Here is a 57,671-nt window from a genome sequence, read left to right on the forward strand (position 1 = left end):
GAGCCTCTGGGAAATCCGTTTCGCCGCCTTCATTCATACTTCATCCGCGACCGACAGTGGTCTGACGGCGGTTCGATTCCGCCGGTCGGCATTACAGCGGCCAGAGCGGCGAGGTTCCTCCCGTACCCATCCCGAACACGGAAGATAAGCTCGCCTGCGTTACGGTGAGTACTGGAGTGCGCGAGCCTCTGGGAAATCCGTTTCGCCGCTTCCATTCATACTTCACACATCTCAGAGAGCACCAGCTGTGGCTGTCTGGGAGTTCCGTACTTGTCCTCACAGTTTGTTCTTTCAAAACAGACATTCAATACCCTCGAGATTATTACGACTCGATTCGTAGAGATGGTATGGCTGTTTCGACGGGGATCAGTAAGCTAGACGAGATCCTCGATGGTGGGTTCCAAGAGAATCGAACGGTCCTCGTTACTGGACCGCCAGGAACCGGCAAATCGACACTCTCGATGAATTTCTTACAGGCTGGACTCGAGGAGGGATCACCCTGTACGTACGTAAGTACTGAACAGACGCTCGAGGAGTTACGTGATACGTTCGAGCCGTTTTCGTTCGATCTCGAAGACGAGCTGTTGACCGTCATCTCACTGCACGCTCGTCCGGGGAGTGGGACCGAACAGTACGAACAGGGAACAATCGTCGAGACGTACGGCACGGACCGATCTGACGACGAGGGGCAGTATCTCCTCCGAACGCTAGAGGGAAACAACGAGATCGACGATCACCGCATCGAGTTCACACCCTCGAATCTTCGCGAGTTCTTCCGGTTCAACGTGTCCGGTGATCGTGTGGTCATCGACAGCATCTCCGGTCTCCAAAGTGTCAGCCAAAACGATAACACGTATCGGCGACTCCTCCTGGATCTCATCCAACTCTTGAACGATCGCCACGATGCGACAGCGGTATTCACAGCGGAATCATCACACCCACAGTACGACAGCAACCCGCTCGGTCAGTTCTCTGTCGATGAGCTCACACAATACAACTTACATGGGGTTATTCGTCTCTCTCGCGAGCGACTCCGCGGATCGGATCGGCGATTGCTCGAGGTCACGAAGATGCGTGGTGTCGACTACGATTCTCGACAGTTCGAGTTGGTCTTCGACAACGGCGGTATTCGAATCCTTCCGGAGAAACGGACGTTCAGCTCTGAGCTGTTGGTCGCTGACCACATTCCAACTGGCATCGATGGGTTGGATTCGTTACTCGGCGACGGGCTCTTAGCTGGCGAGAGTACGGTTTTCCAGCACGATGGGAAAGCCGAGGTTGGCGGGATTCTCTACATTATTCTCTCGAATTTACTCTCATCGGATCGGTCTGTCGCGCTCTTACCACGCATCGACTCTCAGCCGCTGTTTCCCCAGTCGGTTTTCGAGCGTCTTGGCACGTCGATGGACGACCGCCTTGACGCCGATCGGCTGTTCGTCTTCGACCACAACGGCGTGTGGGAAGACCATCAGAACGTCTTCAAATCTATCGCGGACGAGCGCGGGATTAAAGATGCAATGGCGACGGTTCACAATCGTGCGCGTGGTGACGGGGTCGTCATGGCACTCGATACGAACACGCTAGCACACATGCTTGGCGCGGAATCAACGCGACGGGTTCGCTCGTGGCTCCAATCGACTGTCCTCACGTCGTCTGATACCGTCGTCGACATTCATAATCCAGCACTGTTGCAGGATGACCTCACCACGTTTTACGTCGATACCGCATCGCAGGTTCTCGAGACGTGGTTGAACGACAGTGGACTGCAGTACATCCAACTCCGGAAGAGTTCGACCGGAGATGTCGGGGCCGTTCGACTCATTGAATATCTCGACAGATCGCCGTACGTCAGAGTTGTCACGTGATCCGATTCATGCTCGAGTCTGTAGTTTGATCTCTGGACCGAAAAGAACGGTTTGAGACTCGTTCTGTGGCACTTCTGAGGGGGTTTACATCCATCTCTGCGTGAACGCAGCTGAATCCCGAGCGATGGGAGTTTCTGGTTTGTAGTCCAATTCCTGACTACCAACCCTTTTGGGCACGGGTAGTCCAACAGCGTCGGACTGGTGGACTACTGGCGGTGCCAAACTGCTGTTACCCTTTCCTCGACCGTGTACGGCGTCCCGGTGTTTTTGCCACGGGGACGCCAGCAAGCGTCGGTAGAATCGAGGGTACCGTCTGGTTCGCTTACAGTAGTCGGGCAGCCGCCTCCGCACGGGACGCAATCCGTTCCGTTCCACCCGATTCCTACCTCATGGAATTCCGAACGGTCATGTAGCGGTAACCGAGTCACACAAACGATGAAACGACTTCTCTTGATTGTTCTGTCGCAGCGATGCTCGTTCTTGCGGGCTGTGCTGATGGGACTAGTATAGATAACGGTGAGCAGACAGTCGAAGGAGAGACCGATGGTGACCTCGAGATCCACCACATCGACGTCGGCCAAGCCGACGCCACGCTTCTGATCGAACCATCCAGTGAGACGATGCTCATCGATTCCGGCGACTGGCCCCAAGCAGGAGCCGGCGTGATCGAGTACCTCGAGGACCAGGACGTCGATCGAATCGACCATCTCGTTGCAACACACGGGCATGCCGATCACATCGGCGGCCACGATGCGATTATCGAACACTACGAAACCGAACGGAACGGTATCGGTGTGGCCTATGACTCTGGCGTTGTCCACACGAGCCAGACGTACGAGCGGTATCTCGACGCCGTTGAAGACCACAACGTCGAACTCGAGGTCGTCGAAGACGGCGATCACTTCGAGTTCGGAAACGCGAACGTCGACGTGCTCAACCCGCCTGCAGGAGACTCGGGCTCAGACCTTCACGATAACGGTGTGGCGCTCTCCATCGAGTTCGGTGCGTTCTCCTATCTCACCACCGGCGATGCGGAAGCCGGTGCGGAGCAACGGATGGTCGACGAACACGGAGACCGACTCGAAGCAGATGCCTACCAAGCGGGCCACCACGGTTCGACGACGTCCTCGACAACGCCGTTCATGGATCAGGTTACACCGGACGTGGCGATCATCTCGAGTGCGTACGACTCCCAGTACGGACATCCACACGACGAGGTTCTCGAGGACTTCGCCGATCGAGGCATCGACACGTACTGGACCGCCGTTCACGGCGACGTCGTCCTCACGACTGACGGGAGCGATGTCGAACTCGAGACGGAACACGAGTTCTCGACTGATGCTGCGGCTCTCCTCGAGGAGAAGCCAGCTGACGATGACGACACGCAAGCGTCGCTCACCCATCCGATTGACGTGCCTACAGCACCACTAGCGAGTTAATGACCGAAACCTACACCGCGACGCTCGATCGAATCGTCGATGGGCAGATAGCGGTGCTCTTGCTCGAAGAGGACGACGAAACCGTCGACCAACTCGATGTCGACGTAGCGACGCTGCCGCCAGCGGCTCAGCACGAAGGGGCGGTTCTCGAGATTGCTGTTGAAGCAAGCGAACTCTGTGAAGCCGAATATCTCCCTGAAGTCACACAGTCCCGTAAAGAGACTGCACAGGAGCGCTTCGACCGTCTCTCGACGAGGTTGTCGGATCGAGAGTAACAGTAGAGTAGTGTAATACTACACGTGCTTAGTGAGCACAGAGGTTGTGATCTGTTTCGTAATTCTTCTGCAATCTCTCGGCAGAAAGCCGTACGTTCATAGCCATCAGGCGAGCGGGAGGGCTTGCTGGTTTATGATCGGCATGCTGACACGCGGCGGTGCGCTGTGACGGCAAGACAGAGGAGTGCGACGAGCGAAACGAGGATACCGAAGCCTGGAACTCCGTCATCTTGACCATCGACACTGTCGTCCGACGTTTCTGAGCTATCTGACTCCGATCTGTCGCTGCCGGACTCGGCTACACTAAACTCCGTGTCGGCGGTAGCGGTGTTTCCGTTGTTGTCGGCGACAGTGATGGTTGCACTGTAGGACACTCCGTCCTCGAGTGTGAGGGTGTGTTCTGCTGCCGAGGAGGTGATGTCGGTGTCGTCGCTCGCTGTGACGTCTTCACCGTTGAGTTCCATCGTGACTGAACGGATGTCGATACCGGAGCGATCATCGTCGTACTCGAATCTGACTGTCGTCTTTTCGACATCCGAATCGAGCGTCGAGCCGTCGGCCGGTGATCGGTCACTGATCACCGGCGACTCGGTATCGGGGACGAACGCGCCGTAGGTGGAGAAGCCAGTAACCGAGGCCGTGAGGAACGGATCGTCGTCGATCCGCGTGACGGTCGACCCTGCGACAGGGTCCCAGCTCCCGCTTGCGTCATCGTAGTAGTGTAACTCGACTTCGTCGGCCGATGCACTCCCGGGGAGTTCTTCTTCGTCGATCGCCATCGAGATCGACGCGCTCTCGACAGTGCCCTCCTCGAGGTAGTAGTCGAGCAGGTTGTCGAGGTCTGCGGTGATGAAGCCGACCCCGAGGTCGCCGTCCTCGAGATTCGCGTTGGCGGTCGTCTCCGACAGTGAGACGAACAGGTCCTGCGTGAGGATTGCCTCGTCGGCCTCCTCAGCGACCTCGAAGGCGATGGCGGTGCCGGTGTCGTCGATCTCGATGACGCCATCGTTGAGGGTGAACCGGGTGTCGACGGTGACCGACGCGGTGTCCGTTCCTTCGTTCCCGGCGTGGTCGGTACCGACGCTCGTAATCTCGTAGGTTCCGGTCTCGCCGGTGGCGAACGTGCCGGTGAAGTGGGTGTCGCTTCCGCCGACGGGGAGCACCGAGACCGACCCGCTGTCAGTCGAGCCATTGGGCGCGGTGAACACACCCTCAACCTCGGGGGGTTCTGCAAGTGGCTCGTCGCTCTCGACGACGACCGTCGCGCCCTCGCCGTCGATGTCCTCGAGGGTCGCCGAGAGGCGAGGCGCGTCGCGGTCGATCACAAGTGGATTGTCTGCGGCGTCCATTCCGACGCTGCCAACTTGGTCGACGGCCACCACTGACACTTCGTAACGGCCGTCGTCTTCGACCGAAGCAGGCGAAACCGTCGCCGTCCACGTCTCGCCTTCGTCATGGCTCGCCTCGAACGAGCGGACGTAATTCGTCTCGAGTGAACTCACTAACACGTTCACCGTCTCGAGGTCAAGATCGGCGTCGATCTCGACGGTGACAGGAACGTCCTCGCTCGCGTACACCTGTTCCGTCTCGGTCTCGGGATCAAAGCCGACTGAGTGGCCCGCGACGTCGATGATCGACGCCTCGACGGTTGGTTCGGTGACTGTAACCGTGCCAGCGTTTCTCCCGCCAAGCTCGAGGTCGTAGGTGCCCGTCTCCTCGGGAGCGTAGGTGACGTTGAGCGCGCCGAGGTGGTAGTAGCCCGGCTCGAGCGTGACCTCCTGAGTGCCGACGACGGCGGTGTCGCCGGTCTCGGTGTTCGTGGCGGTGAGTTCGACTTCCTCGGGGCCGTCGATCGTACCGTTCTGATAGATGCTGCCGGTGACGTCAATCTCTTGTCCTTCGACGAGTTCGACTTCGGAGACGCCCGCGGCAATGACCTGAATGTCGGATTCGGCGGGGATGACTTCAATCGTGCCGGCGTGTCGGTCGCCGAGTTCGAGGTCGTATGTTCCCGCCTCGTCGGGCGCGAACGAGACGTTGAGTGCGCCGAGGTGGTAGTAGCCCGGCTCGAGCGTGGCCTCCTGAGTGCCGACGACGGCGGTGTCGCCGGTCTCGGTGNCGAGGTCGTAGGTGCCCGTCTCCTCGGGAGCGTAGGTGACGTTGAGCGCGCCGAGGTGGTAGTAGCCCGGCTCGAGCGTGGCCTCCTGAGTGCCGACGACGGCGGTGTCGCCGGTCTCGGTGTTCGTGGCGGTGAGTTCGATTTCCTCGGGGCCGTCGATCGTGCCGTTCTGGTAGATGCTGCCGGTGACGTAGGTCTGTTCGCCCTCCACGAGTTCGACCTCGGAGACGCCCGCGGCGATGACCTGAATATCGGATTCGGCGGGGGCGACCTCGACTGTTCCGGCATCTCTGTCACCGAGTTCGAGGTCGTACGTCCCTGCCTCGTCGGGCGCGAACGAGACGTTGAGTGCGCCGAGGTGGTAGAAGCCGGACTCTAGTGTTACTTCTTGTGACCTCACAACCTCGCGCTCGTTGGTCTCGGTGTTCGTGGCGGTGAGTTCGATCGTCTCGGGATCGTCGACTGTGCCGTTCTGATAGATGCTGCCGGTGACGAACAACTCCTCACCCTCGACGAGCTCGACCTCGGAGACGCCTGCAGCGATGACCTGAACGTCGGAGTATGCTTCTTCGACGTCGACCGTGCCGGCGTCGAGATCTCCGAGTTCGAGGTCGTACGTCCCCGGCTCATCGGGGACGTACGAGATATTGAGCGCGCCGAGGTGGTAGTAGCCCGGCTCGAGGGTCACCGCTTGGGAGCCCACGACCTCGCGCTCGCCAGTTTCGACGTGCGTGGCGGTGAGGTCGATCGTCTCGGTCGCCTCGTGGCTACCGTTCTGATAGATACTGCCGGTCACGTGAACCGGCTCTCCCTCGAGGATATCCACTGCCGAAACCGACGCCCCGATCACCCGGATGTCGGTGACGATTTCGTCGACAGTGATCGTGCCGATCTCGCGATCGCCAAGCGTCAGCTCATAATCGCCCGGTTCGTCGGGCGTGAACGAGATGTTGAGCGCGCCGAGGTGGTAGTAGCCCGGCTCGAGAGTTACGGTTTGGCTGCCGAGCACGTTCGTCTCACCGCTTTCGACGTCCGTGGCGGTGAGTTCGATCTCCTGGGGACCGTCGACGTTACCTGCTTGGTAGATGCTGCCGGTCGCGTAGAGCTCGTCGCCCTGTGTGACTTCGACCTCGGAGACGCCCGCAGCGATCACTTGGACGTCGGAGTACGCTGCCTCGACCTCGATCGTGCCGGCGTGTCGGTCGCCGAGTTCGAGATCGTACGTTCCCGGTTCGGCGGTGAACGAGACGTTGAGCGCGCCGAGGTGGTAGTATCCGGGCTCGAGAGTTACGATTTGGCTACCGAGCACGTCCGTCTCACCGCTTTCGACGTTCGTGGCGGTGAGTTCGATCTCTTCGGGACCGTCGACGTTGCCGGATTGGTAGATGCTGCCGATGGCGTAGAGCTCGTCGCCCTCAACACCCTCCACGTCGGAGACACTCGCGGCGATGACCTGAATGTCAGATTCGGCTTCTTCGACCTCGATCGTGCCGGCGTGTCGGTCGCCGAGCTCGAGATCGTACGTTCCCGGTTCGGCGGTGAACGAGACGTTGAGCGCGCCGAGGTGGTAGTAGCCCGGCTCGAGAGTTACGGTTTGGCTGCCGAGCACGTTCGTCTCACCACTCTCGACGTTCGTGGCGGAGAGTTCGATCTCCTCGGGGCCGTCGACGTTACCTGCTTGGTAGATGCTCCCGACTGCGTAGAGCTCGTCGCCTTCGACGGCTTCCACGTCGGAGACGGACGCCGCGATGACCTGAATGTCTGATTCAGCAGGTTCGACCTCGATCGTGCCGGCATGGCGGTCGCCAAGTTCGAGGTCGTAGGTGCCAGCTTCGTCAGGCACGAACGAGATGTTGAGCGCGCCAAGGTGGTAGAAGCCGGGCTCGAGCGTGATCTCCTGAGTCCCCACGACTTCGTGCTCGCCGGTTTCGGTGTTCGTGGCGGTGAGCTCCAACGTCTCCGGGCCGTCGATGTTCCCCGCTTGGTAGACGCTCCCGACTGCGTAGAGTTCGTCGCCTTCGACGGCTTCCACGTCGGAGACGGACGCCGCGATGACCTGAATGTCCGATTCAGCAGGTTCAACCTCGATCGTGCCGGCATGGCGGTCGCCGAGTTCGAGATCGTAGGTGCCCGCCTCATCCGGGACGAACGAGATGTTGAGCGCACCGAGGTGGTAGAAGCCAGGCTCGAGCGTGATCTCCTGAGTACCCACAACTTCGCGCTCGTTTGTCTCGGTGTTCGTGGCGGTGAGTTCGACCGTCTCGGGACCCGAGACTGTGCCGGCCTGATAGATACTACCGATGGCGTAGAGCTCCTCATTTTGTACGACTTCGTCCTCAGAGACGGACGCAGCGATGACTTGGATGTCGGAGTACTGGTTTTCGACAAATACCGTCTCGACAACGAACCCGTTGAGCGAGATCGTCACGTTCATTTCGTCTTCGCCGGCAGGCAGATCCGCTTCCGTCGGCGTCCACTCGAATTCCACACCGCCGGGCGTCGCACCCGGGCCGACTTCAACGGTCGTGGTTTCGACGCGCTCTCCGTCGATGTTTAGGTCGACGTCGTAAGTGCCGGGGCCGCCGTTGTTGAGCAGATCGCCGGTGATCGTAATCGTCTCCTCGAGCACGACCGACGACTGGTTCACGTCTGCGCCGTAGATGAGGATGTCCGCGTCGGGATCTTCAGTGACGGTGACTATTCCAGCGTCGACACCGCCGACACCCAACTGGAACTCACCGGCGTTTTCGAAGGTCCACGTAAACGTGACATCCGTGCTCTCGCCCGCCTCGAGCGTGACCGTCGTGCTCTCGACCGTCTGGCCGTTGACCTCGAGCGGAACGGTCAGGTCACCGTCTCCATCGCCGACGTTCTCGACCGTCGCCTCGATCGTCGCGTCCTCGCCGAGTACGAGTTGCGTCGGCATCACAGCCGCCTCGAGGACTGCAAGCTCGGGATCTGGATCAGGGGTTGGATCGGGGGTTGGATCAGGAGTCGGTTCGTCGTCGACCGGCGACACCGAAAGCGCGGCCGTATCGAACGCAACCGGGTCCGGATCGTTCGTGATACCCGTGACGACGACCGCCTCAGCGCCATCGTACGCGAGGTCGGATTCAAAGGAGAACGTCTCTGTGAAGGTGTCACCCGGCCCCAAGACACGCGGCATCAGGCTGCTTTCGTCGTACAGCGTGTCGACATTCGTGGGAAGTTCATCTCCATCGAGAACGCCGGCTTCGACGACGCCGAGTGCGGTGAACTGGGCTGCAGCGACGTCACCTGTGTTGGTGACCTCGGCGACGACTGTGATCTCCTCGCCGTCTTCGACGTCGACTGTGCTCTCGTCGGTGAGGATCTCCACCGTGAGTTTGACGTCTTCGGGGTCTGGTAGCGGTTCGACCTCGAGGTCGACCGTCTCGGTTGCTGCTTCGTCAACCGACACGTCGGAGACGGGGATCGCTATCCACTCGTCCGTAAGGACGCTCACCTCGTAGGTTCCCGGCGGCACATCGATCGCGTACTCGCCGTTTTCGTTCGTAACGAGACCGAGTTCGATCGGCTCCGCATCGAACTCACCCGACGTGGTATCGCCGTCCATCATCCGAGGAGCCACGTGTGAGTCGCTGGCGACCGGTTCCCCGGTTTCCATATCGATGACCTGCACCGGGATACCTGCGACGGGATCTTCACCGTCAGTGACGGTCCCCGTGATCGTTCCCGGAGCAACCGGTGGCTCGATCTCGAGGTCCAGTGTCGTCGTTTCACCCTCTTCGACGACGACGTTCTCTTCGGTTACCGTCCCGAGCGATGGATCCTCCGAGAACGTCGAAACAGTATACGTACCCGGTTGGAGCGTAAGTTCGTAGCTGCCGTCCTCGCCCGTCACGTCGCTTTGGCCGCCAGCGCTGACGAAGACGTTCGCCACGGCTTCGCCGGTCTCCTGCATGGTCACCTGACCGGTGATCGTGCCCGGGTCCGGAATCGGGGTGAGTTCGATGTCGAACACCTCACCGTCGAGGATGTCTTCATCGACAGTGATTATCTGCTGGTCGTAACCGGCCGTGTCGAAAGCAACTGACGGTGTTTGCGTACTGTGTTCAGGGATGTTGATCGCGTACTCGCCATTGGCGTCGGTTACCGCCGTGTACAACGGACTGCTCGCGAAGAACCGAGATTCGATCTCGACACCGGCAACCGGCTCGCCGGTCTCCGCGTCTGTTACCGTTCCAGTTAGAACGGGAATCGAATCGAGCGTGATCGGATCGAGCGCCGTTTCCTCCGCGGACTGGACCTCGACGTTCTGTCTGTACCCGTCGGCGAAACCAGTCGCCGCGATCGGATCGAATTTGTAGGCACCTGGTGGCACGTCGACGGAAAACTCGCCGGAACCGTCCGTCACGATGACCGTTGTGAACCCGTCCGGTGCGGTCGCCGGTTCGTTGAGATCGACCTGTTCGATCACGGTGAGTTCTGCTCCTGCGATCGGATTGTCGTCCTCGTCGACGATCGTTCCGGTGATCGTCCCGTCGGATTCCTCGAGGTCGTCTCCGTCGCTCTGTGGGGCCGTCGCGAACGGAGCGAACTGGATCGGCCCACTGTCGATCTGGATCTCGTCGCCGTCGCCGTCCGCAACGACGTCCGTATCCTCGGCGTCGACAAACGGCTCGTCGCTCCCGGTGGTGGTGCTCGGCCCGCTCTCGGCACCCCACCAGTTGTTCGTCGCCTCGAGTGCGGGCGAGTGACCGTCGTATCGGAGGCCGTAACCGCTGTTTCCAGCGATGTTGTTTTCGGTTACCGATATTTGATTAGCATCCGGGCTGACGTACACGCCCCAGACATTGTTGATTTGATTACCCGTGATGTCGATGTCGCCGTTACCGACTGATTCGATACGGAGTCCAAAGCTGTTCGAATCAAGTGTGTTCGAATCAACCATGACCGCACCGTCGGCATTGATCCTGACACCAGCAGCGAATCCGGATCCACCGTCAATGTGTCCACTGACATCGTTGCCGAGTAGTTCAACATCAGCGGCTTCGTTGATATTGATCCCGTCTCTATCGTTGTCGACGATCGTGTTTCCTTCGACGGTTACACCAGATCCAGAGTCCAACTCGATACCATGGTCGCTGCTACTCCGAACGTGGTTATTAATTAGTGTAACACTGTCACTGTTACGGACCCATATTCCGAGGCCATCGTTGTCTTTGACCTCATTGTTCTCAACGGTCGCTGTTGTCGCAGAGAAAACTCGGATTCCGTATCCGTCGTTTTCAAGTACGGTATTGTCCGTGATTTCACTGATTGCTGACCAACCTTGGATACCGTAGCCACCGTTGTTCTCCACGTGGTTATCGGCGATGACGCCGTCAGCGACAATCGCGTTCCCGGCGTTGTCGCGGACGGTGTTGTTTGTTACTGCCTCAGCGTCGAACCCCCGAATACCGATATCACCATCAACAACCAGATTCGAGTCAATCGTCGCGGCGGTGTCATCGCTGTCGATTCCTCCATCGGTGACGTTCAGAACTTCGTTGTCAGAGATGTCAACTGCACCTGAGTTTCGAACCCAGATCCCGCCACCAGATTCATTGACGTCGTTTGCCTCGATGGTTCCCGTCTTGACCTCGTCGAAGCGAATCGCGTGAGAAGCGTGTCCCGTCAGTTCGGTCGTCGAGATCGTCACGTCGTCCGAATCGGTGGCGACGATGCCACCCGTATCCTCACCGTCGCCGGTGCTGTCGGAGACTTTCCCATCGACGAACGTTGCCTTTTCAACGCCGTCGAACTCGACGCCAGTGGCGTATCCTTCAACCGTTGTCTCTGAGATGTCGACGTCCGTTCCGCCGAGCACTGCGATCGCATGCTCGCCCCCTGCACCCGCTTCGGTCACCGTTACGTCTGTAAGCGTCACGTCGTCGCTTTCGACGACGAGGACGCCGATCGGCATCCCCTCAGTGTCGATGTTTTCAACCGTGACATCAGTTGAGTCGACGACGAAGGCCTGTCTCGCATTCTCCGGAGCGGTCGTCCCGGACTCGCCGGTTGCATAGAACAGCGGCGAGCCGTCCTCGAAGACGTTGTTGTCGACGTCGTGTGCGAAGTGCTCGAGCTCGTCGCCGTCGACGAGGAGTCCGGACTCGAGGGTGTTCTCAAACAGTTCGACGTCGCTCACGCGCTCGAGGACGAGATCGGTCTCGTGGCCGACGTACTCGTTGTCCTCGATCTCGATCTCGGAGACGTAGGGGGTGAATACGGTGCCGTTCCCGTTCGACTCGAATCGGTTGTCGGTCACGAACACGCCTGTCGGGAACTCGTTGTCGGGGTCGGGAGGTGAGCCGGTCCCACCACCGCGTCCGTCCGGCGTGATTGGGGCTGTGATCGTGTCGACGTATAGCCCGATCTCGCCGCTACCGGCGATCTCGTTACCGGAAACGGTGGTGTCCTCAGCTGCACGGAAGAAGTCCTCCGGGACGTTGCTACCGGGTGCGGTTGCAGACCGGTACGCCAGACGGACCCCGTGTTCGGCGCTGTCGGTGATCTCGTTGTCGCGGATCTCGATCCCTGTCCCGAAGTCGACGCGGACGCCGTCGACGCCGGCGTTCGTGATCTCGTTGTCGATCACTGAGCCCTCGTTTCGCTGGTCGACGAATGCCCCGTCAGTTGCCCGCCCATCGCCCGGGCCGGTGAAGAAATCGTCGTAGAACACGACGCCGAACCGGCCGACGTCGATGATCGTGTTGTTCTCGAAGGTACCGCCGCTGGCGGAGCCGACCTGTATGCCGTTGCCGTCGCCGCCTTCGATGTGGTTCCCGTAGGCGTGAAGGTCGCCCGCCGAGCCGGAGAACCGGATGCCGGCGTCGGTGCTGTCGGTGATCTCGTTGTATTGGAGCACCGTTTCGGTCTGGTTCGACGACGACGAGATCCCGACGTCGTTTCGAGCGAGGACGTTACCTTCGACGGTGACGCGCGTGGTCGCTTGGAGCCGTACACCCGCGTTGCTCTCGTTGAATCGGTTGTTTCTGACCGTGACGTCGGTCGTATCGAAACGGGTTGAATCGACCTCATTTAGATCGAAGCCACCTCCTCGTGTAACGAATACCCCCGAGGGACCACCGTTCGTTATCTCGTTGTTCTCGATGATAGTTCCAGAGGAAAACCCGGCAAGATTGAGTGCCGAGCCGGAGGTATTTTCGATGACGTTGCCCTCGATGAGGGCGTTCGCGGAGCCGTTGTACGTCTCAGAGGGTCCTGGACTGAATCCGAGCTGGATCGCCGCGCCGTTCCCGACGTTCGTGATGTCGTTACCGCGGATCTCCGCGTTCGATGAGTCAAACGGTTTGATGTCGGGCAGGTCGAATCCGTCCTCGTAGACCAGTATCCCCCGGCCAACGTCGGTGAGCGTGTTGTTCTCGATGACGACGTTCTGTGAATCGATCGCCTGGATTTGGTGTCGGTCGTCGCGTGAATCAGATACGCCGTTACCTCGGATCTCAACGCCGATCGATTCTTCAGCCAAAATTGCCACCTCGTTCCGCTCGAGTTCGTTATCCTCGATGACTGCACCGTTGACGCTTTGCACATAAATACCCGAGTCGCCACCAGATTGGCTGTTGTTCTCAACGGTGTTCCCACGGATTTCGATGCCCGTCAGAACCCGTTTCTCGTCGGTTCCCTCGTCAGTTCCCTCGACGTGAACACCGACCCCTCCGTTATCAGCTACCGTCACGCCGTCGATAGTGACGTCGGATGCGTCCTGCACGCTGATTCCGTGTTCGTCGAACTCACGGACCTCGAGGCCCTCGATCGTGACGTTGTCCGCCGTAACAATGATACCAGTCGAACCTGCGGCTTGGGTGCCGTCGAGTATCGTCGGCTCGTCGCCAACGGCTGCAAGCGTTAGACCGTCGACGTCGATGACCAGCGATTCGTCGAACGTTCCAGATTCGACGTAGATCGTATCCTCGTTATCGGCAGCTTCGATTGCGCCCTGAATGCTCTCGTCGCTCTCAACCGTAGTGGGTGTCACAGCACCGGCCACACCCACAGCGAGGGCAGCACCACAGATCACCAGAATAGCGAGTCCCACGAGTACTCGCGATTTCCGTCGTATCGAAGTCCGCTCCGCGTTTGTCATGGTAAAGATAATTCTCAATGTATCATAACATTCTGCTTAGCCAGACCGTAGTGGGGTACTTAGCTCAGTCTAAGTAGGTCACTCTCGTTTCGGAAGCCGAACGATCACTGTGGTTCCCTCCCCCAGTGTGGATTCAATATCGACCGACCCACCGTGTTGTTCCACGATCTTCTTACACAGCGCCAGTCCAGCACCTGTTCCGGGCGTCTGTTCTGCGTGCTGGCCTCTGGTGAATAGCTCGAAGACGTACTCGAGTTCGTCCGGGTCGATACCGACACCTGCGTCTGTGACGGTGAGCACGTGTTCGGTCTCGGTTGTTGTGGCCTCGACCGAGATCACCGGCGGCGCAGGACCAGAGTACCTGATTGCGTTCGAAATGAGGTTCTGAAAGAGCCGAACAAGTTGGTGTTCAATGCCGCTCACTGTCGGCAACTCGCCGACGGAGACTGTCGTGTCGGTCTCTTCGATCGAGAATCGAAGGCTCGTCGTCGCCTGGTCGACGACAGCAGCCAGCGAGACCGGTTCGAACTGGTCGTCGTTGCGTTCGATTCGTGAATACTCGAGCAGGTCCGACAGCATCGTCTGCATTCGCTCGGCGTTCGTCTGTGCCACCGCGAGTATCTCGTCGTTCTCGGCCGAGAGTTCCGGCTCTGACCGACGGACGCGGTCGATGTATCGTTCGGTCGTTCGCGCTGGTTGCCGCAGGTCGTGAGAGATTGCGGTCGTAAACGTCTCCAACTCGCGGTTTACCGCCATCACCTCATCTAACTGAGCCGAAAGCGCTGCCTCGAGCGAACGCTTTTCGGTCACATCTCGGAGTGTCATCGTTCGGCCAATCAGGTTCCCATTGACGTCGACCAGTGGTGTCTTCGTCACGGCCAACTTCCGCGGTGTCGCATCGATTTCACACGAAATCTCGCTGCTAACGGTGGATCTGTCTTCGGAGGGCTCCGTTTCCGTTACTATCTCTGGAAGAGTCTGATGGACACTGGTACCGATTACTGCGTCGCCGTCAAGTTTGAGTATCGTTGCTGCTGCATCGTTGATGTCGACGATTTGCTGTTGGCTGTCGATGACGATGATCCCTTCAGAAAGGGTATCAACAACCGTCTCTCGAGCAATCGGAACCAGATCTAGCAACTGATAGTGATAGATGGCTGCAAAAAATAACACACCAGTTGCGACGAAACTGAACGGTGTGAGATCGAAATTCGATGGAACGTAGAGATCGGTATGGAACGCAAGGTTAGCCGCCATCGGAACGACTGCACCAAGCAGTAACAGCCCCACTTGTCGACGATACACCTTCGGTGCCCAGACGAAGAGCTGTGCAAACAGTACTGCACCAGCGGCCATGAGTGCATAGCCGTACGCTGCGTGAACCCAGAACGCCAGCCCGAACGCCTGATCGATAAGCAGTAGCGATCCATCGTTAACGGACTTGATACCGAACGTCTGACGGATCAGCTCGTGTCGTGGGTTTGTCCAGACAAGCACGAGATACGCCGTTGGGACCACCGATAGTGTGCCAAGCGTCCGTGGCGTAAGTAAGTGATCTCGACCGGTAAACTGCAACGCAAACCCGATCCACGCGATTGGGACGGCAGCGACGGCGATGTGGTTGGCATTGGCCCAAAACAGTTTCGTCCCTTCAGTTGCGCCAGCGATCTGCAATCCATATGTAACAGCCCACAGCATCATCGCGCCAATCAGCAACAAAAACGCGGTGCTACCGGGAACGTCGCGCTTTTGCCACGCACCAACAGCGACGACACCCATCGTTGCCGCCGCTAACAGCAGAAACAGCGTATAGATCGTCCACTGCCACTCCCACATCGCGAACAGTGCGGTTGAAAGTGAAGATGCGGCTATAATATGTCCAGTAGGAATATCGCAATAATAAAATTATTGATGAGATCACCATCCCAACACCCGACTCAAAAACGGCTCGCAACTGAGAGACGGAGGCTGTTACTCCAGTGTTAGTGTGGACCAATCGCCGCCAACAGCGTTTGGGACGTACCGATCTCGGTTTTCGGCGAACGACAGCGATCGGAGTTGTGGAGATACTTTCCGACAACACGATTCATGCACCGATCGCACGCAAACGCTCGTCGTCGCCGGCGGGCCGTGAGACGCGATCGGGCGTGTACTGACTGTTGTCCGACAGGATGCTAAACAGGACTGCAGAGACGGGCGAATGTCACTGTTCTTGTGTCGGCACCTTCTCACCGCGACGGCCGGACAGCGTCTCGATGTCGATTTCGTACCACGATTTGTCGAACGTCTCGTCGTCCATCCAGCGGATATCGCCCGCAGCGTCGTCGGCACGACCGAAAAACAGGGCGGCAACCCGACTCGAGACTTTTTCCGATGGGATGTGATGGATCGTCCCAGTCACGATGACACTCGCCCATGTCGATGTGTCTTGGAAGGCGTACGTCGAGAACGTTACCTCTTCGCTCGTTGAGACGAACTGCTCTTTCTTGCTCGAGTCAGTCGAGACGAACTCCATCACGATTCGATCATAGCCTTCATCGTAGCCATACGAGATCGGCAGTCCGTACGCACGGTTGTCGTTCGCCAGACAGAGCGTTCCATGTCCTTGCTGTTCGAGAAACGCGGTCGCTTCAGCAGTTGACAGCGAGTAACCGATTTGGTCGTGCATACTACTAGCGTATCAGCAAGATAGATTGAATGTTACCCCGCGACGATGGCTTGTGCGGCTTTCGAGTGCAGTTCACCGAACACCGGCCACTTGCGTTTCCACTCGGGGAGTTTGTTGTTCTGATCGTACTCAGACGGTTTGTCGTCCTCTGGGCTGTTCTCGTAGTCCCAGCGGACGTGGTTGTAGAGTTGGCGATGAACGTCGAGTTGGTGTTCCAGCCACTCCGCTACCTCTTGTGTCGGGTAGGCGTGGTAGCGGTGACTGTACTCCATCGCTGTCTCTTTGTTTTAGACGTGTCTACTTACTGATTTGTGTCACTGGTTGTCGGCTTCATCCCCAACCACGGTGATGCTGTCGGTGCAGCGAACCACATCCACAAACGACCGCCGATTCACTCTCAAAACGAGGATTTAAGTCCTCAAGTTAGTAATCGACACTATTCAACTCCCTGTTGAGTTATGATGCGACCCAACTGCATGACCGCTACTGACGAACATGGCTGACGAGACGCCCGCATTCGAGGGTGAACACGCCAACAAAGGGACCGACAGGGAAGAGAGTATAACAACGGAATCGACCATGTCCGAGTCGATTCCCGACGGCACGACAACCGACGCGATCGATGATGTTCTCGCATCGGCACGGACTCACTCGAGGCCGCTGTTCGAGGACGACCCGCTCGAGCCACCCCGTGAGCCGACAATCGACGAGACGTTTTTCGAGTTCGACTCCCTCGAGCGATACCGCTGTGAGGAGTGGACGTGGGTCAACGAGCCCTATGCCTACCTTGCGACTGTCTTCGACAGTTCGACGGATGAGCCTCGTCTCTGGATCGTCGAACCACACCTCGATCAGTTCGAACAGTACGTTCGTGACGACCTCGAGGAGACGCTCCGACGCGAACTACTGTACGCCGATGAGACCGGTAAACGGCCGTCTCAGCAGGTTTTTGACGAGCAAGCAAGAGACGTAATCCAGAGACAAGCCACGACAGTCTCCGAGACATCACTACACAAAATCCTCTACTATCTGCGTCGGGACTTCATTGGCTACGGGACGATCGACCCGCTGATGCGTGCTGAAGCAGTCGAGGACATCTCGTGTAGCGGCGCGGAGATCCCGCTGTACGTCTATCATCGCGAACACGGAAACGTGGCGACGAACCGTCGACTCGGCGCAGAGCAGCTCGATTCGTACGTCTTGCGACTCGCCCAACGAGCCGGCAAACATCTCTCGGTGTCGACTCCGCTCGTCGACGCAAGTCTTCCGGACGGCTCTCGTGTGCAGGCAACGCTGGGTGGAGACGTGACGACACGGGGATCGAACTTCACGATCCGGAACTTTACGGATACGCCGTTTACCCCGGTCGAATTGATCGACGTCGGTACGTTCAGTGTCGAGCAGATGGCCTTTTTCTGGTTTGCCGTCCAGAACAATCGCTCGCTGTTATTCGCCGGGGCGACGGGGTCTGGAAAGACGACGAGCATGAACTCGATGTCGTTTTTCATCCCACCGCAGAGCAAGGTCGTCTCCATCGAAGACACGCCCGAACTGTCGTTACCACACGACAACTGGATTCAAAGCGTCTCGCGAGAGCCAACGGGCGATCAGGGACGCGGCGAAGTGTCGATGTATAACCTCCTGAACTCGAGTCTGCGACAGCGACCCGAATACATCCTTGTCGGTGAGATTCGAACGGACCCGCGGGTCGCATCGACGTTTTTTCAGGCGATTTCGACCGGCCACACGGCGTATACGACGTTTCACGCGAACTCAATTCAGGGGCTGTTGAGTCGGATGCAAAACGAGCCACTTGGCGTTCCCGGACAGATGCTCGCCGAACTCGACCTCGTCTCGATTCAGAAACAGGTCCGCGTCGACGGGCACCCGGTCCGTCGAAACGACGAAATCGTCGAGATCATCTCCCGAAACGACGACCCGGGAACGCTACAGACCCGTGCGGTTTTCGAACGCGACCCAGCTGCCGACCGGTTCGACCGGGCACGAACGTCACGAACACTCGAGGACATCCGTGAGGAACGTGGCTGGTCGTCGAACCGCGTCGAGACTGAACTTCGGCGGCGTCGAGAGATCCTCGAGTATCTGCTCGCAAACGACCTCGATGACTACGACACGGTCGTCAAAGCAACGACGATGTTCGCGCGCCAGCCGGATGCCGTTGTTGACCTCGTTCACGATGACGCCCTCGAGACCAGACTTCGTGAGGCGATGGAGGAGCCGACGTGAACGGGGACACGCGGCGTGTCGACGACGCGCGAGCGCTCGACGGGGGCGCTGGCGATGACGATCCGAACGGCGTCGACAACGAGTCAACGGCAGCCGAACAACGACAGGCCGCGTTCAGCAACGACCACAGCCGGTTGCGTTCGTGGTTCGAACGCCATTCGGAACGGTACACTGGATTGAAACGGCGGCTCGCACAGGCCCGGCTTTCAACGGCCGTCGATGCGTACCTCGCGCAGAGTGCCGTGGCGAGTCTGAAAGCCGCTCTCGGCGGCGCAGTGCTCGTTAGTATTGTCCTCGCTGTTGTGAGCCTCGCTGACGTTTCCAATCAGCTACTCGAGGCGGCAAGCCTTACGTCGGTGAACACAGCAGCACTCGCCATCAGCTCCGTCTCAACCGGAGCACTCGCCTGTGGTGGTGCGGTGTGGGGATTTCGGGTTCATTACCAGCCACGTCGCCTCGTCGCAGCGCGTCGAAGCGAAATCGACCTCGGACTGCCTTCCGCGATCACGTTTCTGTACGCCATGACCGGCGGCGGCGTCGATATCATCACCGCGATTCGGTCGCTGGCGGACGAAGAAGAAGTGTATGGAGAGATTGCAGCAGAGTTCAGCCAGATCGGTCGTGAGATGGATCTCCTCGGTGCCGACTTCCAGACTGCGCTTGCCCGAACAAGCGATCGAACGCCGAGCGAGAACCTCCAACAGTTTCTGGACAACGTCCTCGGCGTCCTAGAGTCGGGTGGCGATGTCAGTCGGTTTCTCGAGGACGAAATCGACGAACAGGCCGAACTTGCCCTCCAGCAACAGGAGGCGTTTATCGAACGGCTCGGCTTACTGAGCGAGGTGTTCATCGCCGCGTTCGTCGCCGGGCCGTTGTTTCTGATTATCACGCTGTTAGTTATCGGACTGCTCGGCGGGGTCAGCGTCCTCGAAATCGTCGTTGTGATCTATGTCGTCTTGCCGTTGTGTGCGGCTGGATTCTTCCTGCTGGTCGATCTGGTCGCCCAACCACAGCAGCTGACCCCGTCGGTGTCGAGTGACACATCGCGGCGACCGAACGGCCACAATGAGGCCGGGCCGGTCACAACCGATTCGTCGCTGGATGACGACCCCCGATATCAGGCGTACCAACGAACCCGCCTCCAGACGAGAGTTCGTACGCGACTTTCGAACGCAGCCGAATACGTCATCCGACAGCCGGCCTACGGGTTTGCCCTGACAGCGCCACTCGGGGCTCTTTTCGCGGCCGGTGTCGTCCTCGCCGGCGTGGTTCAGCCAACGGCCACCGAAATCGTTGCCCGACCAGTGTGGACGACGATCTGGCTGGCTCTTCTCCCCGGCCTCATCACAACCGTTCCCGTCTCGTTGCTGTACGAACGCAATCGACGACGTGAGCGCGCCGTCATCGATCAGTTCCCGGACGTTCTGGAGACGCTGGCGAACGCAAACCGGATGGGCGTCCCCCTCACCGCCGCGTTCGAACAGGTCTCGAGTGCGGGTACTGGGCCGATCCGAAACGAGCTCACGACGGTTCGAAACGATATCGTCTGGAACCAAGACCCCTCGACGGCGTTCCGTCGCCTCGCTGATCGGCTGCCGATCCCTCGAGTCGCGCCGACGTTGACGATCGTCGCCGAGGGCAATCGGATCAGTAGCGAACTGTACGAAGTCCTCGAAATCGCAGGCAAGGAGCTACGGATTTACGCACGCCAAGAGTCGGCCCGGCGGAACGAAGTCAGCCCATATCTGGCGATCGTGTTCATCGGATCGTTCGTCTACCTGTTCGTTATTGTTGTCTTGAACGCGAGCTTTCTTGGACCGATGGCTGAGACCGCTGTTCCGGACACGGACCAAGAATCAATGGCGCCGGCAGCGCTCTCGATCGACGTCGACGTGTATCGAACAGTCTTCTTTCATTCGGCACTGATTCAGGGGATCGTGGCCGGGCTGATCGGTGGCAAACTCACCGAGAACAGCCTTCTGAGCGGTCTGAAGTACGCGATCGCGCTGACGGTACTCATCACCGGGGTGTTTCTCATCGTATGACCTTCCACAACGGGTTCGACGCCCGTGCCGTCTCGCCGCTCATCGGCGCGATTCTCTTACTCGCGATTCTCGTGGCCTTACTCGGTCTGTTACAGCTCAATGCGGTGCCCGCTCTGACGAGTCAGACGGAGTTCGAGCACAACCAGCACGTCCAGGGCGAACTGAAAGACCTCACGGCGGGCCTCGAGCGAACAGCGACGACCGGAACAGGCGAGTCCGTCGCGATCACTCCCGGCGTGCGCTACCCGTCTCGAGTGGTACTAGTGAATCCACCGCCGGCATCCGGGACCATCGAAACGGCGTCGGCGAGCCCCATTACTATCGACGGTGCCCACGCGAACGGTGCAACGGGCGACTACTGGGACGGCGACACGAAGTCGATCTCGACGCGCTCACTCGTCTACGAGCCTCGCTACAACGAGTACGACAACGCCCCGGCGACGGTAGTTGAACTGGGCGCGCTGTACAACCGAGTCGACGACACGACGATCGTAACCGAAGACCGCGGTGTCATCGACGGCCGAACACTCTCACTGACGACCGTTGCGGGCGAGTACCGCCACACCGGCGTCGATCGAACGCTCGTCGATCTCACTCCCTCGAGCGCCGAGACTAGAACGGTCACCGTCACCGACCGCGAGGACCCAATCACGCTGACGCTCCCGACCGACCTCGACGAATCCGAATGGGAGTCACTGCTCGAGTCCGAGCACGATCCGAACGGCGATCCGGACAACGACCGCTACGTCACCGACTACAGCTGTGCGAACGAGACGCCCGGGCCGTGTGGTGAACTCACTGTGACGTTACAGTCAGACGTGACCTACGACCTCCAGCTCGCTCAGGTTGGCGTGGGCCACAGCTCGGTGACACAGACGCCGACGTACCTCACCGACGTCGCGGGCAACGAGACGAGCGTCCGCGCGGGAACCCAGCAACGACTCGTCACCGAAGCCCGAGACGAACTCGACAATCCGGTTAGTGGTGTCTCAGTCACCGCCGATGTCGTCTCCGGTCCCGGAACGATCCGAGCGACCGAGCAACGCTCGGATACCGACGGTCGGACGGCCTTCGTCTACGACGCACCCGAGACTGTCGACGGCGTCGAATCGGTCACTGTCGAAGCGACGTTCGAAGATGGTGCTGCCGAGCAAACGGTGACGTTTGAGCTTCGTGTCTGGGGTGAGTCGACAGGAGACGGATCAGATGATCTACCTGATGAGTCGGAACCAGATGATCCATCTGAACGGGACGGTCCGACAATACAGATCACGAACGTCGACGATCAGAGCAATCCAGTGTTCGACCGCTACGAGGTGACAGCCGAGATGGACAGCACCGAGGCCGACCTCTCACACGTCGAGTTCGAACTCATCGATTCGACAACCGGCGACGTCCTCGTGACAGTGACCGATTCGACGATCTCTGGCACCAGTGCGACGGTCACACAACGACTCGAGCGACGGTCTGAGTCAGAACCCAGTACCGAGTATCGAATCAACGCGATCGTCTACACAACTGATGGCACGAGTGCCGTCGACGAGTGGATCCCTGACTCGACCTGAACGGTCAGCCTAACAAAAAACCTATTAAGATTGTTATATATTGTATAGCATAATGTTCGAGCAAACGCGACTGTGGACACTCGATGTGAGGGGCGACGCGCGTCCGACCCCGCTCTGGAAGGCAACGGAGGTCGTTCCGTCTCGTGGCTGTGATCGTGGGGTATCTGTATGGACGTCTCTCTGATCGTCTCGCTGCTCATCGTTTCGGGCGCGCTCGTCATGGTCGGCTCGCTCGTCCATACGCGAACGCTGTTGGAACACCTCGATGAGACGACGTACCAACGGCGCTGGCGTGGCCTGTTCGCGCTGATGGCGTTTTTCTTGGTCGGATACGCCGCAGCCATCTGGGTATCAACCAGCGGGTATGAGGTCGTTTTCCAGTTGCTTACTGGGCTCGTGTTCCTGTTCGGTGCGCTGTTTGTCTTTCTCGTGGTCAACACTGGACTCCTCACGATCAACGACCTACAGGACAAACGTGAATCACTGCAGACCGAAATGGAAGCGACAGAGCGTGCGCGCAACGACGCCGTTCGCTTGCAAGAGGAGACGGAACGACTCAACACCCACCTCGAGGAGCAAGCCGACGAGTACGCCGACGTCATGCAGGCGTGTGCGGCCGGTGATCTGACCCGTCGGATGGACCCCGAATGTGAAAACGACGCAATGGGCGAGATCGCAACCGAATTCAACGAGATGGTTTCGACGATCGAGTCGACCGTCGACCAACTCAAGCGCTTTTCGGACGATGTCGCCGTTGCCTCCGAGCAAGCGACGGCCAGTTCCGAGGACGTTCGATCGGCCTCGGAGCAAGTCACCGAGTCCATTCAGACGATCGCCGACGGCACAGAGAAACAACACGAGCGCCTGCAGTCGGTCGACCACGAGATCGGCGGACTCTCGAGTACGATCGAGGAAATCGCGTCGTCGTCGAATCGAGTTGCAGATATGGCTGAGCGAACGGCCGAAACGAGCGACGATGGCTACGAGAAAGCCCAGTCGACAATTGACGGAATGAACGAGATCGACGCCGAATCCGAGCGGGCCCTCGAGGAAATCGAACGACTCCAGTCCGAAATCGACCAGATCGACGAACTGGTCGAGGTCATCACGGCAGTCGCAGAACAGACGAATATGCTGGCACTCAACGCCAATATCGAGGTCGCCAGATCGTCCGAGACCGGCGGTGACGGCTTCGGAGCGGTTGCAAAGGAGGTCAAAGACCTCGCTGCTGAGACCAAAGACGCCGCTACGGACATCGAACAACTCATCGAGAACGTGAAAGGGCAGACGGACCGGGCGGCTGCCCGTGTTCGGGCGACTCGCGAGACGATCGACGACCACTGTGAGTCGGTCGAGCACGTCGCGACAGCCCTCGAAACGATTGCAGCGGACGCACGAACCACGAACAACGGCGTACAGGACATTTCTGCGGCGACCGAACAGCAGGCTGCCTCGACCCAACAGGTCGTCGCGATGGTTGATGAGGCGACCGCGATTTCGGAGACGACGACCACCGAGGCCGGAACCGTCGCCGCTGCCGCCGAAGAGCAGACGGGTGCGCTCTCGGAAATGTCACAGACCATCAGCAACCTCGCCCAACAGGCGTCACTGCTCTCGGACGAACTCGAGACGTTTGCGACTGACACCACAACAACTCCGCCATTGAACGCGATCACCAAATCCTGAAGTGGGCGTCTTTTGACCGTCAGACGCCTTTCTGTAGGGTTTCGCTCTCGAGGCGTCGACGGACACTTCGACGGTTGTCGAAAACCTGATCGAAAGAATATGAGTTATCTGTTTCGAGTACACTGGTCAAAATAGCTACCCGAAAAACAACAATGTCTGGCAAATATGACCTCGTCATCGTCGGTGGCGGTATCAGTGGCGCGTCTCTGTTGTACACGACCGCCAAGTTCACCGATATCGACTCCATCGCGCTGATCGAGAAAGAATCCGAGCTCGCAGCGATCAACTCCCACAGTACGAACAACTCCCAGACGCTCCACTTCGGAGATATCGAGACCAACTACACGCTCGAGAAGGCCGAAGAGGTCAAAGAGGGTGCAGAACTCCTCGCGGGGTATTTGGAGAACTACGACCCCGACCGAGAGATGCACTCGAAGCGCTCCAAGATGGTTCTCGGGGTCGGCGACGAAGAAGTCGCAGAACTCGAGGAGCGATATGAGGACGACGGTTTCGGCGACCTCTTCCCGAAACTCCGACCGATCGGCCGCGAGGAAATCGGCGAACTCGAGCCCAAGGTCGTCGAGGGCCGCGATCCAACCAAGGAGATGCTCGCGCTGCAGACGCCCGACGGCTACGTCGTCGACTACGGTGAGACGACGAAGTCGTTCATCGAGGAAGCAAGCGAAGAAGCAAACGTCGACGTCTACACCGGCACGACGGTCAAAGACATCACGCCAACGCTCGATGGCTACACGATCGAGACCAGCCACGGACGATTCGACTCCGACGCCACCGTCGTCGCTGCCGGCTCGCACAGCCTGCAGATGGCCAAAGAACTCGGCTATGGACAGGACAAGGTCTTGCTCCCCATCGCCGGGAGCTTCTTCCTTGCGGACGACCTCCTGAACGGGAAGGTCTACACGCTCCAGATGAAGAAGTTGCCGTTCGCTGCGGTTCACGGCGACGCGGACGTCCACGACGCCAGTGTCACGCGGTTCGGACCGACCGCGAAACTCGTTCCGACTCTCGAGCGCGGCCGTATCTCGACAGTCAAAGACTTCTTCGACGTGTTCGGGCTGAACGCCGCGGCGTTCCTGAGTTACGCGAACATTCTCTCCGATCGCATCCTGCTTCCATACGTGCTCAAAAACCTCGTCTATGACCTGCCCGCGGCCGGCCCGAAGGCGTTCCTCCCGCACGTCCAGAAGGTCGTCCCGAGCGTCGAACTCGAGGACATCGAGCGCGCGAAAGGCTACGGTGGAGTGCGTCCACAGATCGTCGACACGAAAAACAAGAGCCTCGATATGGGTGAGGCAAAGATCGTCGGCGAAGACATCATCTTCAACATCACGCCGTCGCCAGGCGCCTCGACGTGTCTCAAAAACGCCATGCGGGACACGCATACGCTGATCGACTTCCTCGGCGACGACTACGAGTTCGACGAAGCGGCGTTCCGCGAGGACACGATCGGCAACTTCCCGCGCGCCGAGTAACGACTACGGGTTGCACACACTTTTTCATCGACGATCGATACCACGGTTTCTCCGATACTGTCGTTCAGTGGCCGTACCTACTGCTCTTCGAGCAGTTCGTCGATGTACTGATCCTCCCAGTTCCGTCGGTCTTCGAGCTCACGCGTTCCCCGGCGGGTAACCGTGTAGAAATTCGTTCGGCGGTCCTTGCTGCCTTTCTCGAGTAGTCCCTTGTCGACGAGCGTATCGAGGTTCGGGTAGAGCCGTCCGTGATGGATCTCCGATTCGTAGTAGTTCTCGAGTTCGTCTTCGATCGCGAGCCCGTGGGGGTTATCCAGTCCGGCAGCGACGTACAACAGGTCGCGCTGAAAACCGGTCAGGTCGTACATAGTTCCTTCTTACGTCTCCAAATACATTAAAATCACTGATGCATTATCATTCAGTATTTTAACAGGCAGTGTGACGGGATCGTGCTCTCTGTGGACTGAGCGCGAAACCAAAACTGTATGGTGCTCTTACCGCCTCAACTGTAATAGGATGACAGATGTGAGCGTCATCGGGTGCGGAAACATGGGGAGTGCCCTTTTGAAAGGGCTCTCGAAAGCCGACGGGTACACGCTGACGGCGTGTGACCTGGACCCAGACGCGCTCGAGTCGGTAGCCGAGTACAGTTCGACGACGACATCGGACCCCGATGTCGCAGCGGAAGCTGATGTGGTTATCGTCGCGGTAAAACCGGATATCGTCATGCACGTCGTCGACGACATCGATCTCTCGGCGGACCAGACGCTGGTCACACTCGCCGCAGGTGTCTCGACGGACGTCATCGAACCACACACCGACGCGACGGTCGTTCGAATCATGCCGAACCTCGCAGCTGAGACGGGGAACATGGCGGCGGCTGTGACCCAACACAGTGTCACCGACGATGTCAGAGCGATCCTCGACGCTGTTGGCGAGTTCGTCGAGATCGACGAACAACAGATGGACATCGCGACGGCCGTCAACGGAAGCGGACCGGCGTTCGTGTTCTATCTCCTGAACGCGATGAAACAGGCGGGCGTCGACGGCGGCCTCGAGGACGAGGAGGCCAAAACGCTCGCCGCACAGACGTTCAAAGGAGCCGCCGAGACCGTCTTGCAGTCCGACCAGAGCATCGACGAGCTAATCGATGCGGTCTGTTCGCCCAACGGGACGACCATCGAAGGCATGGACGTGCTGTGGGACAGCGACGCCGACGAGGCGGTCGTCGACGCAGTCAGTGCGGCCGAACGACGGTCGAAAGAACTGGCAATGGAGTCTGAAGATGAGTAGCGTCACCGAACTCGACGCTGCGGAAATCACGCAGGCGCGACAACTCGCCGCCGACGCCGAGCGCGTAATCGTCAAGGCCGGCACCAACTCCCTCACCGACGAGGAATCGAATCTCGACGACGAGAAACTCGACAAGCTCGTCGACGACCTCGCTGACCTCCTCGAGCGCGGGAAGGAAGTGATTCTCGTCTCCTCGGGTGCAGTCGGCGCGGGCGTGGGACGGATCGGTTACACCGGCGAGACCGTCGAGGAAACGCAGGCGCTTGCAACCGTTGGTCAGAGCCACCTCATGCGGCGCTACACCGAGAGCTTCGAACGCTACGACCAGAAGGTCGCACAGCTTTTGCTCACCCAACACGACCTCGAGAACCCCGAGCGCTTTACGAACGTCCACAACACGATCGAAACCCTCCTCGAGTGGGGTGTCGTCCCGATCATCAACGAAAACGACGCAGTCGCAACCCAAGAGATTCGGATCGGGGACAATGACATGCTCTCCTCGTCAGTCGCCCTTGGCATCGATGCCGATCTGCTGGTGACGCTCACCGACGTCGGCGGCGTCTACACCGGGAATCCCAAGGAGGACGCCGACGCAGAACGCATCGAGGCCGTTGGCCGGAACTACGACGAAGTGCAGTCGATCATCGACGAGAGTTCGAGTTCCCAGTTCGGCGGTATCCGAACGAAAGTACAGGGCGCACGCGAGGTCAGCGAGCACGGCATTCCGGCTGTTATCGCCAGATCGACCGAGGAAGATGTCCTCGAGAAAATCGCTGCTGCCAAGCCCGTGGGCACAGTATTCGTTCCTATAAACGGTGTCACCGATGACTGAGAAATCGACACACGCCAAAGTCGACGAGGCACAGACTGCCGCCCTCGAACTCGCAAAGCTCGACGACGACGAGCGCAGTGCGGGCCTGCATGCGATCGCTGATGCGATCGACACCCGCCACGAGGAGATCCTCGAGGCCAACGAGAAAGACGTCGAAGAAGCCGAGGCACTGCTCGAGGAGGGCAAGTACAGCCAGGCGCTTGTCGACCGTCTCAAGCTCTCGGAGTCGAAACTCGAGTCGATCACCGAGATGGTCAGAAGCGTCGCCGCCCAAGACGACCCACTCGAGAAGACACTCGCCTCGCGACGCCTCGATGACGACCTCGAGTTGTACAAGCTCGCCGTCCCGATCGGCGTCATCGGGACCGTCTTCGAGTCCCGACCCGATGCGCTGGTCCAGATTGCCGCGCTCAGCCTCAAATCCGGCAACGCCGTCATGCTGAAAGGTGGCAGCGAAGCCAGCCACTCGAACCGGGTGCTCTACGACATTATCGTAGAGGCCACGGCCGACAAGCCCGACGGCTGGGCACAGCTCATCGAAGCTCGAGAGGACGTCACCGCTATGCTCGAGATGGACGATTCGATCGACCTGCTCATGCCACGTGGCAGCTCCGAGTTCGTTCGCTACATTCAGGACAACACGAGCATCCCCGTGCTCGGCCACACGGAGGGCGTCTGTCACGTCTACGTCGATGACGCAGCCGATCTCGAGATGGCCGCCGACATCGCCTACGACGCGAAAGTGCAGTACCCAGCCGTCTGTAACGCCGTCGAGACGCTGCTGGTCCACGAGGACGTCGCCGAGGCGTTCCTGCCCGAGATCGCAGCCCGATACGAAGACGCAGATGTCGAGTTGCGCGGCGACGACGCGTCGCGTGCGATCGTCGAAATGGCGGACGCGACCGAGGAAGACTGGTCGACCGAGTACGGCGATCTCATCCTCTCGATCAAGATCGTCGACTCGCTCGAGGCAGCCATCGATCACATCACCGAGTACAGTTCGAAACACACGGAGTCGATCGTAACTGAGGACGCTGACCGAGCCAGCACGTTCATGCGGAGTCTCGACTCGGCGAGCGTCTTCCACAACGCCTCCACACGCTTTAGCGACGGGTTCCGATTCGGTCTCGGTGCGGAAGTCGGCATCAGCACCGGCAAGATCCACGCACGAGGGCCAGTCGGTCTCGAGGGGCTGACGACCTACAAATATCATCTCGAGGGCGATGGGCAGGTCGTCGGGACGTACGCCGGCGAGGACGCAAAGCCGTTCCGCCACGAGGAGTTCGACGGCGACTGGACGCCGGGACGACTCTCTCAAGAGTGAGATTCTCCCACGGTGAAGGCCTCTTCGACCGGCGTTGAGCGCGCCCACCACTCTTGTCGGGATCGAGTCTACTGTCGCCGTGGAGGGTGAGTCACCCGCTTCGTCATCGAGATCTCCGGACATCGCTGTTACAGCGCTCGATCATACCGGTTCGGGACTCCTCGATGAGTCCATAGACGTCACTGTGACGCTCGAAAACGACGGGAATTGTGGTGGACGGTACACGGTCGAATCTATTCTCGACGGTGAGCAGTACGAAGAATACAACGCGTTCGTCGGCCCATCCCAGACCAAACATGTGACGTTCACGTACGTCTTCGAAAAACCCGGGACGTACACGATCACCGTTGGCGATCAGTCAGTCGGAACCGCTGAGCGGCCGTCGTCGCGAGATGCGAATTTCCGTTTTGGTTGCACGATTGACACCGAGTAGTTGAAATACGGAGCCGTTCTACGCGTGGTGTCAATGGCCGACTCACGGCAGCTCGTCCTTCTTGGATGTCTCTTGCTGATGCTTGCCGCGGTTCATGCTGTCTACAAGGTCGCCACCGGTGGCAACGCTTTGGACGCCGTTTTTGATTTTCTCCTGCTCGGGTTTTCGGGACTGCTGGTCACGTACGTCGGTACGTGGTTAACGAGCAGTAAAATCGACGCCGAGTTCTACCGACGAGTCCTGTTGTGGTGTCTCGGGGGTGTCGGCGTGATGTTCGTGTTCTTGCTTCTGCGCGCGCTGCATCCCGGGATCAGCAACCCGTTTTCTCACTCGACGAGAGCGATCGCGCTGGCTATCGCCTCGGTCGCAGGCCTTGGTATCGGCATCCACGATGCGCGTGCGCTCACACGCGAGCACGAGTTACAACAGGAACACGACCGGTTCCGTGCGGTGTTCGAACGGTCGTTCGACGCGATGGTCATCGCTGACGACGATGGGACGTATCTCGATGTCAACGAGAGCGCATCCGAGTTGTTCGGCCTCCCGACGGACGAGTTGCGTGGTCGAACGATCGAGGAGTTCCTCCCTGACAGATACGACTTCGAGCAGGAGTGGCAGCAATTTCAGACGTCCGAGAACGGGCGTGGTACCGTTCCACTCGTTCGATCCGACGGGACACAGCGATTGGTCGAGTACGCTGCTGCGACGGACATCTACCCCGGGCAGCATCTGTCCATCCTTCGAGATATCACTGCACGCGTCGAGTATCAACGCAAACTCGAGGAATCCAACGAACGGCTCGAACAGTTCGCCTACGCCGCCTCGCACGATCTACAGGAGCCGTTACGGATGGTGACGAGTTATCTGCAACTCCTCGAGGATCGATACGCTGACGACCTCGATGCAAACGGCGAGGAGTTCATCGAGTTCGCCGTTGACGGGGCCGAACGGATGCGCGAGATGATCGACGGCCTGCTCGAGTACTCACGCGTCGAGACACAGGGTGACCCCTTCGAACCGGTCGATCTAGCACGGGTCGTCACGGACGTCCGAATGGATCTGCAGTTTCAGATCGAAGACTCCGGTGCGAAGATTACGACCGACGAACTGCCCCAGGTCTACGGCGACGACGGACAGTTGCGACACGTGTTCCAGAACCTGTTGAGCAACGCCATCGAGTACAGCGGCGATGAGCCACCTCGAGTTCATATCGCAGCCGAACGTGTCGGGCACGAGTGGCGAATTTCGGTTCGTGACGAGGGTATCGGTATCGACACCGACGACGTTGAGCGTATTTTCGAGGTGTTTCAACGCCTTCACAGCTACGAGGAGTACGAGGGAACAGGGATCGGTCTCGCCCTATGCAAACGGATCGTCGAACGCCACGGCGGCGAAATTAGGGTTGACTCGGAGCCGGGCGTTGGATCGACGTTCTCGATTACGTTGCCGGCAGTGCCCGACAGCTGAGCCGCTTTCGTGGCGGTGGCCGACTTGTGACTCAAGCCGATGACTGGTGTTCTCTGCGGTTTCAGTGGCCGTTTTTTGCCGATTATGGTCCAGCTTGAAATATTCAATCGGGGAGAATTTTTGGTAGTTGAACTCGCAGAAACTGAATGGTGACAACCATAATAAGCGGGCCAAGGAATATACCATACCACCCAAAAATTGCCGGTCCCAAGAGATATGCGAACATGACGAGTCCCGTGTGAAAGAGGCGTCCGGAAAGGAAGGGTCGGACATACGTCCGGATGACGTTGTCGAAGATGATCCCCATCACAACGTAGAAGACTATTGGAAACCAAATATATCTTATATTTGTCTGGTATGCGACGACAGTAAGGTAGAGAACAATCGCCCCATACAGCAGACTTCGACCGAGGAGTGGAATCACTGAAATCAGCCCAGTGACAAAACCGAGAAGTATCGCATGGGGGATTGCGAGACCTGGCGGAGCAATGAGATTCAACGCGTTGTAGATGATTACAGCAACAGTGCTGATTACGATAATAGTAAGCGTATATCCAAAATAGACAGAAGCGAGCCCTTGATCAACCGCTTTTAAATAATCGTATACGTTCGACTCCCGCTCTACAATGGTGGATCGGAACCAGGAAGCTATTTTCCGCTCGTCTCGAACCAGGAAAAACGCGAAGATAATCGTGATCAACGCGTTGAACGCTTGCACAGTGAACGTCCCGACGAACCCGCTCACCAACGGAGCAAGCGTGGCGAGGGTTGGATCGCTCCGTAGGGCTTCAACGAACGCATATAGTTCAGTCTCACTTGTGGGGAGAGTGTCTATAGCAAGCCCTGGAAATAGCCTTTCCAACAGCCCTTCGACGTCCGTCGCCTCTATCGCTGCAAGCTCTGCGAGTAGTAAAACAATGAACACCCCCAGAACTGCGATGAATGGTAACATAATGAGACCGAGTGAAAGGAGAGCAGAGAGTCCCGGTGAAACACCCTGCTGTTGAAGACGTCTGGCGACTGGCCGGACGACGTAGTATAGGAAAAGCCCCAACACGATCCACCCGAGGTAGGTGTGTAACGCCACAACGAGAACGAGAACAAGAGCGAGCGCGAAAAGCCACCAGCCAACCGTCCCAGCCAGCCCCTCGCCGTTCGATGAAACGCTCCATCTCATGAGGTTCAAATACATTGGGTCGATCCTATATAAGTAACATCAACCAACGACTGGGTAATCGGTCAGTGGTGGCTCAAAAGCGGACAGCAGTGCTCAAACTAGATTGTCAAAATCGTGCTACGATAGTAGCCACTGCACGTCACTGCACACATCCCATCGCACGACGGGAGCGCGGGTCGACGCGACCGTTGGAGCGAGAACCACGAACTGGCAAAGGGGGAACGACGTGACCCGTTCGCTGTGTGATCCGTGTGCAAATCGTTTCTGTTGTTACTTTGTTTACTGCTATGAAGATCAGTGGGATAAATAGTGGATTGGTTAGTCGTCGCTTGGTGCACGACTGATACTGGCGGCGGGGTTGTCGTCGACGAGCCACCCGTCTTCGGTCGCGCGCTCGGCGACATGAGGCTGGAACACCCACGCAGTCAGCGCGAGGATTGGAATCATCGTCAGCCCGACCACTGCATATCCGAGATGGAGATTCGGCAGAAACGGTGCGGCAAAGAGCAGTGGGTAGATCACGCCGCCGCCAGAGCCGAGTCCGCCGACGATTCCGGCGACCGAACCCGAGTTGTTCGGAAACATAGCCGGCACCTGTGCGAAGATCGCCCCCTCGGAGAACGCACAGCCCACGCCGACGAGGAAGCCGGCGACGACTGCGAGATAGATGTTGCCGGTTAGTCCTGCAGCGGTCATCCCGAACATCGTGAGCACGACGAACACCATTGTCACAAAGGTCCACTGCTCGCGGTAGCGGCCCTCGAACCACGGCAGTATATCCAACTCCCTGCGTGCGACGACGTCGCTGATGTAGCCGCCGATCGGACGGAGCAATCCGGCAGCGATCGAGAACGTCGCTGCGAACGTCGCCGCGATGACGATATCCCCCTGTCCGAACCCTTCACGGTAGTACGTCCCGAGCCAGCCGTTCATGGCGACCTCGAGGCCGAAGGTCATGACGTAAGCCGCTGAGAGGACGACTGCGCCGTGGCGAGTGGCGATGTAGAGCCACTGGTGCGGACTGACACCGTTTTTCGTCGCCTGTCGTCGCTGTTCGGTCTTTGCAGCGTCACCGAACACGAAGTAGATGACACCGAGGATGATCGCGAGGACACCCGTATAAAAGAAGGCTGCTCGCCAGTTCGACGCGAACAGCGGACCGACGTATCCCTCGCCGAAAATCCGTGGCAGCGTAAAGTACGCGCCGAGTCCCGCGCCGGCGTTGCCGATCCCGGCGAAGACACCTTCCGCTAGACCGAGGTTCTCCTCTTCGAACCACTGGGCGACGTGTTGAATGCCGATGACGAACGTGATCCCCGAAAGCGAGGCGATGATTCGCGAGACGGTGAACACCTCGTAAGTCGTCGCAGACGCACTGATGATCGAAAAGAGACCGACGATCACCAATGTAGCGCTGGCTGTGACCGGCGCACCATACTTGTCGGTCAGCGGCCCGATGAGGATGCGACCGAGCGGAACCGCGATGACGGCTGCACTCGAGACGAGGCCCAGTTGGGCGACTGAAAGCCCGAATTCGGTCGCAATCTCGCCAGTGAACGGGGCGAACGAAAACCAAATGACGAACCCCAGGTTGAACATCGCCGTTGCGAGTAACAGGTTCTTCCACTTGCCGTCGATCACGTCTGCTCACCCGTCATCTGTGGTTCGTGACCCAACGGTCTCAACTTCGCTCTATCATCGCTTGTACCCTATATCACTTCCAGAACGTTGGGAATCATCTGTGTTTTCCGAGTACATCTCTCGAAAAGTCCACTGATAAAGACATATTAGAAATTAGATAAAGTGCATTAATAGTAATTATATTGGGAAGTATATGGCTGACTGGTAGTGTGGGTGTCCCGTGAGACAGTCGACAGACAGTCTACCAGATCCATTGTTATCTTTCACTTTACCAATATAGTCGGCAGTTATCAGCGTTAGTTGGATAAAAGGGGGCTAAAAGAGAGCTTGCAGTAGTATTACCACTAATCGACCGCTTTTCTCTATTTCTATAGACTCGACACAACGTGACTGAGATGATACTGAAATCTCGAGAGAGCGTATACGAACCACGGTTTAGGCGGTATCTGATCGCGGCAGCGCTCCGGTCGACTGCCGGTCAATCATCAGGTGACCAATGGATAGACGATCCGCGTTGCCACTCGTTCGTTGTACACGCCGCCGTCTAAACTACCAGCCTACTTTAATGCTATCTAATCTGGCGAATAAGGATAATATCTCCACTCTGTACTGGAAGTAAATGCCCCTCGAGTATCGGTGAGAGACGCCATCGGTAGGTCGTGGCGGAGCAGATAGAGCTAAATGCTCGCTACACACAGTGTGACGTGATGACGACTAGCGCAATTTCGCTCGAGGCAGTGACTAAATCGTTTCGTGAGGAAACGGTACTTCGAGATATCGAACTCGAGATCGAGGATGGGGAGTTCTGTGTCGTTCTCGGACCGAGTGGCTGTGGGAAGAGTACGCTCCTCAAGTGCATTGCCGGATTGATCGACTCGGATGACGGGACGATCTCACTCGATGGTCGTGACACGGCTGAAATGTCGGTGCAGGACCGAAATCTCGGCTACGTGTTCCAGGAGTTCGAGGAGACGCTGTTCCCCCACAAAACCGTCGCCGAGAACATCGCGTTCGGGCTCGAGCACGGCGAACAGGAGCGATCCCCCGAAGAGATCGACGAGATAATCGATGACATGCTGTCGCTGTTGGCGATCGAGGAGACACGGGATGATCTTCCGAGCGCGCTCTCAGGTGGGCAACAACAGCGCGTAGAGCTTGCACGCCAGTTAAGCCGCGAGTGTCCGATCATGCTGTTCGACGATCCGCTTGCCGACCTCGACTACAAGTTACAAAAACGGATGGAACTCGAGATGCGGAGTCTCCATGCGGACCTCGAGAGTACGTTCCTCTACATTACGCACAACCAGGATCAGGCGCTCAAACTCGCCGATAAACTGGTGGTGATGAACCATGGGATGATCGAACAGATCGGAACGCCGGAATCGGTGTATCACAACCCACAAACGGCGTTCGTCTGTCGGTTCGTCGGTGACTCGAACGCGCTCGTTACAGAGGGAGTGCCGACCGATGTCGGCGACGGTGTCGTCGATGTCGAAACCGAGATCGGGCCGATCACGGCGACCACACAGAACGGAACCGAGAAGGAGACCGGTATCGTGATCGTTCGCCCCGAGGCCGTCTCGCTCGACACAGCCGACTGTGAGACGACGGTGACCGGCGTTCTCGAGGGACGGACGTACACCGGCGAAACGACCGAGTTTGCACTGTCGATCGACGGACTCGACCGTGAGTTCTACGTTGTCGTCCCGAACGATCCAGACATTGGCTCGGTCGGCGAGACGATGGAGTTGGGGTGGAATATCGACGACGCCCTCTACTTTGAGAAACTCAGTGTAACCGATGCGGTTACCTCTAGCGACCTCCTTGGTGAGTGATAATGTCTGACACAGAATACTCCGGGGCGGACACATCGGCAGCCGAACCGACACCCGACGTGACGGACGACGTCGCACTCGATGTCCGGGGACTGACGAAAATCTACCCCGACGGGACGCTCGCCGTCGATGACATCGATTTCAGCATCAACGACGGGGATTTCTGCGTGCTGATCGGCCCCAGCGGCTGTGGGAAGTCGACGACGCTGCACTCGCTTGTCGGCAAAATTCCGGTGACTGAGGGCGAAGTACGACTCGGTGGCGTCGATATCACCGACGCACCCACGTACGAGCGCGATATCGGGCTCGTGTTTCAGGACTTTCAGCTGTTTCCACATCTGACCGTCGGGGAAAACATCGAGTACGGACTGCAACGCCTTCAGGTCGATGCGGACGAGCGAGCGGAGCGCGTCACCAACATCGTCGAAATGATGCGCCTCGAGTCGCTTGCCGACCGACAACCAGAAGAGCTCTCCGCGGGGCAAAAACAGCGCGTCGCACTCGCTCGGAGTATGGTCCTCGAGCCGAAGTTGCTCTTGCTTGATGAACCGCTCGGGGACATGGATTACAAACTCCAGAAACACATGGAGCGGGAGCTGCTTCGGCTCCACCGCGAGCTCGATACGACGTTCGTCTACGTGACTCACGACCAGACACAGGCGATGCGGCTTGCTGACCAGATCGTCGTCATGAACGATGGGAAAGTCGAGCAATCCGACTCCGTCGAGCGTGTCTACAACGAGCCGGCGACGGCGTTCGTCTCGGCGTTCGTCGGCGACTCGAACACGTTTACGGGCGAACTGACCGATGTCAGCGAGGACGGCAGCTACGCCCACATCGAAACACCGCTTGGCACGTTTCTTGCGACGACGAAGAATCTTCGCTCCGATCCACCGTCGCTCGTCGGCGAGCAGATCCCGTTCTCGGTCCGGCCACAGTATCTCGAGGTCACTGACGAACTCGACAACAGTGTCAGCTGCCGGGTTGACGACGTGATCCATCAACCCGGCTCGGGGACGCAGGTAATCCTCGAGGCGACGACGACTGACGGAACGCCACACGAACTCCAACTGAAGTCCTTCGATCGCATCGAGCCATCGGACACCGTTTCAGTCGGCTGGAGTGCGGATCACGCCACTCTGCTCGAGCAGACGAGCGTCGTCGACGGAATCGACCTCGGGACGGACATCCTCGGCGAGTGATACTGTCGGACAGCAGTCAGTGAGACGTCGGTCGTGAATTCGCGGCCGTCCTCGGGCGTGACGGCCGCAGTCGCGCGACCGATCTTCAAACAGTGCTGTCTGACAGTATGACCGGGCTGGCAACTGCGGGCTGACGTCTATCTTGTTTCGCCCTCGTACCGTGCTACTCTCGAATCGTTATCGTCACTGGCTGGACGCCGTCTCTGAGTGTGCGCTCTTCGAGTGCGGTGAGTTCTGCACGTGTCGCCTCGAGCGTTCCAACGTGGTTCCCGGCGAGTTCACCAGCCGGACTCTTGAAACACGTCGGCCCACACGCGATCAGGAGTTCCTGTTCGTTCTTGTAGCCCGGATACAGTAGGATATCGCCACGGGATGGGTAGACAGTGTGATTCTCTCGAGGGAGGTCCGGGAGTTTGACCTCGTCGATGTTAATCCACGTCGCATGGCCACTCCACCGGACGTGCATCAACTCCGAGGACAGCGGTAGGACCACTTTCAGCGCGCGAATCGACTCAGGGGCCTCTGACTCGAGCAGCGGCGCGACGTACGTCTGCTCGCCGACGGTGAGTTGCAGTTCACTCACGGCAGTCACCGCGCCGTCCAGCCGCCATCGACACGCAGTACGTGGCCGGTGATGAACTCGCTCTCGTCGCTTGCGAGAAACAGTGCGGCGTTTGCAACGTCCTCGGGCAGTCCGAACCGGGGCCACGGCGTCGACGCCTGCCAGTCGGCGAGCAGGTCCGGATCAGTCTCACGCCACTCGGCGTTTTGGGCGGTTTCGATGATCCCCGGCGCAAGCGCGTTGACGTTGATTTCGTCGGCTGCATAATCGAGCGCTAGTTGCCGGGTCAGATTTGAGACCCCGCCTTTCGACGCACAGTAGGCTGCACTGTTCTCCCCGCCAACCAGCCCGTAGATCGACGAGAGGTTGATGATCGTTCCGTGGGGGCTCTCTTTGAGCGCTGGAATGGCGTGTTTGCTCGTGAGAAACAGCCCCCGAAGATTGACGTCCATGATCGTGTCGTACTCGTCGACCGGTGTTTCGTGGGCCTGATTCTGAAAATAGATCCCCGCGTTGTTGACGAGGATATCCAGCCCGCCGAACTCGGCTTGTGCCGTCTCGAGGGCGGCGATGATGTCGGCTTCGTCCGTGACATCCATCTCGACGAACTCGTAGTCGGCGTCGACGGCCTCGAGGTGGTCGAAGACGGACTGTTCGTCCTCGAGTTTCGGCTCGCGTCTGACGTCGGCGACGACGACGCTGGCACCCTCTGCTCCGAATCTCGCTGCGATTGCGTTTCCAATACCTGAACTCGCTCCCGTGACGAGTGCAACACGTCCCGCTAAGCGTCCTTCTGACATTCGGTATCAATGACCGCGACAGAGTGTATATACCTATCGTTTGGCTCACTCCCCGGTGAACAGTCGCCGTCGTTCCTCGAACGCATCGGCCACAGCACAGACGACCGCGAGTTTGACCCGTGCCTTGTGAGCCGGCAGGTCGTCGCCGTGGATCGCGCCGTGTGACTGCAAGGTGGTTCCACCGCCACCGCCGCCGTACACTGGTGCCGTCACACCGGCTTGACACCGTGAAACGACGACAACGGGCGTCTCCGCGGCGACTGCAGCGGCGATTGCGCCGCCGAGATCGCTGGTCGTATTTCCGAGACCCGTCCCGTTGACGACGATGCCATCGACGTCGTCCTCGAGTGCTCGGTCGATCGGCCGACGGCCCATGTCTGCGCCGCTAGCGACGATTGCGATGTCGCTCGTCACGGACCCGACATCGAACGTCGCCGAGTAGCTTCGTGGCTCGCGGATCACTCGCACGTCGGAGCGAGTCAGCGCGGCAATTGGACCCGTGCTCGGCGAGTCGAAGGTCTCGAGTGCGCTCGTGTGCGTCTTCGTGACATCGCGTGCGGCATGGACCTCGTCGTTCGTGGCCACGTAGACGCCACTCGAGAACTGCTCGTGGCTTGCGACTCTGACTGCTGCGAGCAGGTTTGCTGGACCGTCCGGACTAGTTTCATCGGGACGGCGCTGTGCACCGGTGAAGACGACCGGTATCGTACACTCGAGCGTGAGATCGAGGAAATAGGCGGACTCCTCGAGCGTATCCGTACCGTGAGTGACGACGACACCATCCGCGCCGTCAGCGGCGACGCGACGGACGGCTGTGGCGAGGTCCATCATGGTGTCGAACGTCATGTCGTAGCTTGGCACCTGTGCGATCTCTTCGACCGCGAGGTCAGCGTGTGTCTCGAGTTCAGGAACGGCCTCGACCAGATCCGCGCCTCGTTTGCTCGGTGTTGCACCGCCCTCGGCGCTCGTACTCGCGATGGTCCCGCCCGTGCTGAGGATTGCGACCGTTGGTAGCATATGTGTCGATCGTTCTGCGACTGGATATCTCTTTTGTACACGCGAACGAGAGTTAGGAATATTCAACCGATACGCGTTGGTATGTGGAAAATCCTCGATTTACGTCTGCATAAGAGGAACGTTTAATACGGCACAGGGTATGTGACTGCTTGTAATGCCAGACGGTATCAGTAGACGAAACTTTGTGGCGTACGGTGGCGCAGCAGCGGGTGCAGCACTTGCAGGATGTGTCGGTGGCGATGATGGTCCGGCACGACCACTCGAGTGGATTGGGCCAGACTGGGCGGTCAGTGACGAGCAGGCTGCGAAAATGGAGGAGATGTCGGGCGTCGAGGTGAACACGACGATCGCGACGATCGGTGATACGCAGGCACAACTCCTCGGCGGCGGGTCCGAAAACACGGACGTGTTCACTTCGGATACGACCGGATCTGGGGCACTTACTCGAGACAATCCGGTAACGATCCCGATGCCGGTCGACGACCTAGAGAACTGGGATGAAGAGCAGATTTCCGATCTGTTCACTGATCCAGCCGAGCGGCTGAGCCATCTCGGAGAACAGGTCGAGACAGTCAACGATGAGTTGTGGGTCGACGGCGACACGCGCGACGAGATTCTGTTCTCACCATACGCGTACAACTTCGACGCGATGGGGTACAACCCATCGTTCGTCGACGACGTCTCCCTGTGGAGTACGCAGTTCGACGAACAGTACGAGGGAGAGGTCATCGTCGGCGAAACGGCGGCGATCACCATCCCACAGGCGATCATGCACTTGCTCGATAACGACATGATCGACGGCGACATCGGCCAGTTGAACAACCCGACGCAGGACCAACTCGATACGGCGATCGACTTCCTTATCGAGCAGAAAGACGCCGGCCAGTTCCGTTCGACGTGGGAAGCCTACGGCGAGTCCGTGACGCTAATGGCTGGCGAAGAGGCAGTCATCGGCGACATCTGGCAGCCGGCAGCGATGGACGTTCGTCGAGAAGGGACGCCATGTACCTACGCCACGATGAGCGAGGGCATTCAGGGCTACCGCTACTGGTACGGCGGGATGGCGACCCTCGAGGGCGCACGGGAGCGCCAAAACGTCGAGCAGGTCACGTTCCTGTACGATCAGGTCCACCTCGGCGCGTGGTTCCCCGGCTTCGTCCAAGGTCGTGGCTACTCGGTTCCACACTACGAAAACGAGGAACTCGTCCGTGATGGCTCGGACGAATCCGGCGAAGGAATGGGGCCGGAGTACTACGACTGGGCATACCGCGGCGAGGCGACGTACGAGGAGATCGACGAACCGTCACTGTTCGATCCGCTCGATTACGACTGGTCGATGGAAGAAGGCTCTCCCGACTCGAACGGCGGCACCCGTGACAGCGGGCCGATCGAAGAACGGATCGACCGCATTGGCTTCTTCCAGATCTGGCCCAGTGAGGCAGACTACATGGTCTCACGTTGGGAGGACTTCCTGGCTGCCTAACTCGAGTATGCTTACGACCATCTCACTGCAATCGGAGACACGTACCACATGAGTTCTGAATCAAAAACCGGCGGCTCGAGTCTGTTGGGGACTGACAGAGATGATCTGATCAACGAAGTAACGGGGTTGATCGCACCAACAGTGCTCTGGTTTGCCGTCTTCTTACTGTTGCCGTTGCTCGTCATTTTCTACTACAGCTTCCTCACGTACCAGTCGTTCAACGTCATAAACGAGTTCACGCTCTCGGCGTGGGTCGATGGCGTGTTCGGCTCCGGTGCGGTTCGGGGTGCGTTCGTCCGAACGATCGGCGTCGGAATCATCGTGACCATAATCACGCTCGCGTTCGGCTACCCGCTCGCGTACTACCTGCGGTTTCACACCACGCCGATGGTTGGACTCGTCTTGCTGTTGTTTCTGGTCATCCCGTTCTGGACGTCTGAGCTGATCCGGACGTTCGGCTGGTTTCCAATCTTGGGACGAAACGGGGTCGTCAACGGGCTGTTGATGACGCTTGGGATCACCAGTGGGCCGATCGGCTGGCTCCTGTTTTCCGGGTTCTCACAGGCAGTCGGCTATCTCCAGAACTACGTGGTGTTCATGGCAGCCCCGATCTACATCTCGCTGTCACAGATCGATGAAGGACTGCTCAACGCCTCCGAAACGCTGCGCGGAAACCCGGTGGAGACGTTCAAAAACGTCACATGGCCGCTGAGCCTGCCCGGCGTCGCGATCGGCTGTATGTTCACGTTCGTGCTGACGATCGGGAACTTCACCGTGCCGTCGTTTCTCAGTGGCGGTGCCAACACGGTGCCGACGCTGATCTTCAGCCGCTACAGTCAGGGACTCAACTACCCATCGGCTGCGGCGCTCTCGATCACACTGCTCGTCGTCATCTTCGCGTTCGTCTTCCTGCTGTTCAGAGTCGTCGACATCACCGAGATCGCGAGCCAAGACTGATTCCGAACACTGTTTTTTGTCGGTCAAAAACACCAACACAGCGCCTGTGAGTGATCCAAGCAACCCGAACGAAGAAGAGCCAACGCCAACGAAAGTGCCCGCCGTCACTGGTGCCAGATCGTATCGTCCCGCTCCTCGAGGTACTCCTGATGGCGTTCCGCGTGCTCGTCGTAAATCGCATCGCCCGGCTCCGTCGGTTCGTCGGTAAACGTCGCATCGATCGCATCGTCGACGCGAAGTACGAGCAACGCGACATCGACGGCGTGGCGGTAACACCGTCGTCGAACGCCAGTCGGATCGAGTACACCAGCATCCAGGACGTCGTCTATCTCTTTCGTGGGCAAGACGAGTCCCGGCGCAGTACCGTTCGTCGTATTCGTGGTCGCCTCTCGCAGGTTCGTCAGCGTCGTCAGCGGGTCCATCCCCGCGTTCCGGGCGAGCGTCGACACGAACCGCTCCGTCGCGTCGGCAAAGGCCTCGAAAGCGAGTTGCGCCCGTCCGTCCGCCTCGAGTGCGGCCGCACGGAGTTCGCGTGCGACCTCGAGTTCCGTCGCCCCGCCGCCGGGAAGTACCCCTGCTGGGGCAGCCGTTTCGCCGGTCGCCGTTGCGACCGCGGCGACAGCTTTTCTGACCTCCGTCGCCGCCTGCTCGCCGAGTTGGCCGTGGACACCATGGAGGAGAAACGTCACCGACTCCGGGTCGGGACAGTCATCGAAGACGACCATGCGCCGGCGCTTTCGGCGGCCCTGTCGCTTATCGATGACGTGCTGTTCGACGAGGCCAGCGGAGCCGAGATCGGCCGGCGTTACATCAGTCGAATCGACGACGGGTGTTGCACCAGTTGCCCGTGCCAGCTGTGTGAGTTTGAGCCGGTTGACGCCACGGATGCCCACGATTCCGTGTTCGACGAGCAGTTCCTGGTAGGCGTCGTTGATTCCGGTTCTGGTTACGACGACATCGACACCAGCGTCAACGAGACCGGCGACGACCTGCTCGCGGCGGCGGACGAACACGTCGTCGAACGCCTCGATGTCGTCCGGCGAGTCGACGATAATCCGCTCGCCGTCTTGCTGGAAGTCAGGGTCTTGCAGCCCACCCGTTTTGCCGTCGTTCGCTTTGCCGCGTTTGAACCCACTGAGTACCAGCACGTTCGCGTCCTCGATCCGACGGGGCATCCGCTCGTCACAGATCTCGTTTCGGTCGAGGACGGTTCCGGAGACGAGCCGCGAGTCGTCGATCGATCCTGATCGAATCTGACGGACGGCAAGGGTCTCCTCGTCGGGCATTCCGACCTGCGCGGCCGCTTCGACGGCACCTGCTGCCCAGATCTCTCGCGCCCCACCGATGTCGTTGCCCGTCATCGCCGAGCGCGCGACCATTTCGGCAGCAGCAGTCGGATCGTCGAACTCCTCGAGTGGTTTCGAAAGCGACTGTAGCGTGCGTTCGACCGTCTCGAGGGCGGCACTATACCCCTCTTCGATAGTCGTCGGGTGCACGCCACGTTCGATCAGCCGCTCGCCCTCTTTCAACAGCGCCCCGAGCAGTACCACGGTGGTTCCGACCCCATCAGGGACGAGTTCGCCGACGACATCGGTCGTTCCCGGCCGTTCCGGCACGACGAGGCGGCGAATAATCGGCCCCATCGGGTGCTCGATCGGTAACTCCTCGAGGACCGTCGCACCGTCGCTGCTAACCGTATCGACTCGCGTTTCTGGCTCTCCCGGCTCTCGATCCTCGGTGGACGAGCGGCCCGTGATCAGCGTCTCGTGGGACAGCGGGCCGACGGAACTCTCGAGAACGCCGGTTACCGCTCGCGCAGCGACGATGTTTGCGTGTGGAAACTGTAACTCCCCACCAGTTTCGGTTCCGTCTTCCATGTGTAACACTGTCATTCCGTCGGGCAGCGGATAAAAACCTATCCACGAATAGCCGTGTTCTGTCGCCGATTCAAGTATGTTGACACGAGTCATGCGCAGTATCTTTATATCATATGCCACCAGTACTCAGGGTAGATGGCGACAAAGCACTCTTCGGTTGAGACGCAGGTGGAGCAATCTGCGTTAACACGGCTCGTACAGTGGTTCGATATGAAGCGGCTGTTGGCAGCGTATTTCATCCTGATTTCGCTGTACATCTACGCGCCGATGATCTCCCTGATCGTGTTTTCGTTCAACGCAGGCGGGATCTCGCCGCCGTATCAGGGGTTTACGCTGGCGTGGTACAGTGAGTTGCTCTCCAATCGGGGGATTCTCACCTCCGTCATGCGGTCGATCCAGCTTGCACTCGTCGTAACGGTGATTACGACGATACTGGGTACTGCCGCAGCGCTTGCATACCGCTACGATTTCCGTGGCCGCAAACTGTTCTTGTATCTGATCGTGCTCGGGATCATCACTCCGGGAATCGCGTTCAGCGTCGGCTCAACGCTGCTTCTGAACGAGGTTCTTGGATTCTCCCGATCGATGTGGCTTGCGCTACCCGCCCACGTCGTCTGGACGCTCCCGTTTGCCGTCATCGTCTTGCTCGCCGGCTTCCCACCGAACCTCGCACAGAACGAAGAGGCAGCGAGAGTCATGGGTGCGGATCGAAAGACAACGTTCAGAGAGATCGTGTTGCCACAGATCGCGCCGACCGTTCTCGGGGCAGCTGTCTTCGCGTTTACGCTCTCGTACAACGAAGCCGAACGCGGACTGCTCCTCGTTGGCCGTGACCGAACCATGCCGATGGAAGTGTTCAGTATCGCCTCTGCGGAGCGTGCAACGCCGGAGCTGTTCGCTCTCGGAAGCGTGACAACGGTGTTCTCGACGATCCTGCTGCTCGTCGCAGGCGGTCTCGTCGTCTACGGGTCCAGACAGTCCTGACGGCGTCTTGGAACGCCGTGATGCGTTTCCGGAGTCCAGAGTATGTGTGATACTATCAACCAAACATAAGAAAAGGCTTTTTAGATACCTCTCGAACTCGAATTCGCAATGACGTCCAAAGTATGCCTTACGTACGACTTTGACGCGGTATCGACGTGGCTGTGGTCATACGACTCCTGGGATATGCCGACACGGCATTCTCGAGGCGTCTATGGCGCCAACGTCGGTGCTCCGCGCCTGCTCGATCTCCACGACAAACACGACATTCCCGCGACCTGGTTCATCCCCGGCCACACGATCGACAGCTTCCCGGAGATCAGCGCCGAGGTGTGGGACCGCGGCTACGACATCCAACACCACGGCTGGAGCCACACCGGACCCGCAACGTACGACACCAAAGAAGACGAGATGGCAGACGTCGAACGGGCAATCGACTCGATCGTCGACCTCACCGGTCGCAAACCCACCGGCTACCGCTCGCCTGCGTGGGACTACTCGGCGAACACGCTCGACATCTTAGATGAAGTCGGCATCGAATGGGACTCGAGCAAGATGGCCTCGGATTTCGAACCCCACTGGCTCTATGGTAACTGGAGCGCACCCGAGGACGGCCCGTACGACCGCGGCGAACCGACGGATATCGTCGAACTCCCTGTCTCGTGGCAGCGCGACGACTGGCCAGCACTGACGTTTACGTGGGCGCGCCCACACCGCATGGGCTACGTGAGCGAGGATTCGCTCTTCCAGCGCTACTACGACCAGTTCGACTGGATGCACGAGAACGTCGACGACGGCGTCTTTATTCTGACGCTGCACCCACAGGTCATCGGACAGGCCCACCGCATCTCGCGACTCGAGGAACTGATCGAACACATGAAAAGCCACGACGATGTCGAGTTCGAAGAGATGGACACCGTCGCCACCGAATTCCGCGAGAATAACTGATCGACCGGCCGCGTCCGATCAGATTCGATCCAGCAACTCCCGTTTTTTCGCCTCGAACTCCCGTTCCGTGAGATATCCCTGTTCGAACAGGGTTGCGAGTCGCTCGAGGCGCTCGAGCGGGTCGTCAGCCGACTGTTCGGCAGCCGACGTGGCGTCCGTCGACTGCTCGGCCGCCGGCTGGGTCTCGAGCCGCTGGCGAAGCTGCGTGGAGGCGGCGCTGGCGGCGTCGGCCGAGCTTCGTCCAACGTCGATGTAGTATCGGGTCCCACCCTGAATCACCAGCCGCTGGTTGCCGTTTGCCGTCTCGAGTGATACAGTTGTGATGTCGTCGTCAGCGATCGATCGGTACTCGTGATCGGCGGGTGAGTTTCGCTGGACCACGACCAGCAGCCGCCGGTTCGTCACGACCGTCAGCAGGTCACGACCGTGACTTGCCATCTTGCGCGTGCGGCTCTCCTCACGACGCTCGCGGTCCGGATCATTCGTCTCGTAATCCATGAGCCGCCCGCGAAGGACGTGTTGAATCTGTTCGTCGACATCGAGCCGCTCGAGGAAGGCACGCCGATCCGCTTCGTCGAGGCCGATCCGTTCGATCGCATCGTCAGCCTGCTCGGCGAGCACGTCGCCGCCGGCTGCGGGGGCGTCTCGGGCGTCGGTTCGGTCGTCGATTGGCATACACACAGCGGAAGACACGGAGACGTATATACGTTCTCGCGTGGCGACTCACAGACTGCCGCCCACGGGTCGTAGGCGGTGCTCGGCGAGTGCGTGTCCCCAGCAGTAACAGCTATACCGATTCAACGAGAACGAGTATCACTCCCACGACACGGAGTAACGCAATCGACGAGACTGTCGGACAGCCAGTGACAGCGCGGAGACGGCCGGCAGAGAGAGCCGGTGATTCGCACGGAGGCGAAGCCGCCAGCTGCTCGAGAGCACGTCGAGCGAATCCAGAGCAATCTATGACAGCAGACGAACCAACGGACAGCGAGAAGCACATTGTCGAGGGGTGGCACGGCCGCTACTACGAGGATTTCGCGGTGGGTGACGTCTACAAACACCCGTTCGGGCGCACCGTCACTGAGACGGACAACGTCTGGATGACGAACGTCACGATGAATCTCAATCCGATGCACTTCAACGAGGCCTACGCGGCCGAAACGGAGTTCGGCGAGCGACTCGTCGACGGGACGTTCGTCATCGCACTCGCAGTGGGGATGAGCGTCATCGACATCTCGGTCAACGCGACCGCAAACCTCGGCTACGACGACATTCGACACCACAACCCCGTCTATCACGGCGATACGATCTTCGCCGAAAGCGAGGTCCTGCATAAACGCGAACTCGAGTCCCGCGACCACGTCGGGATCGTCACGACCGAACTCCGAGCGTACAATCAGGACAACGAGCTCGTGCTCTCGCTCGAGCGAACGCCGATGGTGCTCAAACGAAGTCACGCCGAGCCCTCGGCCGCACAGCCGCCGGGTTGGCCCGAGGGCATCGGCACGCAGCCGGAACCCGACCAATGAGCGATAGACTCGAGGGCGCGATCGAACCGGTCGACGTCGAGACGGCCGCTTCCCACGTCGACAGCGATGCGGTCGTCGCCGTCAGTGGGTTCGGCGCGGTCGGCTACCCGAAGGCGCTGCCGCTGGCACTCGCCGACGACGACCGAGACCTCGAACTGACGGTCGTCAGCGGCGGCAGCGTCGGTAAGGAGATCGACACGGCGCTCGTCGAGACAGGGGCAATCGCCCGTCGCTACCCATACCAGTCCCGACCTGCGGCGCGGGAGGCTGTCAACGACGGGACGATCGCCTATCAGGATCGGTTCATCTCGGCGGTCGGTGACGAAGTCGCGCTGGGACATCTCCCGAAGCCCGACGTCGCGATCGTCGAAGCGGTGGCCGTCGGCGCAGACTGGTTCGTTCCGTCGCTGTCGATCGGCCACACGGCGGCCTACGTGCGAGCCGCACCGAAACTGATCATCGAAGTCAACGGCTCGATCCCTCGTGAGATCGGCCGGTTCCACGACGTCTACGAACGCGAACTGCCACCGAACCGGAAGCCGATCCCCCTCGAGCATCCAGCCGATCGGATCGGCGACTCCCGGATTCGGTTCGATACGGATACCCTCCTCGCCGTCGTCGAAACCGAAACGCCCGACGACCCCTACAGCTTCCGCGAGCCGTCGGCGACCGACCGAGAGATCGCAACCAATCTCGCGACGGTTCTCGAGGCCGAACTCGAGCGCTGTTCGATCTTCGACGATCGGATCGCGCTGCAGTTCGGCGTCGGCAGCCTCGGCAACGCGCTCATGGGTGCACTGTCGGACATCGACTTCGGCGATCGAGACGTCTACTACTACGGCGAGGTGTTTCAAGATGGTCTCCTCGAGATGATCGAGAACGGGACGCTCACCGGTGCCAGCGCGACGTCGTTTGCGCTCTCCGTGGAGGGGCAACGGCGACTGTTCGACGACATCGATCGATACAGCGAGTCGGTCATCCTCCGGACGGCAGCGCTCTCGAACAGCCCGGCGCTGATCGACCGCTTTGGCGTCGTCGGGATCAACAGCGCCGTCGAAGTCGACCTCTACGGGCACGTCAATTCGACGCACGTCGGCGGCTCGCGCGTCCTGAACGGGGTCGGTGGCAGCGGCGATTTCAATCGCAATTCTCCGCTTACGATTACGACACTACCCTCGAGACACGGGACGGAGACATCCTGTCTCGTCCCGATGTGTCCGCACGTCGACCACACGGAACACGACATCTCGGTTGTGATTACCGAGCAGGGAATCGCCGACCTGCGGGGACGTTCCCCACGCGAGCGTAGCCGGCTACTCATCGAGGAGTGCGCCCACCCGCAGTTCGTCGACGATCTCGAGGCATATCTCGAGCGGAGCGAGGCAAACGGCGGCCACATCCCGCATCATCTCGAGTCGGCGTTTTTCTGGCAGTCCTGACCGCTCGCTGTCAGTAGCCCGGAGAAACAGCTTTGCTCGCTCCCGTGAACCTCTCGTCGTGGCGCGAGCTATGAAGATCAAAGCTATCAATCCGAATACGACACTCGAGATGACCGAGAACATCGGCACGGTCGCGAACAAGTACACAAGCGACGAGACCGAAGTCGTTGCCGTCTCGCCCGAGCGTGGGCCGGTCAGTATCGAATCGTACTACGACGACTACCTCGCCGTGCCAGGCATTCTCGACGAAATCCTCAAAGCCGAAGACGGCGACGAGGAGTACGACGCGTTCGTCAACTCCTGTTGGGGAGATCCGGGGCTCGATGCGTGCCGAGAAGTCACCGATAAACCGGTCGTCGGCATCGCCGAGGGCTCGATGTACGTCGCGAACATGCTGGGCGCGAACTTCTCAGTGGTCACGATCCTCCCCCGAGCGCGCGATTTTATCGAGGAAGCCGTCCGGAAGACGGGACTCGAGGGCCACTGCGCGTCGGTGCGCTGTACCGAGTTGACCGTCGTCGAAACCGAAAACACCCGTGACGCGGCAGCGGAGGCGCTCCTCGAGGCGAGCTGGGAGGCGATCGAGGAAGACGGTGCTGAAGTGATCTGTCTTGGCTGTGCCGGCATGGGCGGGCTCGACGACCCGCTCGAGGCGGAACTCCCGGTCCCTGTCATCGACAGCGTCGGGGCAGGTGCGGTCCTCGCAGAAGCGCTCGTCAAACTGGGCAAGCAGACGAGCACGATCCGGACCTATAAGCCACCGGAGTCGAAGGAGATCATCGGTTACCCAGACCGCTACCAGCGATAAGGCCGGCCTCGGTCAGTTATCGTACCGACTGAAACGGGTTACACACCGATCACACAGCTGTCGTGCGATCGGATGTGCACTGCCGTTCAGTGGCGACGATCTTTAGACAGCGGGAGAATCCCGGCGTTTACGCCGTCATCAGAAATCTTTGATTCCTGATTGCCCGTCAGACGTAGTCTGACGACCGGGCGTGAATCGCGTCACTTGACGACACGTTCCTGTTTGTGTTCCCACGACACTGCCGACCGGTGCACCGAACGAGTGCACTCGAGACTGGAGAGGAGTGGCAAACACGGTCGGATTGGACACCGTCGCATGGCAGTCGACTGATCGGGTATGCACTGCCGTTCGGTGGCGACTATTTCTTGTTGATTGCTAACACTTGTTCGGCAACGCCGGATTATATATACAACAGCCCCCGTTTCGGTATTTTCACGCCTTCAATGAACGATGATAGCCAGTATCCGCCGTTTGCATTACGGCCATACGATTGTAAGACTATGGTGCGCCAAGCAGATCAGCAGCTGATCGAACATATGCTGTATGTGACCGTCTGACTGGATTTACAATAATACAGTTGTAATACCATTGGTGGAGACGATCTCAGATTCGGTACTCCTCTTCGAATTTCGACCGCTGTCGACAGCGATCAGCCCGCAGCCGTTCGGTTTTCGGACATCGAGCCATGCTATCTGTGTTCAGTAGTACCGTACTTTATATACAACTGCTCTTGATCTGACATATTTACTCTCGAGAGTGTCCGGATTCCGTGTCTGTTTTGCTGATCACTCGGCTATTTTGCATTGTCAAAGAAGTATACCGAGATAACGTACTGAAAGTTCCTTATATGTAGTCCTATAGCAGTTATTTTCTTAGAAAATGCATTTATTTTACTGCCACCAGTTTCGTGTGGTGTGGCAACAAGCCAAGATCGATCCGATGACGACTCGAAGCGGACATGGGCTCGAGTCTGAATCTCTCACTGAGATACGGTTCAATCCGGCGATAGCGAACAATATATATGATCGCCCGAACTCGCTGGCAGTCGATCGGATGAGACGGTCGACAGAGTGAACGCCAGAGAGAGCAGAAAAACGCCGTACTGATTGACGACCGACGTTTCACTGACGGCTGTCCGACAGTATCAGTACGACCGCGGTAAGTCCAGCACGTTCTCCCCGATGTAGTTGAGCACGAGTTCCTGTGTGATCGGGACGAGTCGAGTGAGCCGTGCTTCTCTGAAGTAGCGTTCGACGTCGTACTCGCGTGCGACACCGAAGCCGCCGTGGGCCTGAACAGCAGCGTCGGCGGCCGCAAACGCGGCCTCAGCGGACAGATACTTCGCCATGTTTGCCTGTGCACCGACGGCAGCCCCCGACTCACCCTCAACAGCGGTCGCAGCGCTGTACGTCAGTTGCTTTGCCGCCTGAATTTCGGCGTAGGCCTTGCTCAAGGGATGTTGAATGGCCTGATTCTGCCCGATCGGTCGGTCGAACACCACGCGCTCGTTCGCGTAGTCGACGCCTTTCTGGATCGCCAGCTCGCCGAGGCCGAGACACTCCGCTGCGATTACCAGCCGCTCTTCGTTGAGCCCATCCAACAGATGATAAAAGCCGTTTCCACGCTCGCCGATGAGATTGTCGGCGGGGACGTGCAGGTCGTCGAACCAGAGTTCGTAGGCGTGAACGGCATTACTGGCTGTTTTTGGAATCGACTGTATCTCGAGTGTGCCAGCGTCAATCGCAGGCTGGATTTCCACGAGAAACATCGAAATACCCTTCGTTCGTTTTTCCGCGTCCGATTTCGGTGTGGTTCGAGCAACGACGAGCAGGTAATCGCTCGCATCGACCCGTGAGGTCCAGATCTTCTGTCCGTTGATGACGTATTCGTCGCCCTGTTGATCGGCGACCGTTTCGATCGACGTGGAATCCGAGCCCGCGTTCGGCTCGGTCAGTCCAAGCGACTGGATCGCCACGTCGCCAGCGGCGACATCCGGCAACAGCTGTTCTTTCAGTTCGTCGCTGCCGTGGCGAACGATCGGCACGGAGTTGTAAATCCCTCCATGGATCGCCTGTGCTGCTGCAAAGCCGCCACCGCTTGCCGCGATCTCTTCCATCATGACGACGACTTCGGCGGTTCCCATCCCTGCACCGCCGTACTCCTCGGGGATGAGCACACCCAGCCAGCCGTGGTCGCCTAACGTCGTGACGAACTCGTCAGGGTAGTCGCCGGCGCGGTCTTTCTCCCGCCAGTACTCGTCGTCGAACTCGCTACAGATATCACGGATGCTCTCTCTGACGAGTTGTTGCTGTGCTGATAGCTCTACGGTATCCGTCGCTACTGTGACCATCACTGTTCCTTCTGAGTTCGTCCAGATAAAGCTACGCCCTCTCAGCGATTTTGTAGTTCCCTGCCGACAGATCGGTCACAGGCCGAGGGAAACGATTAAATCCTCGAGCAGAGAGAGACTGTTTGTGTATGGTTAGCAAGAGTACAGGCAGCAGTAGTGAGACCCGTGTCGGCGTCGACGTCGGTGGTACGAACACCGACGTTATTCTCGTCACCGAGGACGACGAGTTCACGTTCAAAACCCCTTCAACGGCGGACCCATCGCAGTCGACGCTCACCGGAATCGTCGAAGTCTGTCAACTCGCCGGAGTCGAACCGGCCGACGTCGATCAGATCCTTCATGGCACGACTGTCGCGACGAACGCCTTGATCGAACACGAAGGGGCAAAAACGGGTCTGCTCACGACAGACGGGTTCCGTGACGTGTTGCATATCGGCCGGCATCGGAAACCCCACAGTTTCTCTCTCCAGCAGACGATCTCCTGGCAGGAACAGCCAATCGTCAAACGACGACACCGCAAAGAGGTCACCGAGCGAATCTACCCGCCCGGCGACGTTATCACCCCGTTGGACGAAGACGCCGTACTGAAACAAACCGGCGACCTCGTCGCCGACGGCGTCGAATCGATCGCCGTCTGCTATCTCCACTCCTATCTCAATCGCGAGCACGAAGACCGGACGAAAGAACTCATTCACGAGCAGTTCCCCGACGTTAGCGTCTCGACCTCGAGCGAGGTCGTCGCCCAGTTCCGGGAGTTCGAGCGGTTCACGACGACGGCGGTCAACGCCCGCCTCGAGCCCGTGATGTCGACGTATCTGACGCGGCTCAGCGATGGTCTCGCCGACGAGGGCTTCGACGCCGAAGTGCTCATCATGCAGTCCAACGGCGGAATGGCGAGCGTGCAAAACGTCGCCGAACGGCCGGTCACGACGCTCGTTTCCGGGCCAGCCGCGGGCGTGCTTTCGGCGGCGTTCGAGGGCGAACACGTCGACGAGCCGAACCTCGTCATGCTGGACATGGGTGGCACCAGTGCGGATATCTCTGTAGTCCCCGGGCGCGTCCTCGAGCGCGATCCTCGAGACAGCACCGTCGGCGGCTATCCGACGATCACGCCCATGCTCGACATCGAAACCATTGGCGCGGGTGGCGGCTCGATCGCCTGGTTCGACGACGCGATGGGCTTCAACGTCGGCCCGAAAAGCGCTGGCGCGAATCCGGGGCCGGCCTGTTATGCTCGCGGCAACGACCAGCCGACGACGACCGACGCACAGGTCGTCCTCGGCCGAATCGACCCCGACAGCTTCCTCGGCGGCGACCTCGACCTCGAGCCGGAGCGCTCCCGGGAGGCGTTACAGACGCAGTTGTGTGCTCGCACCGATCAGGCACAGTTCGAGACGCCGGAACAGGCCGCGCTTGCGACACTCGAGGTCGCGAACACGAACATGTACCGGGCGATTCGCGAACAGACCGTCCAGCGGGGCTACGACCCACGTGAGTACACGATGGTCGCTTTTGGCGGTGCCGGGCCGATGCACGGCGCGAGCATTGCCGAGAAACTCGAGGTCTCGACGGTGCTGGTGCCGCCGTCACCGGGGATCGCCTCGGCTCGCGGACTCTTGACGGGGAACGTGAAATACGACTACCAGCAGACGATCAGCAGCCCGCTCGAGGAAGTCGACGGCGAATTTATCGAAGATGCATTCGAGCGACTCGAAGCTCGTGGCCGCGAGCAACTCGAGCGCGACGAGATCGACCCCTCGCGCTGGGAGTTCAGATCGTCGGTCGACTGCCTATACGACGGGCAGGGCTACGAGTTGAACATCGACTTCGACGGAACCGACGGTGACTGGCACGCCAGACTCCGCGAACGCTTCGAGGAGCGACATGAGGCCGAGTACGGTCACTACTTCGAAGCCGACCCGGTCGAACTGCTCAACGTCCGCGTGACCGCAATCGGCGATGTCGAGTCGTACGCGCCACCAGAGATTGCAGCCGACGGCGCGCTCGAGGCGGCCAAAACGACTGAGTCGACGGTCGTCTTCGGCACCCCGGATGCCCCCGAGAAACTAACTGTTCCACGATACGAGCGCGAAAAACTGACAGCCGGCACCGAGATCGATGGGCCAGCGATCGTCGACGAGTTCGACAGCACGGTCGTCGTCAACCCTAACTGGACGGCGACGATCGAAACGAACGGCTCGATCATACTGACGACGGAGGAACGATGACGACACATCCAGACCACACGGACCAGACGGCACCGGACGACGAACACGACGACACGACGGCGGCGGACGTTCTCCGCGAACGTGATATCGATCCGGTGACGATGCAGGTCATCGGCGGCGAACTCGATACGATCGCCCAAGAGATGGGGTACAAACTCATTCGCTCGTCGTACTCCTCGATTATCCGCGAGAGCGAGGACATGGGGGCGGGGATCTTCACGACCGACTGTCGCGAACTCTGTGAGAGCGACTCGACGCCGATGCACGTCGGCTCGCTGATCGGCTACCTCGACGGCATGTACAAGACGTTCGAGGAACGCGGCGTCGACCGCGAGGAGATCATCAACGAAGGCGACGTCTTCATCCACAACCACCCTCACTACGGCGCAAGCCACTCGCCGGACATCGCCGTCGCCGTCCCCATCTTCTACGAGGGCGAACACATCGCCTGGGCGGCGAACACGGCCCACCACCTCGACATCGGCTCGGCAACGCCCGGCCTCGCCATCGACCTCGAGGACATGTACGCGGAAGGGAGCCTGTTCCGGGCGACGAAAGTCTACGATCAGGGCGAACGAGTCGACGGCATCTGGGACTTCATTGAGGACAACGTCCGGACGCCACGGGAGGTTATCGGCGACCTGCAGGCTCAGATTTCCTCGTGTCACGTCGGCGAGGAGCGGTATCTCGACCTCGTCGAAAAGTACGGACTCGAGGAGATCCAGCAGGCCGGCGAGGCGCTGATGGAGTACGCCGAAGCGCTCCTGCGCAACGAGATCCGGACGATCCCCGACGGGACGTACTACGCCGAGGATTATCTCGACGACGACGGGCGCAACCGCGACCAGCGCCTGAAGATCGCCGCGGAGGTGACCGTCGACGGCAGCGACATCACCGTCGACATGAGCAAATCGGCCGATCAGACGCCGACGGGCTACAACATTCCGTTCCACGGCTCGACCGACGTCTGTATCTACTTCACAATCCGGTCGCTGCTGATGGACACTTTCGTTCGCGATGAGTATCTGCCACAGAACTCCGGGACGTTCGCCCCCGTCCATCCGAAAGCCCGGCCCGGCTGTATGTTCAACCCGACGCCGCCGACGTCGGCGTTCGCCCGCATCAATCAGGTCGACAAGATGAGCGACCTCATCATCAAAGCGCTCGCGGATGCGATCCCCGAGAAGGTCTGTGCGGGCACCTGCGGACAGGTGTACTTCGTGAGCTACGGCGGGACGAACGACGAGGGTGAGTACTGGGTCTACCTCGAGGTCAACGAAGGCTCCTACGGTGGTCGGCCCGAAGCCGACGGCCTCGACGCGGTCGACGCGCTCGTCCACAACACGAAGAATCGGCCCGTCGAGGACATCGAACTCTCCCACCCGATGCGAGTCGAACGGTACGGGCTCCGGGAGGACGGCCACGGTGCCGGGCGGACTCGAGGCGGCCACGGGATCGTCCGCGAGTCGCAGTTCCTCACGGACGCCGTGATGACGATGGAAGGCGACGGGAACACGTACCGCCCACACGGCCTCTTCGGCGGCGGCGAGGGTACTCACGGCGACCTGAAGCACATCAAAGCCGACGGCGAGGTGCTTGATCTTCACTCGAAGGAGTCCGGCTACAAGTTCGAAGCCAACGACCGCGTGCTCATCAAGACGGCAAGCGGCGGCGGCTACGGTGACCCACACGAGCGGCCAGCCGACACGGTCTACGAGGACTATCTCGACGGGCTGGTTTCGGAGACCGACGCCCGCGAGGAGTACGGCGTCGTCATCGAAGACGGGACGCTCGATACGGCGGCGACGGACGAACTGCGAAACGAGTAGTCGGCAATTATTTTTGACGATCGAGATAGAGAGCGCTCGAGCGACGAACCAGCTCAGTCAGCGACGCGCTCGAGTGCGCGTGCCACACGAAGCGCCCGGCCGTCCTCGAACTGCGGGGCGACCGCCTGTGCACTCACCGGCAGCCCATCGAGCGACGTTACGGGCACGGTGACGGCCGGCGTGCCGGCGATGTTGAACGGAGCCGTGTTGCCGAGGATCGGGATGAGATCCGCTCGCGTCGTCACCGTCTCGACGGCTGGCGGCCGAACGCGAAGCGTCGGCATGACGAGCGCGTCGACGGATTCGAACGCTGCCTCGAGTCGGGTGGTGAACTCGATACCTTCGGCTCGAGCAGCGGCGTACGTTGCCCCACCGCTGGTCATGTCGAGGAACGCGGGCGGCAGAATGCGTCTCGCGACGTGCTCGCCGAGGCCGTCCTCGCGGGCAGCCGCGAACGCCTGCCGCAGTTCTTCGTCGTAGCCCGTTCCTTGCCCTCTGGTGACGCCGTTACCGGAGACGAGCCACGAGAACTCCGCCGCGCCGATGTTCAGGTAGGCCGCTTCGGTGTCGCCGAGATCCAGTTCGACGGGGACGGTCTCGATACCGAGCGTCGAGAGCCGGTCGGTGACCGCCCGAACGGCGTCGGCGACCTCGTCCGAGGATCGCTCGAACGGCGTCTCCGGGATGCCGACGGTCAGCCCGTCGGCGTCGTCTAAATCGTCGAGCGTCTCGAACTCGAGTGTGCGATCAGCAGCTGTCGGATCACGAGGGTCAGGACCGGCCATAGCCGCGAGCGCGCTCGCCGCCGTCGAGACGTCGCGCGTCATCGGGCCGATCGTATCGAGCGAGGGCGCGAAGTCGACGAAGCCGTTCCGCGGGACGAGTCGATGTGAGGACTTGACGCCGACGATACCACAGCAGGTCGCCGGAATGCGGACGCTACCGCCTGTGTCAGTTCCGAGTGCAACGTCGACGGTACCGGCCGCGACGGCCGCAGCGCTGCCACTCGAGGAGCCGCCGGCGACGATGTCGGGATCGATCGGATTCGTAACGTGGCCGAAGTCGCTGAACTCGCCGGTCGGCCCCATCGCGAACGGCTCCATGTTGGCCTTGCCGACGAGTTCGATCCCCGCCTCGAGGAGGCGCTCGACAGACGGCGCTGTCTCCGACGGAACGACGGAGTAGGCTGCCGAGCCACAGGTCATCTCGAGGTCGGCGACGGCAATGTTGTCTTTGACCGCGAGGGTCGTCCCCGCGAGTGGGCCCGAATCTGTTCGGGTGCGTGGTTCGTCGAAGACAGCGAGCAGGGCGTTTTCGTCGTCGTCAGCACGGTGGCCCACACCCTCGGCCGATGGTGTCATCGTCTCCGTCGCCTCCGAGTCGCCAGCCGTCGCCGTCTCGAGGATCTCCTCGAGCAGCGATTCGGAGAGGTCGAAGCCGAGGCGTTCGGCCTGCGCCTGCATCTCGGCGAGGTCGGAGTCGGTCATTGGCAGATACCTCCGTCGGGCACTCGTTCTCGGCGCTGTCCGGACTGTCGGCGGTCGCTGACACGTCGAGTCATGCGTTCGAATGACACTCAATGTGCTTAGTCGTATCGACAGCCGTGGAGGCAGCGATTCCGGCGAGTAAAACGTTATATACTCCTTCCGTGTTCTACAGCGTGAGATGGTACCATGACTCGAGCGGGTATCGATATCGGTGGGACGTTTACCGACCTGATAATCTTCGATGAAGAGACCGGACGTATCGAGATCACGAAAACGCCGTCGACGCCGGACAACTCCGCGGAGGGGGTGATCAACGGGTTGACCAAAGCGGAGACGGCGATCAGCGATCTGGACTTCTTCTCGCACGGGTCGACGGTCGGGACCAACGCCCTGATCGAGCGCGACCTGCCGCGAACAGGCCTGATCACGACCGCAGGCTTTCGCGACGTTCACGAAATTCGCGATGCGACCAAAGAAGACGTCTGGGACGCTTATACAGATGTCGCAGACCCCTACGTAACGCGGCGGGATCGACTCGAGGTAACCGAACGAATCGATTACAACGGGGAAGTCGTCACGCCGCTCGACGAAGGCGACGTTCGGGAAGTCGTGCAGGTGTTCAAAAAGCGAAGCATC

General features: G+C 59.5%; 37 protein-coding genes, 1 rRNA gene and 2 pseudogenes (1 of these 40 running past the window's edge). 26 read left to right on the forward strand and 14 right to left on the reverse strand.

Features of this window, described 5'->3' with window-relative positions:
* The first annotated feature begins 92 nt into the window (after positions 1-92).
* The 4 genes from rrf to C495_RS16605 all read left to right on the forward strand — a co-directional run bounded on the left by rrf (position 93) and on the right by C495_RS16605 (position 3,579).
* Positions 93-214, forward strand: a 5S ribosomal RNA gene (gene rrf / locus C495_RS16590).
* Positions 215-347: 133 nt separating this feature from the next.
* Positions 348-1,865 carry an RAD55 family ATPase gene (locus C495_RS16595; protein ID WP_008165034.1) on the forward strand — a complete coding sequence of 506 codons (1,518 nt, stop codon included), beginning with the start codon at positions 348-350 and terminating at the stop codon, positions 1,863-1,865.
* 470 nt (positions 1,866-2,335) lie between these two features.
* Entirely contained in the window at positions 2,336-3,304 is a 969-nt protein-coding gene (locus tag C495_RS16600) for a ComEC/Rec2 family competence protein (protein ID WP_008165036.1), read from the forward strand.
* Positions 3,304-3,579: a DUF3006 domain-containing protein gene (locus tag C495_RS16605; protein ID WP_008165037.1), complete on the forward strand. Its 276-nt coding sequence runs from the start codon at positions 3,304-3,306 to the stop codon at positions 3,577-3,579. The genes C495_RS16600 and C495_RS16605 overlap by 1 nt, the downstream gene beginning before the upstream one ends.
* A gap of 131 nt (positions 3,580-3,710) precedes the next feature.
* Here the strand turns inward: C495_RS16605 and C495_RS16610 are convergent, their stop codons facing one another.
* The 4 genes and pseudogenes from C495_RS16610 to C495_RS16625 form a co-directional block, all read right to left on the reverse strand.
* The gene (locus C495_RS16610) at positions 3,711-13,832 is read right to left on the reverse strand and encodes a right-handed parallel beta-helix repeat-containing protein (protein ID WP_083902512.1); all 10,122 of its coding nucleotides are present in this window, start codon (positions 13,830-13,832) and stop codon (positions 3,711-3,713) included.
* A gap of 78 nt (positions 13,833-13,910) precedes the next feature.
* Positions 13,911-15,668: a sensor histidine kinase gene (locus C495_RS16615; protein WP_008165043.1), complete on the reverse strand. Its 1,758-nt coding sequence runs from the start codon at positions 15,666-15,668 to the stop codon at positions 13,911-13,913.
* Between the two features lie 367 nt (positions 15,669-16,035).
* Positions 16,036-16,500 (reverse strand): pyridoxamine 5'-phosphate oxidase family protein, encoded by a 465-nt coding sequence (locus C495_RS16620; protein ID WP_008165044.1) that lies wholly within the window; start codon positions 16,498-16,500, stop codon positions 16,036-16,038.
* A 38-nt stretch (positions 16,501-16,538) separates the two neighbouring features.
* Positions 16,539-16,772: pseudogene (locus C495_RS16625) on the reverse strand (helix-turn-helix domain-containing protein); the annotation flags it as partial.
* 223 nt (positions 16,773-16,995) lie between these two features.
* On the opposite strand from C495_RS16625, the gene C495_RS16630 reads away from it, so the two are divergent.
* The 5 genes from C495_RS16630 to C495_RS16650 all read left to right on the forward strand — a co-directional run bounded on the left by C495_RS16630 (position 16,996) and on the right by C495_RS16650 (position 25,536).
* A complete protein-coding gene (locus C495_RS16630; RefSeq protein WP_008165046.1) occupies positions 16,996-18,747 on the forward strand; it encodes a type II/IV secretion system ATPase subunit in 1,752 nt (583 codons plus the stop codon).
* Positions 18,744-20,792 carry a type II secretion system F family protein gene (locus tag C495_RS16635; protein ID WP_008165048.1) on the forward strand — a complete coding sequence of 683 codons (2,049 nt, stop codon included), beginning with the start codon at positions 18,744-18,746 and terminating at the stop codon, positions 20,790-20,792. Before C495_RS16630 ends, C495_RS16635 begins: the two co-directional genes overlap by 4 nt.
* Positions 20,789-22,357: a hypothetical protein gene (locus C495_RS16640; RefSeq protein ID WP_008165051.1), complete on the forward strand. Its 1,569-nt coding sequence runs from the start codon at positions 20,789-20,791 to the stop codon at positions 22,355-22,357. The genes C495_RS16635 and C495_RS16640 overlap by 4 nt, the downstream gene beginning before the upstream one ends.
* Positions 22,358-22,525: 168 nt before the next feature.
* Positions 22,526-24,043, forward strand: coding sequence for a methyl-accepting chemotaxis protein (locus tag C495_RS16645; protein ID WP_008165053.1), 1,518 nt, complete (start codon positions 22,526-22,528; stop codon positions 24,041-24,043).
* Positions 24,044-24,195: 152 nt separating this feature from the next.
* A complete protein-coding gene (locus tag C495_RS16650; protein WP_008165055.1) occupies positions 24,196-25,536 on the forward strand; it encodes an FAD-dependent oxidoreductase in 1,341 nt (446 codons plus the stop codon).
* Between the two features lie 77 nt (positions 25,537-25,613).
* On the opposite strand, the gene C495_RS16655 is transcribed toward C495_RS16650, so the two are convergent.
* Positions 25,614-25,904 (reverse strand): helix-turn-helix transcriptional regulator, encoded by a 291-nt coding sequence (locus C495_RS16655; protein WP_008165057.1) that lies wholly within the window; start codon positions 25,902-25,904, stop codon positions 25,614-25,616.
* 148 nt (positions 25,905-26,052) lie between these two features.
* Here C495_RS16655 and proC point away from each other — a divergent pair, with 148 nt between their 5' ends.
* The 5 genes and pseudogenes from proC (at position 26,053) to C495_RS17445 (ending at position 30,885) form a co-directional block, all read left to right on the forward strand.
* Positions 26,053-26,829 (forward strand): pyrroline-5-carboxylate reductase, encoded by a 777-nt coding sequence (proC, locus tag C495_RS16660; protein ID WP_049890406.1) that lies wholly within the window; start codon positions 26,053-26,055, stop codon positions 26,827-26,829.
* A complete protein-coding gene (proB, locus tag C495_RS16665; protein ID WP_008165060.1) occupies positions 26,822-27,661 on the forward strand; it encodes a glutamate 5-kinase in 840 nt (279 codons plus the stop codon). Before proC ends, proB begins: the two co-directional genes overlap by 8 nt.
* Positions 27,654-28,985: a glutamate-5-semialdehyde dehydrogenase gene (locus C495_RS16670; protein WP_008165062.1), complete on the forward strand. Its 1,332-nt coding sequence runs from the start codon at positions 27,654-27,656 to the stop codon at positions 28,983-28,985. The genes proB and C495_RS16670 overlap by 8 nt, the downstream gene beginning before the upstream one ends.
* A gap of 466 nt (positions 28,986-29,451) precedes the next feature.
* A pseudogene (locus C495_RS18710) lies at positions 29,452-29,811 on the forward strand (histidine kinase); the annotation flags it as partial.
* Positions 29,803-30,885 (forward strand): sensor histidine kinase, encoded by a 1,083-nt coding sequence (locus tag C495_RS17445; protein ID WP_449406479.1) that lies wholly within the window; start codon positions 29,803-29,805, stop codon positions 30,883-30,885. The pseudogene C495_RS18710 and the gene C495_RS17445, both read left to right, overlap by 9 nt.
* Before the next feature lie 103 nt (positions 30,886-30,988).
* Here C495_RS17445 and C495_RS16685 read toward each other — a convergent pair whose 3' ends face one another.
* On the reverse strand, positions 30,989-32,062 hold the full coding sequence (locus C495_RS16685) for an AI-2E family transporter (protein WP_049890413.1): 1,074 nt from the start codon (positions 32,060-32,062) through the stop codon (positions 30,989-30,991).
* Positions 32,063-32,380: 318 nt separating this feature from the next.
* A complete protein-coding gene (locus tag C495_RS16690; RefSeq protein WP_008165066.1) occupies positions 32,381-33,703 on the reverse strand; it encodes an MFS transporter in 1,323 nt (440 codons plus the stop codon).
* 707 nt (positions 33,704-34,410) lie between these two features.
* Between C495_RS16690 and C495_RS16695 the strand changes: the two genes are divergently transcribed.
* Together C495_RS16695 and C495_RS16700 are read left to right on the forward strand one after the other, a co-directional pair.
* Positions 34,411-35,538, forward strand: coding sequence for an ABC transporter ATP-binding protein (locus C495_RS16695; RefSeq protein ID WP_008165067.1), 1,128 nt, complete (start codon positions 34,411-34,413; stop codon positions 35,536-35,538).
* A 2-nt stretch (positions 35,539-35,540) separates the two neighbouring features.
* Positions 35,541-36,740, forward strand: coding sequence for an ABC transporter ATP-binding protein (locus C495_RS16700; RefSeq protein WP_008165069.1), 1,200 nt, complete (start codon positions 35,541-35,543; stop codon positions 36,738-36,740).
* Positions 36,741-36,903: 163 nt separating this feature from the next.
* Here C495_RS16700 and C495_RS16705 read toward each other — a convergent pair whose 3' ends face one another.
* The 3 genes from C495_RS16705 to C495_RS16715 are packed head-to-tail and all read right to left on the reverse strand — an operon-like array spanning position 36,904 to position 39,119.
* Positions 36,904-37,332, reverse strand: a complete 429-nt coding sequence (locus C495_RS16705; protein WP_008165071.1) for a DUF3830 family protein — start codon at positions 37,330-37,332, stop codon at positions 36,904-36,906.
* Positions 37,329-38,102, reverse strand: coding sequence for an SDR family NAD(P)-dependent oxidoreductase (locus C495_RS16710; protein ID WP_008165073.1), 774 nt, complete (start codon positions 38,100-38,102; stop codon positions 37,329-37,331). Before C495_RS16710 ends, C495_RS16705 begins: the two co-directional genes overlap by 4 nt.
* 45 nt (positions 38,103-38,147) lie before the next feature.
* Positions 38,148-39,119, reverse strand: coding sequence for an asparaginase (locus tag C495_RS16715; protein WP_008165076.1), 972 nt, complete (start codon positions 39,117-39,119; stop codon positions 38,148-38,150).
* Between the two features lie 154 nt (positions 39,120-39,273).
* Between C495_RS16715 and C495_RS16720 the strand changes: the two genes are divergently transcribed.
* Both C495_RS16720 and C495_RS16725 read left to right on the forward strand, forming a co-directional pair.
* Entirely contained in the window at positions 39,274-40,602 is a 1,329-nt protein-coding gene (locus C495_RS16720) for a type 2 periplasmic-binding domain-containing protein (protein WP_241430624.1), read from the forward strand.
* 48 nt (positions 40,603-40,650) lie between these two features.
* Entirely contained in the window at positions 40,651-41,559 is a 909-nt protein-coding gene (locus C495_RS16725; protein WP_008165079.1) for an ABC transporter permease, read from the forward strand.
* A 104-nt stretch (positions 41,560-41,663) separates the two neighbouring features.
* Here the strand turns inward: C495_RS16725 and C495_RS16730 are convergent, their stop codons facing one another.
* Positions 41,664-43,436 carry a TCP-1/cpn60 chaperonin family protein gene (locus C495_RS16730; protein ID WP_008165081.1) on the reverse strand — a complete coding sequence of 591 codons (1,773 nt, stop codon included), beginning with the start codon at positions 43,434-43,436 and terminating at the stop codon, positions 41,664-41,666.
* Between the two features lie 210 nt (positions 43,437-43,646).
* Here C495_RS16730 and C495_RS16735 point away from each other — a divergent pair, with 210 nt between their 5' ends.
* A complete protein-coding gene (locus C495_RS16735; RefSeq protein ID WP_008165083.1) occupies positions 43,647-44,420 on the forward strand; it encodes an ABC transporter permease in 774 nt (257 codons plus the stop codon).
* A gap of 183 nt (positions 44,421-44,603) precedes the next feature.
* A complete protein-coding gene (locus C495_RS16740; protein ID WP_008165086.1) occupies positions 44,604-45,365 on the forward strand; it encodes a polysaccharide deacetylase family protein in 762 nt (253 codons plus the stop codon).
* An 18-nt stretch (positions 45,366-45,383) separates the two neighbouring features.
* Here C495_RS16740 and C495_RS16745 read toward each other — a convergent pair whose 3' ends face one another.
* Entirely contained in the window at positions 45,384-46,040 is a 657-nt protein-coding gene (locus tag C495_RS16745) for an SHOCT domain-containing protein (RefSeq protein ID WP_008165088.1), read from the reverse strand.
* 287 nt (positions 46,041-46,327) lie between these two features.
* Here C495_RS16745 and C495_RS16750 point away from each other — a divergent pair, with 287 nt between their 5' ends.
* The 3 genes from C495_RS16750 to C495_RS16760 all read left to right on the forward strand — a co-directional run bounded on the left by C495_RS16750 (position 46,328) and on the right by C495_RS16760 (position 49,141).
* Positions 46,328-46,894 (forward strand): MaoC family dehydratase, encoded by a 567-nt coding sequence (locus tag C495_RS16750; RefSeq protein WP_008165089.1) that lies wholly within the window; start codon positions 46,328-46,330, stop codon positions 46,892-46,894.
* Positions 46,891-48,333, forward strand: coding sequence for an acetyl-CoA hydrolase/transferase C-terminal domain-containing protein (locus tag C495_RS16755; protein WP_008165092.1), 1,443 nt, complete (start codon positions 46,891-46,893; stop codon positions 48,331-48,333). Before C495_RS16750 ends, C495_RS16755 begins: the two co-directional genes overlap by 4 nt.
* Before the next feature lie 70 nt (positions 48,334-48,403).
* The gene (locus tag C495_RS16760; protein ID WP_008165093.1) at positions 48,404-49,141 is read left to right on the forward strand and encodes an aspartate/glutamate racemase family protein; all 738 of its coding nucleotides are present in this window, start codon (positions 48,404-48,406) and stop codon (positions 49,139-49,141) included.
* Between the two features lie 1,144 nt (positions 49,142-50,285).
* Here the strand turns inward: C495_RS16760 and C495_RS16765 are convergent.
* A complete protein-coding gene (locus tag C495_RS16765; protein ID WP_008165095.1) occupies positions 50,286-51,491 on the reverse strand; it encodes an acyl-CoA dehydrogenase family protein in 1,206 nt (401 codons plus the stop codon).
* Between the two features lie 128 nt (positions 51,492-51,619).
* Here C495_RS16765 and C495_RS16770 point away from each other — a divergent pair, with 128 nt between their 5' ends.
* Together C495_RS16770 and C495_RS16775 are read left to right on the forward strand one after the other, a co-directional pair.
* Complete coding sequence (locus C495_RS16770; protein ID WP_008165096.1) at positions 51,620-53,719, forward strand: hydantoinase/oxoprolinase family protein; 2,100 nt, start codon at positions 51,620-51,622, stop codon at positions 53,717-53,719.
* Positions 53,716-55,548, forward strand: a complete 1,833-nt coding sequence (locus tag C495_RS16775; protein ID WP_008165098.1) for a hydantoinase B/oxoprolinase family protein — start codon at positions 53,716-53,718, stop codon at positions 55,546-55,548. Before C495_RS16770 ends, C495_RS16775 begins: the two co-directional genes overlap by 4 nt.
* Before the next feature lie 53 nt (positions 55,549-55,601).
* Here C495_RS16775 and C495_RS16780 read toward each other — a convergent pair whose 3' ends face one another.
* Positions 55,602-57,035, reverse strand: coding sequence for an amidase (locus C495_RS16780; RefSeq protein ID WP_008165099.1), 1,434 nt, complete (start codon positions 57,033-57,035; stop codon positions 55,602-55,604).
* 186 nt (positions 57,036-57,221) lie between these two features.
* Between C495_RS16780 and C495_RS16785 the strand changes: the two genes are divergently transcribed.
* A protein-coding gene (locus C495_RS16785; RefSeq protein ID WP_008165101.1) for a hydantoinase/oxoprolinase family protein crosses the window boundary here: on the forward strand, positions 57,222-57,671 show its 5' portion. It continues 1,575 nt past the right edge of the window; 450 of the gene's 2,025 nt are visible here — the first part of the coding sequence; the start codon lies at positions 57,222-57,224; its stop codon lies beyond the right edge, outside the window.

It is taken from the genome of Natronorubrum sulfidifaciens JCM 14089 (assembly GCF_000337735.1).
Lineage (GTDB): Archaea > Halobacteriota > Halobacteria > Halobacteriales > Natrialbaceae > Natronorubrum > Natronorubrum sulfidifaciens.

Bases quoted from the DNA above. Each gene is read 5' to 3' on its own strand.
- C495_RS16595 (WP_008165034.1), top strand. From the start codon at position 348: ATGGCTGTTTCGACGGGGATCAGTAAGCTAGACGAGATCCTCGATGGT.
- C495_RS16600 (WP_008165036.1), top strand. From the start codon at position 2,336: ATGCTCGTTCTTGCGGGCTGTGCTGATGGGACTAGTATAGATAACGGT.
- C495_RS16605 (WP_008165037.1), top strand. From the start codon at position 3,304: ATGACCGAAACCTACACCGCGACGCTCGATCGAATCGTCGATGGGCAG.
- C495_RS16615 (WP_008165043.1), bottom strand. From the start codon at position 15,668: ATGTGGGAGTGGCAGTGGACGATCTATACGCTGTTTCTGCTGTTAGCG.
- C495_RS16620 (WP_008165044.1), bottom strand. From the start codon at position 16,500: ATGCACGACCAAATCGGTTACTCGCTGTCAACTGCTGAAGCGACCGCG.
- C495_RS16630 (WP_008165046.1), top strand. From the start codon at position 16,996: ATGGCTGACGAGACGCCCGCATTCGAGGGTGAACACGCCAACAAAGGG.
- C495_RS16640 (WP_008165051.1), top strand. From the start codon at position 20,789: ATGACCTTCCACAACGGGTTCGACGCCCGTGCCGTCTCGCCGCTCATC.
- C495_RS16645 (WP_008165053.1), top strand. From the start codon at position 22,526: ATGGACGTCTCTCTGATCGTCTCGCTGCTCATCGTTTCGGGCGCGCTC.
- C495_RS16650 (WP_008165055.1), top strand. From the start codon at position 24,196: ATGTCTGGCAAATATGACCTCGTCATCGTCGGTGGCGGTATCAGTGGC.
- C495_RS16655 (WP_008165057.1), bottom strand. From the start codon at position 25,904: ATGTACGACCTGACCGGTTTTCAGCGCGACCTGTTGTACGTCGCTGCC.
- proC (WP_049890406.1), top strand. From the start codon at position 26,053: ATGACAGATGTGAGCGTCATCGGGTGCGGAAACATGGGGAGTGCCCTT.
- proB (WP_008165060.1), top strand. From the start codon at position 26,822: ATGAGTAGCGTCACCGAACTCGACGCTGCGGAAATCACGCAGGCGCGA.
- C495_RS16670 (WP_008165062.1), top strand. From the start codon at position 27,654: ATGACTGAGAAATCGACACACGCCAAAGTCGACGAGGCACAGACTGCC.
- C495_RS16685 (WP_049890413.1), bottom strand. From the start codon at position 32,062: ATGAGATGGAGCGTTTCATCGAACGGCGAGGGGCTGGCTGGGACGGTT.
- C495_RS16695 (WP_008165067.1), top strand. From the start codon at position 34,411: ATGACGACTAGCGCAATTTCGCTCGAGGCAGTGACTAAATCGTTTCGT.
- C495_RS16700 (WP_008165069.1), top strand. From the start codon at position 35,541: ATGTCTGACACAGAATACTCCGGGGCGGACACATCGGCAGCCGAACCG.
- C495_RS16710 (WP_008165073.1), bottom strand. From the start codon at position 38,102: ATGTCAGAAGGACGCTTAGCGGGACGTGTTGCACTCGTCACGGGAGCG.
- C495_RS16715 (WP_008165076.1), bottom strand. From the start codon at position 39,119: ATGCTACCAACGGTCGCAATCCTCAGCACGGGCGGGACCATCGCGAGT.
- C495_RS16720 (WP_241430624.1), top strand. From the start codon at position 39,274: ATGCCAGACGGTATCAGTAGACGAAACTTTGTGGCGTACGGTGGCGCA.
- C495_RS16725 (WP_008165079.1), top strand. From the start codon at position 40,651: ATGAGTTCTGAATCAAAAACCGGCGGCTCGAGTCTGTTGGGGACTGAC.
- C495_RS16730 (WP_008165081.1), bottom strand. From the start codon at position 43,436: ATGGAAGACGGAACCGAAACTGGTGGGGAGTTACAGTTTCCACACGCA.
- C495_RS16735 (WP_008165083.1), top strand. From the start codon at position 43,647: ATGAAGCGGCTGTTGGCAGCGTATTTCATCCTGATTTCGCTGTACATC.
- C495_RS16740 (WP_008165086.1), top strand. From the start codon at position 44,604: ATGCCGACACGGCATTCTCGAGGCGTCTATGGCGCCAACGTCGGTGCT.
- C495_RS16745 (WP_008165088.1), bottom strand. From the start codon at position 46,040: ATGCCAATCGACGACCGAACCGACGCCCGAGACGCCCCCGCAGCCGGC.
- C495_RS16750 (WP_008165089.1), top strand. From the start codon at position 46,328: ATGACAGCAGACGAACCAACGGACAGCGAGAAGCACATTGTCGAGGGG.
- C495_RS16755 (WP_008165092.1), top strand. From the start codon at position 46,891: ATGAGCGATAGACTCGAGGGCGCGATCGAACCGGTCGACGTCGAGACG.
- C495_RS16760 (WP_008165093.1), top strand. From the start codon at position 48,404: ATGAAGATCAAAGCTATCAATCCGAATACGACACTCGAGATGACCGAG.
- C495_RS16765 (WP_008165095.1), bottom strand. From the start codon at position 51,491: ATGGTCACAGTAGCGACGGATACCGTAGAGCTATCAGCACAGCAACAA.
- C495_RS16770 (WP_008165096.1), top strand. From the start codon at position 51,620: ATGGTTAGCAAGAGTACAGGCAGCAGTAGTGAGACCCGTGTCGGCGTC.
- C495_RS16775 (WP_008165098.1), top strand. From the start codon at position 53,716: ATGACGACACATCCAGACCACACGGACCAGACGGCACCGGACGACGAA.
- C495_RS16780 (WP_008165099.1), bottom strand. From the start codon at position 57,035: ATGACCGACTCCGACCTCGCCGAGATGCAGGCGCAGGCCGAACGCCTC.